This window comes from Massilia sp. CFBP9012, from assembly GCF_034045115.1.
In the GTDB taxonomy this organism is placed as follows: Bacteria; Pseudomonadota; Gammaproteobacteria; order Burkholderiales; family Burkholderiaceae_D; genus Telluria.
The window spans coordinates 1-57,155 of sequence record NZ_JAXCWM010000017.1 but is presented as its reverse complement, the minus strand read 5'-3'; the positions used below and the strand labels follow the sequence as shown (position 1 = coordinate 57,155).

Genomic DNA, 57,155 nt, shown 5'->3' with positions numbered 1-57,155 from the left:
CGATGTCCGTTGATCGAAAGTCCAGTGTTTCCCTATGAAAAATGTGCACTTGCAGCATAGCATTTCATATTATGAAATCGTATACCGTAATTTGAAAATGCCAAAATCCACTGGTAGAATCCATTGGTTTATCAAAAAGTTAGTTTGAAAATTCACTACTCGCCGCCAGCCTGCGCAGGGATCGGGTCGGGGCGCACCACTCTAGGAGACACATGACATGTCAGCTCAACTTGACCAGTTGACCGCGCAAGCCGCCAATGATCCGGACGCGATCGAGACCCGCGAATGGCTCGATGCGCTGGAAGCGGTGATCGAACATGAAGGGACCGAACGTGCCCATTACCTGATGGAGCGCCTGGTGGACCTGGCGCGCCGTCGCGGCGCCCACGTTCCGTTCTCGAGCAATACCGCCTACGTGAACACCATCCCGGCCCACCTGAACCAGAATTCGCCGGGCAACCTCGAATACGAAGAGCGCCTGCGCTCGTGGATGCGCTGGAACGCGATGGCGATGGTCGTCAAGGCCAACCGCGCCGACGGCGACCTGGGCGGCCACATTTCGTCCTTCGCCTCGCTGGCGAACATGCTGGGCACCGGCTTCAACCACTTCTGGCACGCCCCGACCGAAGACCACGGCGGCGACCTGCTGTACATCCAGGGCCACTCCTCGCCCGGCATCTACGCGCGTGCCTTCCTCGAAGGCCGCCTGACCGAAGAACAGCTGCTGAACTTCCGCCGCGAAGTCGACGGCAAAGGCCTGTCGTCGTACCCGCACCCGAAACTGATGCCGGACTTCTGGCAGTTCCCGACCGTGTCGATGGGCCTGGGCCCGCTGATGGCGATCTATCAGGCGCGCTTCCTGAAATACCTGCACGCACGCGGCATCGCCAAGACCGACAACCGCAAGGTCTGGGTCTTCTGCGGCGACGGCGAGATGGACGAACCGGAATCGATGGGCGCGATCGGCATGGCCGCGCGCGAGCGCCTGGACAACCTGGTCATGGTCGTCAACTGCAACCTGCAGCGCCTGGACGGTCCGGTGCGCGGCAACGGCAAGATCATCCAGGAACTCGAAGCCGACTTCCGCGGCGCCGGCTGGAACGTCGTCAAGGTCATCTGGGGCTCGCAGTGGGATCCGCTGCTGGCCCAGGACAAGGACGGCATCCTGCAGCGCGTGATGATGGAATCGGTCGACGGCGAATACCAGAACTACAAGGCCAAGGACGGCGCCTACGTGCGCAAGCACTTCTTCGGCAAGCACCCTGCGCTGCTCGAGATGGTGTCGAAGATGAGCGACGACGACATCTGGCGCCTGACCCGCGGCGGCCATGATCCGCACAAGATCTACGCCGCGTTCAAGAACGCGCAAGAGAACAAGGGCACCCCGACCGTGCTGCTGGTGAAGACCGTCAAGGGCTTCGGCATGGGCAAGTCGGGCGAGGCGCGCAACACCGCCCACCAGACCAAGAAGCTGGACGACCAGGCGATCCGCGACATGCGCGACCGCTTCAATATCGCCATCCCCGACGACCAGCTGGCCGACATCCCGTTCTTCAAGCCGGCCGACGACGCGCCCGAGATGGTGTACCTGCACGAGCGCCGCAAGGCCCTGGGCGGCTATCTGCCGCAGCGCCGCGAGAAGTCGGACGAAAACCTGGTGGTGCCGAAGCTCGAGAGCTTCAAGGGCGTGCTCGAGCCGACCCCGGAAGGCCGCGAGATCTCGTCGACCCAGGCCTATGTGCGTGTGATCACCAGCCTCTTGAAGGACGAAAGCATCGGCCAGCGCATCGTGCCGATCCTGGTCGACGAATCGCGTACCTTCGGCATGGAAGGCCTGTTCCGCCAGATCGGCATCTTCAACCAGCAGGGCCAGTTGTACGAGCCGGTCGACCGCGACCAGGTGATGTACTACCGTGAAGACAAGGCAGGCCAGATCCTGCAAGAGGGCATCAACGAAGCGGGCGGCATGAGCTCGTGGATCGCGGCGGCGACTTCGTACTCGTCGAACAACCGCACGATGATCCCGTTCTACACCTTCTACTCGATGTTCGGCATGCAGCGCGTGGGCGACCTGGTCTGGCTGGCCGGCGACATCCGTGCGCGCGGCTTCCTGATGGGCGGCACCGCCGGCCGCACGACGCTCAACGGCGAAGGCCTGCAGCACGAAGATGGCCACAGCCACGTGATCGCCGCGACCGTGCCGAACTGCCTGCCGTATGACCCGACCTTCGGCCACGAAGTCGCCGTCATCATCCAGGACGGCCTGCGCCGCATGGTGGAAGAACAGGAAGACGTGTTCTACTACATCACCATCATGAACGAGAACTACCCGCATCCAGGCCTGAAGCCGGGCCAGGAAGAGGGCATCCTGAAGGGCATGTACCTGCTCCAGGAAGGCGCTGCGATCGCTGGCGACAAACCAGCGCCGCGCGTGCAGCTGATCGGCTGCGGCACCATCCTGCGCGAGTCGATCGCAGCAAGCCAGCTGCTCAAGAACGACTGGGGCGTCGATGCCGACGTGTGGTCGGCGCCGTCGCTGACCCTGCTGGCGCGCGACGGCCAGGACGCCGAGCGCTGGAACATGGTCAACCCGGAACAGCCGCAGCGCGTGCCGTACGTGACCTCGCTGCTGCAGAACACCAGCGGCCCGATCGTCGCGACCACCGACTACATGCGCATGTTCGCCGAGCAGATCCGCGCCTTCATGCCGAAGGACCGCACCTATAAAGTGCTGGGCACCGACGGCTTCGGCCGCTCGGATTCGCGCGTCAAGCTGCGCGAGTTCTTCGAGGTGAACCGCTACTACGTCACGGTCGCTGCCCTGCGCTCGCTGGCCGACGAAGGCAAGATCGACCGCGCCATCGTGTCGCAGGCGATCGCCAAGTACGGCATCGATCAGAACAAGCCGAATCCGGTGACCCAGTAATGCTCGAAACGTCGTTCCCGCGAAGGCGGGAACCCAAGTTTGTTCGATCTGCCACTGCGTTAAACCGGGTGGCTGAACGAAGAACTTGGGTCCCCGCCTTCGCGGGGACGACGGTCTTGAGGCCAACGAATAAAAATTGGAGCTAACACTATGAGCATTGTGGAAGTCAAAGTCCCCGATATCGGCGACTTCAAGGAAGTCGAAGTCATCGAACTGATGGTCAAGCCAGGCGACACGATCAAGGTCGACCAGTCGCTGCTGACCGTCGAATCGGACAAGGCGAGCATGGAGATTCCATCGAGCCATGCGGGCGTCGTCAAAGAGATAAAGGTCAATGTCGGCGACAAGGTCGCCATGGGTTCGCTGGTGCTGCTGCTCGAGGAAGCCGGCGGCGCCGCCGAAGCGCCTGCTGCTGCCCCGGCAGCCGCTCCTGCCGCCGCTGAAAAGCCAGCCGAAAAACCGGCGGAAGCGCCAGCCGCTGCTGCCCCTGCCGCATCCGGCGGTCTGGTCGACGTCAATGTGCCGGACATCGGCGACTTCAAGGAAGTCGAAGTCATCGAGCTGATGGTCAAGGTCGGCGATACGATCAAGGTCGACCAGTCGCTGATCACGGTCGAATCGGACAAGGCCAGCATGGAAATCCCGTCGAGCCATGCCGGTGTCGTGAAAGAACTGAAAGTGAAGGTCGGCGACAAGGTTGCCAAAGGTTCGCTGGTGCTGGTCGTGGAAGCGACCGGTGGCGCGCCTGCCGCCGCGGCTCCTGCCGCAGCGCCTGCACCTGCTGCGCCTGCCGCAGCGCCCGCAGCCGCGCCAGCGCAAGCATCGGCGCCAGCAGCTGCCGCCGCTCCTGCTCCAGCAGCAGCGCCAGGCGTGACCGGCTCGAAAGCCCACGCTTCGCCGTCGATCCGCAAGTTCGCGCGCGAACTGGGCGTCGACCTGGGCCGTGTGCCTGGTTCGGGTCCGAAAGGCCGCATCACCCAGCAAGACGTGCAGAACTTCGTCAAGGGTGTGATGGCTGCGCCAGCAGCCGCACCGGCAAAATCGGGCGGCAGTGGCGCTGGACTGGACCTGCTTGCCTGGCCGTCGCTCGACTTCTCGAAATTCGGTCCGACCGAAACCGTGCCGCTGTCGCGCATCAAGAAGATCTCGGGCCCGAACCTGCATCGCAACTGGGTCATGATCCCTCACGTGACGCACTTCGACGAAGCCGACGTGACCGACCTGGAGCAGTTCCGCGTCGATTCGAACGCCGCGCTGGCCAAGCAGAAATCAAACGTCAAGCTGACCATGCTGGCCTTCGTGATCAAGGCAAGCGTCGCCGCGCTCAAGAAATTCCCGCAATTTAATGCGTCGCTGTCGGAAGACGGCGCGGCCCTGATCACCAAGCAGTACTACAACATCGGCTTCGCAGCCGACACCCCGAACGGCCTGGTGGTCCCGGTGGTGAAGGATGCGGACAAGAAGACGATCTCGCAGATCGCCACCGAAATGGGCGAACTGTCGGGCCTGGCGCGCGACGGCAAGCTGCCGCCGACCGCGATGCAGGGCGCGACCTTCACCATCTCGTCGCTGGGCGGTATTGGCGGCACCAACTTCACGCCGATCATCAACGCGCCTGAACTGGCGATCCTGGGCCTGTCCAAGTCGGCGATGAAGCCGGTGTGGGACGGTTCGGCCTTCCAGCCGCGCCTGATGCTGCCGATGTCGCTGTCGTACGACCACCGCGTGATCGACGGCGCCGGCGCCGCACGCTTTGCCGCGTACCTGGCCGACGTGCTGGCCGACCTGCGCAAGACCCTTCTGTGATTGGAGCGCACTGATGAGCACTGTTGAAGTGAAAGTCCCGAACATCGGCGACTTCAAGGACGTCGAAGTGATCGAGCTGATGGTCAAGGCCGGCGACACGATCAAGGTCGACCAGTCCCTGATCACCGTCGAATCGGACAAGGCCAGCATGGAAATCCCATCGACCCACGCGGGCGTGGTGAAGGACATCGCGGTCAAGGTCGGCGACAAGATCAACGAAGGCACGCTGCTGCTGACGGTGGAGGAGTCGGGGGCCGGCGCTGCAGCTCCGGCTCCGGCAGCTGAAAAGCCTGCCGACAAGCCAGCCGCCGCGCCAGCCGCACCAACCGAATCGCAAGCCCCAGCCAAGCCGGCGCCTGCGCCGGCCGCTCCGGCTGCCGCCGCGCCGAATGCGTCGAGCTACTCGGGCCAGGTCGACATCGAATGCGAGATGATGGTGCTGGGCGCCGGTCCTGGCGGCTATTCGGCCGCCTTCCGCGCCGCCGACTTAGGGCTGAACACCGTGCTGGTCGAGAAGTACGCGGCCCTGGGTGGCGTGTGCCTGAACGTCGGTTGCATTCCATCGAAGGCGCTGCTGCACGTGGCGCACATCATGGATGAAACCGCGCACATGGCCGACCTGGGCGTGGCCTTCGAGAAGCCGCAAGTCGACATCGACAAGCTGCGCGCGCACAAGGACGGCGTGATCAAGAAGATGACCGGCGGCCTGGCCTTCATGGCCAAGGCGCGCAAGGTCAATGTGGTGCAGGGCGTGGGCCAGTTCCTCTCCCCGAACCACATCGAAGTCACCGGTCCTGACGGCGCCAAGAAGGTCGTCGCCTTCAAGAAGGCGATCATCGCCGCCGGTTCGTCGGTGGTGAAGCTGCCGTTCGTGCCGGAAGATCCGCGCATCGTCGATTCGACCGGCGCGCTGGAGCTGCGCCAGGTGCCGAAGAAGATGCTGGTCATCGGCGGCGGCATCATCGGCCTGGAAATGGCGACCGTCTATTCGTCGCTCGGTTCGCGCATCGACGTGGTCGAGATGATGGACGGCCTGATGCAGGGCGCCGACCGCGAGGCCGTCAAGGTCTGGCAGAAGTTCAACGCCCACCGCTTCGACAACATCATGACCAAGACCAAGACCGTCGGCGTGGAAGCGCTGCCGGAAGGGATCAAGGTCACCTTTGAAGCCGCCGAAGCCGGCGCCACCTCGCCAGAGCCGCAGCTGTACGACCTGGTGCTGGTGGCCGTGGGCCGCAGCCCGAACGGCAAGAAGATCGCTGCCGACAAGGCCGGCGTGACGGTGAGCGATCGCGGCTTCATTTCGGTCGACAGCCAGATGCGCACCAATGTGCCGCACATCTTCGCCATCGGCGACCTGGTGGGCCAGCCGATGCTGGCGCACAAGGCGGTGCACGAGGCGCACGTGGCGGCTGAAGCGGCCCTGGACAAGAAGACCCACTTCGACGCCAAGGTCATTCCGTCGGTCGCGTACACCGATCCCGAAGTGGCGTGGGTCGGCCTCACCGAAGATGAAGCCAAGCAGAAGGGCATCAAGGTCGAGAAGGGCCACTTCCCATGGAACGCCAGCGGCCGCGCGGTGGCCAACGGCCGCGACGAAGGCTTCACCAAGCTGCTGTTCGACGCCGAGACCCACCGCATCGTCGGCGGCACCATCGTCGGCACCAATGCCGGCGACATGATCGGCGAGATCGCGCTGGCGATCGAGATGGGCGCGGACGGCGTGGATATCGGCAAGACCATCCACCCGCACCCGACCCTGGGCGAGTCGATCGGCATGGCGGCGGAAGCCTACGAAGGCGTCTGCACCGACCTGCCGCCGCCGCGCAAGCGTTAAGCGTCAGCCAGTAGCTTTCGCACGTCGTCCCCGCGCAGGCGGGGACCCAAGTTTGTAAGCGTTTCGATAGCGCATGCAGTACTTGGGTCCCCGCCTTCGCGGGGACGACGTTTTTGGGCCAATGAAAGAACGGAAATTGTGGCCGACTACATCTGCCTGAACACATCCATGTAATTGCGGCTCACTACAAGCTGCTCGTCCCGCCCTTTCAGCTTCACATGCAGCCGCCCGCGAAAGTCGGTGCGCGTGCCCGCCACGTGACGCGCCGCCACGATCACGCCGCGGTGGATTTGCCAGAACTGCTGTGGGTCCAGTTGCTCCTTCAACTGCCGCAGCGGCGTGCGGATCAGGCTTTCTCCGTCCGGCAGGAACACGCTGGTGTACTTGTCGTTGCTCTGGAAGTAGATCACTTCTTCGACCGCGATCAGGCGCGTTTCCTGGCCCGAGGCCGCACGGATCCATTGCAGCGGCGCCGCCGCAGGCGTCGGCGTACCCGCGCCGAGCTGGCGCAGCAGCGCTTGCAAGGCATCGGCAGGCAACGCAGGCGCGGGCGCCGGTGCCGAAAGGGTAGCGCGCAGCCGCTCCACGGTACGCGCCAGCCGCTCCTGGCGTATCGGTTTCAGCAAATAATCGAAGGCCTCGTGCTCAAAGGCCTGGGCCGCGTAATGTTCGTGTGCGGTGGTGAACACCATGCGCGGAGGATTGCCGCCGGCGCACAGGCGCGCCGCAAGGTCGATGCCATTCAGGCCCGGCATCTGGATGTCGAGGAAGGCCACTTGCGGCGCCAGCTCGTCGATCAGGCGCAGCGCTTCAATGCCGTTGGGGGCGCGCACGATCTCGAGGCCGGGCCATGCATCGAGCAGCTGGCCGGCCAGGTAGTCGAGCAGATGGGGTTCGTCGTCGGCGATCAGGGCAAGGCAGCGGTCGATGATGTCACCTCGGTCTGTGAAAGGGGAAGCAGCAGGCGCGCGATTACGCCGCCGCCGGGGTTGTCGAGCAGTTCCAGGCGGGCGCCTGGCCCGTGCAACTGGCGCACGCGCGCGCGCAGGTTCGAGAGGCCGACGCCGCCACCGGGCCGTGGCGGCGCGGCCACCAGCCCGCGCCCGCTGTCACGCACCTCGACCCGCAGCACGCCGTCGTCCGAGCCGGCGCGCAGCACGATCTCGCCGCCATCCACCTTGGGTTCCAGCCCGTGCATGACGGCGTTTTCCACCAGCGGCTGGATCAGCATCGGCGCAATCGGCAGTGCGCGGCAGGCATCGTCCGCCTCGATGCGCCAGCGCAGGCGCGCGCCCATGCGCACGCCCAGCACGTCGAGATAGCTTGCGGCGAGATCCAGCTCGGCGCCGAGCGTGGCGCTGCCGGCGCGGCTGGCGGCCAGGCTGGCGCGCAGGTAGTCGATGAAGCGTTCCAGCATGCGTTTCGCATCAAGCGGCTGGTTGTCGATCAGGCTGACCACATTGGCCAGCGTGTTGTACAGGAAGTGCGGCTCGATCTGGGCCTGCAGCGCGCGCAGCTGGGCCTCGGCCAGCAGGCGCGCGGCGGTCGCCATCTGCTCATGTTGGCGCGCCTCCTGGGTCTGGCGCTCGATGCGGCGCTCGCCGGCGATCAGCACCGCCAGCATGGCCGCGCCGATGACCAGGCCGAGGGCAAGCAAGCCCGTAAACGCATCGGAATGCATGGCCGGCAGCGCGCCCCGCAGGATGGCGCCCGACAGGACGAGGCCGAAGGCGGCGCACAGGGCGATTGCGGCCAGTTCGAGCAGGCGCGCGACGAGCCGGCTGGCGGTCGGCGGCACGACTATTTCCAGCAGCCGCAGGGCGCTGTGGATGAGGAAGCCGATACACTGCGAAGCCAGCAGGCTGTAGCCGAACATGGTGTGAAAAGACGAGGGCCAGTTGCCGAAGGTCTGCAATACCACCGTGATCGCCAATGCAATCAGGGTATTCCACAGCGCGGTGTAGAGCAGGTCGCGCATGGTCGAGCGCGGCCAGCGCCGGAACACCGGGAACAGTTCCAGCGGATGGCCGCGCCTGCGCGCCGGGGTCGGGGTAGCTGTATTCATGCTGTTAGGAAATTACCATGAAAGCAGTGCGGTGCGCGATAGGGAAGTCGCGCCAGGGCCACGGGACCATCCTTGACGCCGGCGGCATCGAACACCGTCATCACGGTCTGCCCGGAGCGCAAGTCCTGGGCCACGCCGACCAGGTAGCCATCGGTTTCCGAGCGCGCGTTGCGGCGCGGGACCAGCACGTGCTCCTCGACCTGCCAGCCGGCGCCGAAGGCGTAGCCATCGACCTTGCCGCTATCTGTATCGACCAGGTTGACGCTGTCGAGCCTCAGGTCGGGCGAGGCGCCGCTGGCGCCCAGCAGGGCCAGGCGGCGGTGGCGCGCCATCGCCACTTGCGGCATCACGCGCGGGAATTCGCTGGTGCCGAACAGGCGATCGGTGCGTGCCTGGCCGCTGGCATAGTCCAGCGTGACCTGCACCGTGCGGCTGCGCGGCGGCGTGTGCTCCCCACGCATGACGCTGCCCACTTCGGCCAGTGCGTCGCCCTCGTGCAGCACGACGTCGAAGCGGGTGCAGTCGCCGTCTTCCCACGCATTCCCGAAGTGGAACACCATCTGCGGCGGCAGCTCGAACACCTGGCGCAGCGCCAGCGTGTCCTTCGCCACCACGATCACCCGCGCCGGACGTGCGCCGTTCCCGCTTCCGGCCCATCGATGGCGGTCGGCGAAACTCAGGCCGGGATCGTTCTGCAGATCGTAGGGCGGCACCACGAAAATCAGGTGCTTGGCGCTGACCACGAAATCATGCACCAGCGCCAGCTGCGGCACCGGCAGCACGGCGGTGCGCCGCACCTGGCCCTGCGCGCCGATCTGGTACAGCGCCAGCCGGTTGGCGCCAGGCAGCGTGCCAAAATTCCACATGCCGCCCTGCGGATCGAGCTTGGGATGGGCCGAGAACGGCATTGCACGCAACTCGTCGCTCCAGGTCTTTACGCCGCGTGTGGCCAGCGTGGCCGGATCGAGTTCGGTCGCCGAGCCGCCTTCCCACAGCGCATACAGGCGGCCGTCATAGGGCAGCAGATTGGTATTGGCGGCGTTCATGGTGTCATTGTCGCGCACGCCCCGGCGCGTGACCAGGGTGCCGAAGGCCGGATACAGGAACTGGCCGGCCGCGCTTTCGTCGCGGTAGCGCTGGGTCTCGACGAAGCGGCCCCGGTGGCGCACCTTGCCGTCGGCCACGGTCCAGGCCTGGGCGAAGCCGTCGCCGTCGAACCAGTGGTGATAGCGTTCGCCACCCAGCTCGAAGCGGCCCGGCCCGTTGCGGTAGAAGGCGCCGCGCAGGTCGCGCGGCAGGCGGCCCTTGACGGCGGCGTCGCCTTCCTGGCTGCCGGCCTGGTTGGCGTAGACCGCCAGCGACGGGTCGCGCGCCAGGGCGGCGTGGAAGCGTTGGTAGGTGGCCTCGTCGGCGCGCACCGCCGGTGCGAGGGCGAGGGCGCCGAGTGCGGCGCCGGCATGCAGGAAGGAGCGGCGGTCCATGGCGGCCTCAGCGCAGGGTGACGCGGATGGCCTTGCCTTCGGCCGGCAGGTCGATGCGGGCGGCCTCGAAGGTCGGCGGGCCCATATTGCCCAGCGCATCGTTACTGAAGCCGGTTGACTCGACCGGGATGCCCATCATGTTTTGATCCAGTTTGCCGTTGTCGTTGGCGTCGTGGTACACGGAGACGGCGTACTGGCCGGCCGCCAGGCCCTTGAACTCGAGGGTGGCGCCGACCGCGGCGCTGGCGACCTGGACGGGGCGCTTGAGGAAGCGGTCGGCGCTGTCGTACAGCGCAACGCGGACGGCGCCGCCGTCGCCGCGCGCGCCGTCGACCTGGATCGACAGGTCGGCGGCGTGGCTGGCGGCAGCGCTGGACAGCAGGGCAAGCAGGAGGGCAAAGCGGTTCATGGAAGTCTCCGTTGAGTGGTCGGTAGGGCCATTCTGGAAGCGCGAACCGTCCCTCGCCGCGGTTTGCGACGAAGCGGCGCCTGGCGGCGCGAGTTGCAGGCATGCGGCGCCAGTTGCCTTGCCGGCGTGCGCCGCTTGCCAGCGGTCGCCAAAAGCCTATGATGGAAGAATGCGGCGGCAAGCCGACTTGCCGCGTCCGTGTTCAGCTCAGGAGGGCATGATGGATGAGCACTGCAACGAGTACGTCGGGACCGTCTACGTGTTACCGGAAACCCGCTGTTTCGAACTCCATACCACGGTCCATGGCGCGCCGGCGACTATCACCGGCACCGTATCCCAGCTGCTGGCTTCGCAGTTCAGCCAGTACGTGCCGGGCGCCATCGGCACCGTCGATCCGCAGCAGGTGGCGGTGCGGCCGCGTCGGGTCGAGGTGCTGACCCGCGAACTGCACGAGCGCCACCGCGCGCCGCGCAAGGTACACCTGCTCACGCGCGTGCACGATGTGGAAGAGCAGGCCAGGCCGGTGCCGGTGTCGGCAATCTGAAGGGCAGTGCACATGAAAAATGCCGCCCGGCTTGCACCGGACGGCATTGTAATGAAGGCGACCTTGCTTCAGCCGAAGCTGACAAAGCGCTCCGGAATATCGATCGTGCCGGCCTTGGCGGCGGCGGCATAGGTGCGCATATCAGCGATGACCGCTTCCATCTGGTCGGCGCCAGGATTTTCGATGAAGTTCTTCATGCGTTCTTGCAGCGATGCTTGTTGATCACGCCATTCGTATCTGGACGACTTGCTCATGCTTTCTCCTCGCGGTCTCACCGCTGTTATTGATATTCACGACATCCTCTGTGAAGGCTTACAGAGTGCCACAAAATGCCATGTCGTGTCCGTGCGATGCCGCACTTATTAGCTCATCGGTTCTTCAGGACACTTGCATAAAACAGTTCAAGACGCGCCGCCAGCTCGCGCCGCGTCTCCTCGCGCGTGGGTTGGGTGTCGGGGAACAGGAAGCGTCCGATCGGATCGCCGCTGATGCAGCCGATCAGGTGGATGGGCAGCAAGTCCAGCGGCACGTCGTCGCGCAGCTGGCTGCGGATGTCCGGGCGCGAAAAGAAGCGGTACAGCATCTCGCGCGTCAGGCGCGGCCCGCCTTCATAGAAAGCCTCCGCCAGCTCCGGATTGCTGCCGGCTTCGGCGATCACCACGCGCTGCATGGCCATCGCATCGGGTTCGACGAGCATATCGTAGAAGTCGCGCGCGAAGTCGTCGACGATCTCGCGCAGCGGCCGGGTGTCGGCGTCCATGCTGTGCCCGGCAAACAGGCGTTCGCGCCGTGAGGCGAGCACTGCCTTGAGGAGGCCGGCCTTGCCGCCGAACTTGACATAGATCGTGCGCACCGCCACCCGCGCCTCGCGGGCGATGGCTTCCAGGCTGACCCTGGTATAGCCATGGCGCAGGATGAGGCAACCCGCCGCGTGGATCAATTCCTGGGTGCGGGCCTCGACTTCCGACGCCTTCGGGCGTCCGGCGGATTTGACGGCCGTCACTGTTTCATTCTGTGCTTTGCTCATGGCAAAGACTCTAGTGCAAACTAAAATGAAACGCAACCGTTTCATTTCTTGACTTCCGTGTATTGCTGGCAAATAATGCGATGAATCCATTTCATTTCATTTTCCGGAGCTTTTCCATGGCAGAGATGCACAGCACGGCAGGGCAGGCGCCCGCGGCACAAACCCCAGCGGGCGGGGCGCCCGGCAAGAGCGGGCCCAACAAGCGCGTGCTGGCCGTGGTCGGCCTGATCGCGCTGGTGGCGATCGGCGCCGGCGGACGCATGTGGTATCGCAGCCATCACTTCGTCGAGACCGAAAATGCCTATGTCACCGGGCGCGTGCACCAGGTGTCGTCGCGCGTGGCCGGCGTGGTGACCAAGGTACTGGTGGACGACAACCAGCTGGTCAAGGCGGGCGACACGATCGCCGAGCTGGATCCGGTCGACCATGCCGTGCGCGTCGAGCAGATCGAAGCCCAGATCGCCAGCATGCAGCAGCAGGTCGGCCAGGCCGAGGCCCAGATCCAACAGGTGCGCGCGCAGGCCGCAGCGGCCGGCGCCCAGGTCAAGCAGTCCCAGGCCCAGTTGCTGCGGGCGCGCCAGGATGCCGAGCGCTTCGGCCAGCTGTACAACGACACCATGAAGGCGGTCTCGAAGGCCGAGGTGGATGCGTCGAGCGCCGCGCGCGACGCCGCCGTGGCCGACCTGGCCGCGCGCCGCGACAATGCGTCCGCCGCGCAAGCCCAGATCGGCGCCGCCGAGGCGGGCCGCGACGTGCTCAAGGCGCAGGTGAAGGTATTGCAGGCGCAATGGAAGGAAGCGCAGCAGCAGCTGGCCTACAACCGCATCGTGGCGCCGGTGGACGGCCGCGTGGGCCGCCGCAGCGTCGAAGTCGGCGCCCGCGTGCAGCCGGGCCAGGCGATGCTGGCCGTGGTCGAGGACAATGTGTGGGTGGTCGCCAACTTCAAGGAAACCCAGCTCGCCGGCCTGGCGCCGGGGCAGATGGTCAATCTCGACGTCGACGCGCTGCCGGAACACCACTTGGTGGGCCGCGTGGACAGCTTCGCCCCGGCCTCGGGCAACCAGTTCGCGCTGCTGCCGGCCGATAACGCGACCGGCAACTTCACCAAGATCGTGCAGCGCGTGCCGGTCAAGATCACGCTCGACCCGCAGGATGTGAAAAAATACGCCGGCCGCCTGGTGCCCGGCATGTCGGTGGTGGCCGAGGTCGAACTGGGCCAGGACGTCAAACCGACCCAGACCGCCGCCGTCCACTAAGCGCTTGCCATGACTACCCTGAGCAAACCTGCCGCAGTCGGCCCGACCTTGGGTGCTGTGCCGGGCGCACCGGTGAATGGCGCAGCCGTGGACATGCGCACCTGGATCGCGATCGCCGCCGGCATGCTGGGCGCCTTCATGGCGGTGCTCGACATCCAGATCACCAACTCTTCGCTGCGCGACATCCTCGGCACCCTGTCGGCCACGCAGGAAGAAGGCTCGTGGATCTCGACCGCCTACCTGTGCGCCGAAATCGTCGTGATCCCGCTGACGGCGCTGTTCTCGCGCGCCTTCGGCGTGCGCAACTACATGATCGGCACCACCGCGCTGTTCCTGGTGTTCTCGACCCTGTGCGGCGCGGCCTGGAGCCTGGAGAGCATGATCGTGTTCCGCATGCTGCAGGGCTTTACCGGCGGCGCGCTGATCCCGATGGCGATGACCCTGGTGATGACCTTGCTGCCGCCATCGAAGCGCGCCACCGGCATGGCCATCTTCGGCCTGACCGCGACCCTGGCGCCGGCCATGGGCCCGACCCTGGGCGGCTATCTGTCGGAGCTGTATGGCTGGCCGTCGATCTTCTACATCAACTGGGTGCCGGGCGTGCTGCTGATCGCCGGCATGGCCTGGGGCCTGAACCCCGAGAAGGCCAACCTCAGAACGCTGGTGAAGGCCGACTGGCTGGGCATCGTGCTGATGGCGATGGGCCTGGCCTGCCTGACGATCTTCCTGGAAGAGGGCAATTCGAAGGACTGGTTCGATTCGAGCTTCATCGTGGCCTTCGCCGCGCTCTCGCTCACGGGCCTCTTGGGCTGGGTGGCGCTGAGCTTCTCGAAGCCGGAACCGTTCGTCAACCTGCGCCTCTACGGCCAACGTAATTTTTTGGTGGCGACCACGCTGTCCGCGGTGATCGGCATGGGCCTGTATGGTTCCTCTTACTTGTTGCCTCTCTACTTGGGCCAGATCGCCGGCTATACGCCGATGCAGATCGGCGAAGTGATCGCCTGGGTCGGCCTGCCGCAATTGCTGGTGATGCCGTTCGCGGCCAAGCTGTCATCGAAAGTCGACAACCGCATCCTGTGCAGCTTCGGCCTGTTCATGTTCGGCATCTCGTGCATCATGAATTCCTTCATGGATGCCACCACCGGCTATGACCAGCTGATGTGGACGCAAGTCGTGCGCGCCATCGGCCAGCCGTTCGTGATGCTGACCCTGTCGAACTTCGCGATGTCGGGCCTGCAGCCACGCGACATGGGCTCGGCCTCGAGCCTGTTCAACATGACCCGCAACCTGGGCGGCTCGATCGGCATCGCGCTGCTGGCGACCTCGCTTACCAACCGCGAACACTTCCACTCGGCGCGCCTGGGCGAAGCGGTCTCGGTCTATGCGCCTGCAACCCAGGAACGCCTGGACGCGCTGACCCAGGGCTTCATCGCCAAGGGCATCGATCCGGCCAGCGCCTCAACCCAAGCGCTGGCCGTGGTCGACCGCCTGGTGCGGCGCGAAGCCTATGTGATGGCCTATAACGATGGCTTCTGGATCATCGGCATGATCCTGCTCGGCTGCATCGCGGCGATCTGGATGGCCGACAAGGTCAAGTCGCCGGGTGGCGGCTCAGGCGCCCATTGATACTGAATCGAATGAAGAGATCAACCATGTTCAAACCTCTCGCCTGTGTCCTCGCGATCGCTACCCTGGTCTCCGGCTGCACCACGCTCGGCCCGGATTTCAAGGCGCCGGACGCGCCGGCGCAAACGGCGTTCCGCCATCTCGAAGCGGGCGGCGACAGCGCGCGCCTGCCGGCCGCCTGGTGGACCGTGTTCCATGACGCTACCCTCGACGGCCTCGAGGCGCGCGCGCTGCGCGACAATCCGGGCGTGCAGGCCGCGGCCCAGCGCCTGCTGCAGGCGCAGGCGCAACTCGGCGTCGTGCGCGCCGGCCAGCTGCCGAGCGTCTCGGTCGGCGCCGGTGTGTCGAGTGCCCGTACCTCGGCCGAAACTTCGCAGGGCCTGGCCCTGGGCGGCCGCTCGATCGAGGGCAATAACTACAGCGTCGGCGCCTCGCTGTCGTATGAGCTCGACCTGTGGGGCCGCGTGCGCCGCGTGGTCGAGGCCAGCGATGCGCAGGCGCTGGCGGCGCAGGACGATCGCGATGGCGTGATCCTGCTGCTGTCGAGCCAGGTCGCCTCGTCGTACTGGCAGCTGCGCGGCCTGGACGCCGAGCGCGCGATCCTGGAAGGCGCCCTGGCTACGCGCCGCGAGTCGGAGCAGCTGGTCGAGGCCCGCTTCAATGCCGGCCTGTCGAACGAGCTGGACGTGTCGCGTGCGCGCATCGAGCGCGCCAACGCCGAAGCCGACCTGCACGAGGTGCAGCGCCAGCGCAATCTGGTAGAGCACGCGCTGGCCACGCTGGTGGGCAGCACGCCCAGCGCGCCGCTGATAGCCACAGGGCAGATGAAAACCGCGACCGCGCAACTGCCGCAGCCGCCCGCGATTCCCGTCGGCCTGCCGGCCAGCCTGGTGGGCCAGCGGCCCGACCTGGCGGCCAGCGTGGCGCAGCTGAAGGCGGCCAATGCGCAGATCGGCGTGGCCGAAGGCGCCTTCTATCCGGCGCTGTCGCTTACCGGGAATTTCGGCTATGCCTCGCAAAGCCTGAACGACCTGACCAACGGCGGTGCGCGCCAGTTCTCGGCCGGCCCGCTGGCGCTGTCGCTGCCGATCTTCGATGGCGGACGCAATCGCGCCAACCTGGCGCTGGCCAGGGCGCGCTATGACGAGGCGGTGGCCAATCACCAGACGAAGCTGCTGACGGCACTGCGCGAGGTGGAAGATGCGCTGTCCGACCTGCAGCAGCGCCAGATGCAAGGCGAGGTGCAGGCGCAGTCGCAACAGGCCGCGGCGCGCGCGCTGCTGGTGGCGCAGGCGCGCTACGAGCGCGGCGTATCGACCTATCTCGACGTGACCGATGCCCAGCGCAGCACGCTGGCGGCGGACCGCGCCGCGGCCCAGATCCGCACCCAGCGCCTGCTGGCGACGGTGGCGGTGGCGCGTGCGCTCGGCGGCGGTTGGGAGCAGGGAGAGGCGCTGGCGACGGTGCGATAATCATCTGGTTACCATTCAGGATTTGGGAGAGACCATGAAAAAAATCTTCGCACCGCTCGCCTTGTGCGCCGTTATCGGCGCCATATTCGCACCGGCTGTGTACGCGCAAACGGCGCCAACGGTCGCCAGCGCCGACCAGCTGCACGCCATGTCGAAACGCTTCGCGCCGGTCGAGCTACGCGCCGACGTGTCGCACCTAGGGAAGGGTGACCGCGCCGCCATCGTCAAGCTGATCGAAGCGGCCAAGATCATCGACACGCTGCAGCTGCGCCAGCGCTGGGCCCACAACGAGGCGCTGTGGAACGCGCTCAGGAAAGACACCACGCCGCTCGGCCGCGCGCGCCTGAATGCGTTCTGGCTCAACAAGGGCCCATGGTCGAACCTCGACAACAATGCTTCGTTCATGCCGGCCGAATATGCGGGCATCAGGATTCCGGCGAAGAAGCCCGAGGGCGCCAACTTCTATCCGGAAGGCGCTACCAAGGCGTCGCTGGAAAACTGGATGGACGGCCTGGCGCCCGAGCAGATGAAAGAGGCGCAGTGGTTCTTCACCGTGATCCGCACGGACCCGGACGGCAAGCTGCGCACCGTGAAGTATTCGGACGAGTACCGCCCCGAACTGGAAAAGCTGGCGAAGCTGCTGCGCGACGCGGCGGCAGCCACCGATAACGCCTCGCTCAAGAAATTCCTGGGCCTGCGCGCCGACGCCTTTCTTTCCAACGACTACCTGGCTTCGGACTTCGCCTGGATGGACCTCGACTCGCCGGTCGACGTGACCATCGGGCCATATGAAACCTATAACGACGAGCTGTTCGGCTACAAGGCCGCCTTCGAGGCCTATGTGAGCATCCGCGATCCGAAGGAAACGGCCAAGCTGGACTTCTTCGGCAAGCACCTGCAGGAACTCGAAGACAACCTCCCGCTCGACAAGCAGTACCGCAACCCGAAGGTCGGCGCCATCGCGCCGATGGTGGTGGTCAATGAGGTGTACGGCGCCGGCGACGGCAATATGGGCGTGCAGACCGCGGCCTACAACCTGCCGAACGACGAGCGCGTGATCCGCGAGCGCGGCTCCAAGCGCGTGATGCTCAAGAACGTACAGCAGGCCAAGTTCGCGTCCACGCTCACCCCGATCAGCAAGCAGGTGCTCAAGCCCGCTGACCAGAAGGACCTGGACTTCGATTCCTTCTTCACCCACATCCTGGCGCACGAGATCATGCACGGCCTGGGACCGCATCACACGAAGAAGGACGGCAAGGACTCGACCCCGCGCCAGGATCTGAAGGAAACCTATTCGACCATCGAGGAAGCCAAGGCCGACATCACCGGCCTGTGGGCGCTGCAGTACATGATGGACAAGGGCCTGCTGAAGGACACGCTGGGGCAGGGCGCGGCGGCCGAGCGCAAGCTGTACAACACCTTCCTGGCCTCGAGCTTCCGCACCCTGCACTTCGGCTTGAGTTCGTCGCACGCGCGCGGCATGGCGATCCAGGTCAACTACCTGCTCGACAAGGGCGGCTTTGTCGCCCACGACGACGGCACCTTCTCGGTCGACTTCAAGAAGATCAAAGGGGCCGTGATCGACCTGGACCGCGAATTCCTGACCATCGAGGCCACCGGCGACTATGCGCGCGCCAAGGCGATGATGGACAAGTACGTCGTGATCCGCCCCGAGGTGCGCAAGGCGCTCGACAAGCTGAAGGCGGTGCCGAACGACATCCGTCCGGCCTTCGTGACGGCGGACAGCTTGCTCAAATAGGGTAGAGCACGATAGGCCTGGCGCTGTAAGCACAATCTACAACGCCATGCTATAGTCGAATGGTTTCCAATAGGAAATACCTATGTATTTTCTTGCAACCTTATTGATCGACTTCTCGCCCACATGAAAACCAAGAACCTGACCATCGGCGCCCGGCTGGCATTCGGCTACGGCGCCGTTTTCTTACTGATGATTGCCCTGGTCGCGCTGGCAGTAAACCGCGTGGGCCGGATCGAGAGTGTCCTCAACCATATCAACGAGGTCAACAGCGTCAAGCAGCGCCACGCCATCAACTTCCGTGGCAGCGTGCACGACCGCGCGATCGCCCTGCGCGACGTGGCGCTGGCGTCGGACGCGGCTGGCGCCAGCGCGCCGATCGCCTTGATCCGCACGCTGGACGACAACTATGCGCGCTCCGCCGGCCCTCTGGATGCGCTGTTCAATGAACGAAAGGACATCCTGCCGGAAGAGAAGGAAGCGCTGGCCGCGATCAAGGCCCAGGAAAGCCTAACCAAGCCGCTGATCGCGCGCGTGGTCGCGCTGCACGCAGCCGGGCAGGCCCTCGAAGCGAACACGCTGTTGGCGCAAGAGGCGGCGCCGGCTTTCACCGCCTGGCTGGCCAGCATCAACCGCCTGATCGATCTCGAGGAAAAGCTGAGCAACGAGGCCGCCACCGAGGCGCGCCGCATGGCCAAGGGTTTCTTCGGCTGGATGGCGCTGCTGTGCGCGGGCGCGATCGCGGCCGGTTCGCTGGCGGCCTGGTACATCAGCCGCGGCCTGCTGCGCCAGCTCGGCGGCCAGCCGGACTATGCGGCCTCGATCGCCAGCGCCATCGCCAGCGGCGACCTGGGCGTGGAGATTGTCACCCGCCCGGGCGACCGCGGCAGCCTGCTGTTCGCGATGCAGGGCATGCGCGACAGCCTGGTGCGCATCGTGGCCCAGGTGCGCACCGGCACACTGGCGATCGGCACCGTATCGACCGAGATTGCGGACGGCAACCGCGACCTGGCCGGCCGCACCGAACGCCAGAACGGCACCCTGCAGGCCACTGCCGCCTCGGTCGAGCAATTGACCGGCACCGTGCGCCAGAATGCCGACAATGCGCGCCAGGCGAACATGCTGGCGGAATCGGCCTCCGAAGTGGCGCAGCGCGGCGGCAAGGTCGTGGCCGAGGTGGTGGGCACGATGGCGGCGATCAATGAATCGTCGAAGAAGATCGTGGACATCATCGGTGTGATCGATGGCATCGCCTTCCAGACCAATATCCTGGCACTCAATGCGGCGGTGGAAGCCGCCCGCGCCGGCGAGCAGGGCCGCGGCTTCGCCGTGGTGGCGACCGAGGTGCGTAACCTGGCGCAGCGTTCGGCGGCGGCGGCCAAGGAGATCAAGGTCCTGATCGGCAGCTCGGTCGAGCGGGTCGACGCCGGCGCCCGTCTGGTGGATCAGGCCGGCGCGACGATGGGCGAGATCGTCACCGGGGTCAAGCGCGTAACCGACATCATGGCCGAGATCAGCCATGCGTCCGCGGAACAGAATGCCGGCATCGAGCAGGTCAATGGTGCGATCGGCCAGATCGACGACGCCACGCGCCAGAATGCGGAGCTGGTGCAGCAGGCCAGCCAGGCCGCGGCCTCGCTGGAGGAAGAGGCGGAACGCCTGGCCCAGCTGGTAAGCATTTTCCGTCTCGACGGTGCAGCCGCGCCGGCCTTGCCGGCTCGACGGAAGCGGCTGGCGCTGACCGCCTGATCGCAACAAGGGCCGTTCGTCGCGGCCCTTGCTTTTTTGAACATACAGAAATATTTTCCTGAAAGAAGTGCGCTATTCGGGGCTAGAATTTCCGATAGGAATTTCGCTCATCCCCGGAGTAGCACCATGTACAAGACTCTCCTGTATGCGGCCGCCGTCCTGGCCGCATCCGCTTCGCTTCCCTCGCACGCATCGCAGCTCACGGCTCAAGAAATGCGCTGGCTGCGCGCCGCCGCCCCCGTGCTGGCGTACTCGAAATCGATCGCCCTGCCGGTCGACATCATCGTCCAGCCGAAGGCGCCGGCCGGCGCAGTGCCGCTGGCGATGGGTTTCGACAAGGGCCGCTGCAAGCTGGTGCTGTCGATGCGCGGTAATCCCGAGGCCGAGAAGGTGCTGGCCGATATCCCCGCCGACAAGCAGGCGCTGCTGATCGAGGCCATGGCCGCGCACGAACTGGCCCATTGCTGGCGCTACGCCCAGGGCGAATGGCACCTGCTGCCGGCAGGGTTCGTCGAAACGGGGCATGAAACCTCGCACGATCCGGAACTGCTGGCGGCGGCGAAGGCGATGCGCGACACCCGGCGCGAGGAAGGCTTCGCCGACCTGGTGGCGCTGGCCTGGATCCAGCGCACCCAGCCGGGAGAATATGCGCGGGTGCACGACTGGCTGCGCGGCGTGCGCGCCACCGTCGCGGTGCCGGGCAGCGGCCACGACACGCGCGCCTGGGTCAAGCTGGCCGGCAACGGCCGCCAGTTTGACAGCCGTCTGTCGCCATTCGAGGCCGCCGATGCGCTGTGGCGAGAAGGCTTGCTGCACTGACGAATGAGGTAGATCGACGTTCTTCGCTATCGTCCTTATAAGCTTAATTGGTTTTTTAATAAGCGTTCGGTGCCGCACAGAGTGCTCTGCGGCGTCGGCGTTTAATGGACTCACCAATAACCAATAGAGGGACCCAACATGAAATCGTTCATCGCTACCTTGATCGCCACCGCCGCCGTCGCCGCCATCGGCATCGCTCCTGCCGCCGCCCAGACCAATAAGGACGCCTATAAAACGGCGATGGACAAGGTCAAGGCCGACTACCGTGTCGCCAAGGACAAATGCGACGCCATGAGCGGTCACGCCGAAGACATCTGCGAAGACGAAGCCAAGCTGATGCGTGCGAAAGCCGAACTGGATGCGACCACCAAGTTCGACAATACCGGCAACAATGTGCGCAAGGCACGTGACAATGTGATCGACGCCGAATATGAACTGGCCGATGAAAAATGCGACTCGCTGAAAGGCGACGCCGAGGACAAGTGCGAAGCGCAGGCCAAGTCGACCCGCGATGCCGCACGTGACGCCAACAAGGCCAAGTAATCGTTGATCGGTTTGCCGCCGCACCTCACTGCGGCGGCGACTGAGGCAGCATTAGCACGTCGTTCCCGCGCAGGCGGGAACCTAAGTTGCCAGCGTTTCGATAGCGCTGAAAACCTTAGGTTCCCGCCTGCGCGGGAACGACGTTTTGGGGCTAACGAGGGAAGTGGATTTGCCGCTATATCCCGAAGTCCAGTTTGTCCAATCAAGGTACGTTGTCGCACAGATGTTGTAGGGTACAGGGCGTTTAATGGATGCCATCCTAACAACGCATGCAAGGGAATCCGACCATGAAAACCCTCATCGCTACCCTGATCGCAACCGCCGTATCCGCCGTCGCCATTGCTCCTGCCAGCGCCGCCCCCGTCGACAAGGAGGCCCACCGCGCCGCGATGGACAAGGCCGGCGCCGACTACCGCACTGCCAAGACCAAATGCGAAGCCATGAAGGGCAATGCCGAGGAAGTGTGCGAGGACGAGGCCAAGCTGGCCCAGGCGCGTGCTGAACTCGATGCCTATACCAAGTACGACACCACCGGCGGCAACCTGCGCGATGCGCGCGCCAAGGTGGTCCGCGCCGAGCACGAGCTGGCCGACACCCAGTGCGACGCCACCGCAGCCGGCGACAAGGACCGCTGCAAGGCCACGGCCAACTCGATCCGCGATGCCGCGCTGGCCCGCCTGGACGACCGCGATATCGACCGCGCCGTCGGCCACAGCAGCAGTGGCGAACTGGTGAGCAGCATCGACTCGAAAGATCCAGCGACGGCCGCCGCCGTCCAGAAGTGCGAACAGATGACCGGCGATGCGCGCACCGCCTGCGTGGTCGATAAGCGCGGCAACGTCACTACCGCCACCAACGTGGCCGCCACCACCGGCGCGGCCGTGGCCGCCAACACCCGTGAAGCGGTCGCCACCGTGAAGGAAAAGACTGCGGCCGCATTCGACCGCACCAAGGAAATGGCGTCGAACGCCGCCCACAAGGCGGAAAACGCCACCGAGCGCGTCGGCGAAAAGACTGCCCGCGTGGCCTCGGACGGCAACATCACCGCCAAGGTCAAGGCCGGCCTGGTGTCCGATCCTGCCCTGAAGGGCATGGAAATCAACGTCGATACCGAAGGCGGCGTCGTGATGCTGAGCGGCTTCGTCGAATCGAAGGCCGAAGCCGACAAGGCCATGCAAGTGGCCAAGGGCGTCGACGGCGTGACCAACGTCAAGAGCACAATCAAGGTCAAGTAATCCCAGCCTGATCGCTTTACAACAGCCCGCGTGCCATCCGGCGCGCGGGCTGTTTTGCATCCGCCTCAGGCTTATGCGGTGTGGATGATGCGCCACAGTTTGGCCAGCCGGTGGATATGGGGCGGACATGGCGTCCGGTCCGGGCATCCGGCGGGGGCTATAATTACCGACGTGAATAAACTTGAAGCATTCGGATACATCGCGGCGCAGGCCGTTCGCGGTGAGATCACTTTCCCCACCAGCGTCAATGCCGTGCTGCGCCTGCAGCTCGCCCTCGACGACCCGGATTGTCATATCGACGAGGCGATCCGCCTGGTGCTGGCCGAACCGCAATTGGCCGCGCGCACGGTCGCGATCGCCAATACGCCCGCCTTCGGCGGCAGCAGCGCAATGCCGGTGACCAATGTCCGCGCCGCCGTGGCGCGCATCGGGTACCGGCGCCTGCAGGCCCTGGTGGCCAGCCTGGTGGTGCGGCAATTCGGTAACCGCATCAACGACCCGGGCCTGCGCGCCAAGGCCGAGCAGTTGTGGGCGCATACGACCCACGTCGCCTCGATCGCCCATTCGCTGGCGCGCCGCGTCACCGGCGTCAATCCCGATACCGCCCTGTTTGCCGGCATCGTGCACGAGGTCGGCGCCTTCTACCTGCTGGCGCGGGCCGACGAGTTTCCCGGCCTTCTGGACGACGATCCGGAGAACTGGGGCGCCTTGTGCGAAGACGTGGTCAGCGCCGAGGTGATGAAGAAGCTGTCGATACCGCCGGCGGTGTCGGAGGCGATCGCCGACATGCGCGGCGGCTGGCTGAACATGCCGCCGGGCACCTTGCTCGACACCCTGTTGCTTGCGAACCAGTATGCGCCGGTGGCGTCGCCCCTCGACAGCCGCCGCGCCAACCTGCCCGACCACGGCGAGAGCGCGCTCGATTTCGTCTTCGACGAATTCACGCTGCAAGACATCCTGGATGAAGCGGCCGAAACCGCGAAGGCAATGGGCGACGTCGCCCTGGTGTGATCATTCGTTAGATTTACTGGCAAGCGTATCTTTCCTGCAACCAAATTGTGGTGTCGGAGTGATACTCTTGATCATTATTAATTTCCGTGTGGAATTTTTATGATCAAGTTTGGCGTATTTCTAGGTGTGGCATTGGCCAGCATGGGCGCCCAGGCAGGCGTCATCGATCTGGGCGCCATCATGGGCGGTGCAAACGTCTATACCGCGGGCGACTTCAAGGCGATCTCGAGCGACGTCGAAGGGGCGATCGTTTCTGGTGGTAACGTCACGATCCAGAATTACGCGGTCAATAAAAAAGACAGGGCGGCTTACGCCGGTTACTCGATCGTCGCAGGCGGCGATATCTCGCTGACGAGCGGCAGCATCCACAACGGTCCGGTGTATGCCGGCGGTGCGGTGACCACGCAGAGCGCTGCCACCCCGCCACGTTCGACGGTCAATCCGGTCGATTTTTCCTCAGCAACGGAGCAATTCAAGGACATCGCCGCCGGACTGAGCCTTGTCGGGGCGACAGGCACGGTCGAGCGCCTATACAGTGCCAATAAGCTCATCGGCAGCGGCAAGGGCGGCGTCGACATATTCAATGTCTCGGCCGACTTTTTGAATGGCGGCAATAACTGGGTGCTCAGCGGCCTGACCGCAAACCAGACGTTGATTTTTAATATCAGCGGCAAGCACGGCGGTTTCACTGGCGGCATGCAGCCACTGAGTGGCTACAACGTCCTGTTTAATTTCTTCGAGGCCGAGACGGTCGACGTAAAAGGTATTCTTGGCAGCGTGCTGGCGCCGTATGCGACGGTCGTTCCCGGCTATGGCGTCATTAAGGGCCAGGTCATCGCTGGCACCTGGAATTCAAGCGTTCAGGTGGATGCCGAGAATTACTGGAAGGCGGTCGACGTTCCGGGTTTCGAACTCGTCAAGAACGATCCGCCGGTCGAGTCGCCGGTGGAGGTGCCCGAGCCGGGCACCCTGACGCTGATGATGGCGGGGCTGCTTGGCGGAATTGCACTGCGGCGCCGTCGCGCCTGAAGAAGTTTTCATGAAGGACAAACGGCGGCTGAGAGCCTGATGCCGTTAGGTTAAGCATCAAATACGTCGTCCCCGCGAAGGCGGGGACCCAAGTTCTGCAAACGTCGTCGAAACGCTTGCAACTTAGGTCCCCACCTTCGTGGGGACGACGTTTTTATGCTAACTCAAGAAGACTTTTGCCTTAACTTAACGCCATTGCGGCCGCGAGCCGCCGTTTTTCATTCTCAGATCAGGTGCAGCCGGCCGCCAGCATGCGCGTCTGCATGCGGTGGCGCGCCAGCATGAACGCCGTCAATCCCACGCCGCACAGCGCCAGGGCCGCCGCCACCCACTGCGGCGCCGTGTAGGCATAGCCCAGCGTCAGCGGCACGCCGCCGAGGAAGGCGCCCAGCGCATTACCGATATTGAAACCGGACTGGCCCAGCGAGGAGCCGAGCATCTCGGCTTCGCGCGATTGTTCCATCAGCAGCAACTGGATCGGCGGCCCGATCGCCAGCGCATTGGCGCCGGTCAGGAAGGCCAGCACGACCATCGCCAGCTTCGACTCCGCGAGGAAGCCATTGCACAGCAGCAGAACGGTCATCGACATCATGAGGATCAGCAGGGCGGGCAGCGGGTGCACGCGGTCCGCCAGGCGGCCGCCGAACTGCACGCCGACCGTCATGCCGACGCCGACCGCGGTCATGATCAGGGGAATCGTGGTCGAATCGAAGCGCGTGACGTCGGTGAGCAATGGCGCGATATAGCTGAACCAGGCGAAGAAGCCGCCGGTGCCGATCGAGACGATGCCCAGCGCCAGCCACAGGTCGAGGTGGCGGAAGATGCGCAGGTCTTGCATGATGCCGGTGCGCTTGCCCGGTTCGATATGCGGCACCCACTGGCGCAGGCTCCACATGGTGAGCAGGCCGATCACGGCCACGATCAGGAACACCAGGCGCCAGTCGATGACGTGGCCGATCCAGGTACCGAGCGGCACGCCCAGCACATTGGCCAGGGTCAGGCCGGTAAACATCGTGGCGACGGCGGCGGCGGTGCGGCCCTCGTCGGCCAGGCGGCTGGCCACGACGGCGCCGACGCCGAAGAAGGCGCCATGCGGCAGGCCGGCCAGGAAGCGCGACACCATCATGATCTCGAAGTTCGGCGCGAACGCCGACATCGCATTAAAGATGGCGAACATCAGCATGAACCAGACCAGCACGCTGCGCGGCGGGCGGCCGGCCACCAGGCTGACCAGGGTCGGCGCGCCGACCACGACGCCCAGTGCATAGGCGGTGATCAGGTAGCCGGCTTGCGGGATGGTGATGTGCAGGCCGTTGGCGATGTCGGGAAGGATGCCCATCATGACGAATTCGGTCATGCCGATGCCGAAGCCGCCAAGGGCGAGTGGAAGTAGGCTTTTCTTGATCACGGGGATTGTTGTTCGGGTGGAAAGAGGAAAGCCGGCCGAAGCGTATGCGCGGCCGGGTCAGGCACTATACCGGGAGCAGGCGGACGCGTCCGCTTTCGTGTCGTGATGACGGGTATAGGGCGCCGGAATGGCTTCAGTGAACGCCGTCCTCGTCGTCGGCGTCGGACGGCCAGCCGATGCGGCCATGGCCGGCTTCGTCGAGGCGGGCGCGCAGCGCATCGGCGGCGCTGGCCGGGAGGCTGAAGGTGAAACGCACGTCGTCGCCGTGCTCGACCGCATCGAGGCTGGCGCCTGCTCCATCGAGTTCGCGCCGCAGCATGCCTTCCATGGCATAGGGCGCGGTGCAGCGCAGCTGGCGCAGCTTGATGATCGGGATCTTGGTCGCCGTCAGCAGGGCCTGGGCAACGCTGTCGGTATAGGCGCGCACCAGTCCGCCCGCGCCGAGCTTGACGCCGCCGAAGTAGCGCACCACGGTGGCCAGCACGCCTTCCAGGTCCTGGTGGCGCAAGACGTCGAGCATGGGGCGGCCCGCGGTGCCGCTGGGTTCGCCGTCATCGACCGCCGCCGACTGGCCGCCGGCCAGCAGGGCCCAGCACACATGGGCCGCGCCCGGATGCTGGGCACGCAGCTCGGCCACGATCTTGACGGCCCCGGCGCGGTCCGGCATCGGCTGCACGCAGGCGATGAAGCGGCTTTTCTTGATGACCAGTTCGTGCTGGACGGCGCTGGCGATCGTCTGGGGCATGGCGTTCGGAAAGTGAAAACAACAACGCCAACCCGAAGGCTGGCGTTGTTGTCTGAATCTTTGGTAGGCCGTGCGTGGCTCGAACACGCGACCAACGGATTAAAAGTCCGCTGCTCTACCAACTGAGCTAACGACCCGAAGAAGACGAGATTATAGCGGCACTTGACCGATTTACCAAGTGCTTCGAATCACTTTTTATGCGCGCCGGTTGTGTCGGACCCGTCGTCCTGCGCTTTATCCTGGGTTTCGTCGTGCGTTTCGTCCTGCGCATCCGGCGCATGATCGTGTCCCTGCGGCAACTCGCTCTTCGCGACGGGCGCGTATTTGGTCTTGGGGTCGCCTTCCATATCGCGTTCGATTTCGTCGTCCTCGGCTTTTACTTCGCGCATGGCTTCCGGCTCGAGTTTCTCGGCCTCTGTATTCATGCGGATAAACAGGCCCCAGGTCGCCAGGATGGCTGCAGCGGCCAGGCCGACCGATGCGGCGTGCGGCAGGAATTGCGGTTGGCCGTTCACGAATTTGAAGACGCCGATCAAGGCCTCGACCGACAGGGCGACCACCACGACGATCAGGAAACGCGACAGGAAGCGGCGCACGCGGGTCGGGGCGCTGATATTGGCCGAGCGCTGGACTTCTTCTTCCAGCACGGTCTGTCCAAGTTCCAGGGATGCCACCGCAATGGTCAGCAAGCCAACGCATTCGAGCAACACGTCGAACCGGTCGTCCGTGGGCATCGTGTTCATGGGATTGAGGGCGTGCCAGGTTTCGATCCCGGCCAGGACGATCAATCCCATTCCACAAGTAAAGAAGAGGGCCACGATCATCAGGTAGCCGAACAGGAAAATTTTTTCGATCAGGTACATATCGAGACACTCCGGAAGTTGTAATTACTTTAACACCGAACGTCGACGGGGCTGTGTCCGGATGAAAGCATGCCCCAATGATGATTGCGCGCAAGAGCTACGCTCCAGACACCTTATATCGTGTGCCTGATCAGTTGATGAGGAGCACGTATTGCCATGGCGAATGCGTTGATCGAGGAAGTCACCGCCGCGCTGGCGGAATTTTCCGGAGCGACCAGGCTGATGGACCTCAGCATCGGCGAGCGCGGTGAGTACGGGCTGCTGGTCGAGGCGTTCGCTGCCGAAGAAGCGGTGCAGGAGGTCGGTCTACGGGAGGTGATCGCCTTGTCGACCAGCGCTTTTATCCCGGTGACGGCATTGCTGGGGCAGCCGGCGACGCTCGAGCTCAGTCTGGCCAATGGCACGCGGGAACGGTTTTCGGGGGAGGTCTGCGCAGCCGCCATGCTGGGCAGCGATGGCGGGCTGGCCCGCTACCGGATTCGCATCGCGCCCTGGATCTGGCGCCTGGCCCATGTGCGCAATTGCCGGGTATGGCAAGACAAGCGCGTGATCGACATCGTCGACGCGGTCTTCGCCGATTACCGGCCAGCGGCGCGCTGGCGTTGGAGCGACGAGGTCAATTCCTTCATGGCCGACGCGCAGCCGCGCAGCTATTGCTGCCAGTACCGCGAGTCCGATCTGGATTTCGTGCTGCGCCTGCTGGCCGAGGAAGGCTTGTCCTGGCGGGTCGAGGATACCAGGGACGGACATGGCCTGGTGCTGTTCGCCGACAGCAGCCAGCCGAGCAGCGTGCCGGAGGATGCGAGCAGCGCGTCGCATGGCGGCATTCGCTACCACGGCGTCAGCTCGGTCGAGCAGCGCGACTCGGTGCAATCCCTGCACGCCCACCAGCAGCTGCACGCCTCGCTCATGACGGTGCTCAGCAGCGACTACAAGGCCAGGCGCAGTGTCAGCGGGAATTCCCCGTCACACGTGCGCTACAACAAGCTGCCGGAACTCGAATCGTATGACGTGCCAGGTCAATATGCCTACGCCAATAGCGCCCAGGCGCGGCGTTATGTGGATTTGCAGATGCAGGGAAAGGAGGCGCGCGGCCAGATCTGGTCGGGACGTTCGACCGTGCGCACCTTGCGTGCCGGCACGCGAATGGATGTGACCGGCGCGCCGCTGCAGCAGATCGGCACGGCTGGCGCCTTCACCGTCCTGCGGGTGAGCAGCGTCGGCATCAACAATCTGCCGCCGCCGGCCCGGGATGCGCTGGCGGAGTTGTTCGGTCCTCTTCCCGAACTGCTGGAGCAGGCGCTGCGCGTGGTGCCAGCGGACTTCGGCCTGGCGATCGCGCAGGCGCGCCGCACGGGCTATGCCAATTGCTTCGAGGCGATTCCTTCCGCGGTGCCGTGGCGTCCGGAATTGCCGGGCAGCGACGGGCGCATGCATGCCAAACCCACGGCGCGTGGCGCCCAGAGCGCGATCGTGGTCGGGCTGAGCGGCAACGACAGCGCGCAGGGCGCCGACGAACTGTGCTGCGACCGGCTGGGGCGGGTGCGGATCCGGTTTCACTGGCAGGACAGCGGCAGCGCGACTTGCTGGGTGCGCGTGGCGCAGCGGTCGGTGGGGTTTCAGTTCCTGCCGCGCATCGGGCAGGAAGTGCTGGTCCAGTTCCTGGAGAACGATATCGATCGGCCGGTGATCGTTGGTGCTTTGTATAACGGGCAGGGCGAGGGTGGCGTCTTGCCGACGCCTGGAGGAAAGCGGGTTGCGCAAGGCAAGGTGTCACCCTTCGAGAAGGCGAACGATCATGCGCGGTCGGGGCAGGGCAATCTGGCGGTCGGTAACAGTCCGGTATGGCATGGGGCGTCGCCGGAGAGCGAAGGACATCGTAATAGCGCGGCGCAGTGGGGGATTCGCAGTAAGGAGTTTGGTGGTTCGGGGTATAGCCAATTGCTGTTCGACGATACCGATGGACAGGGAAGGGTGCAGCTACGGTGCAGCCATGCGGCAACCGAGTTGAATCTAGGGCATTTGGTTCATTCGGCGGATAACTATCGTGGGAGTTTTCGCGGGTTGGGGGTGGAGTTGCGGACTGATGCATATGGGGCGATAAGGGCGAGCGGAGGTCTTCTGATTTCGAGTTACGGGATCAATCATGGGGCTGCTATGCGGGATGCCGCTAGCGAGAATGCGGATGGCGTGGGGCTCGCGGAGCAGGCGGTGAAGATGGCTGAAGTTTTTCATCGGGCGGCGACGATTCATAAAACCGTTGGGTTGGCGGCACATGCAGGGGCGGCGAAGGCCGGTTCGAGTGTGCTGGATCAGAATATCGCGCCCATGAACGCAATATTTGCCGCGTTGTCGGGCAACGTCGATATACATCGGTTTGACAAGACCGAGGTTGGTCCGGACACGTTGGAATTGGCCGCCCCGATGGTAGCAATTGCCGCCAAAAACGGAATGGGAGTGAATGCGGGGCAGAGCTTACAAATTACGAATGGCGAGACGGTTTCGATGATAGCTGGGCGAGATGCTCAGTCTATCAGCGGAGGTCAGATTTGCATCCATTCTGGTCAGGTTATCGGAGTGCTCGGCGGAACAGTCATGGCTGATGCAGACGATGCAGGTTTGCAGTTGATCGCAGCACGGGAGGCAATCGATATTCAGGTCCAGGGTGATGATCTGAAGATTCAAGCGCGCGACGAAGTAAGTGTAATGAGTGCGAACGCGCACATCGATTGGGCAGCGGTAAAGACCATCAGTTTGTCGACCGCAGGCGGCGCGAGCATCGTCATCGACGGCGGCAACATCAACGTCTTGTGCCCGGGAAAGATTGCTGTACAGGCAGGGAAGAAGAGCTTAAGTGGGGCAAATCAGCTCGATTATCCATTGCCAACCTTGCCAGCCAGCATCTGCGTTGAGTGCCTGATACGAGCACGCAGTACCGGTTCTCCATTTGTTTTGAGGTCGGCATGAGTAAATGTATTGATTTCAGAGGTATAACCGCGAAATTACTCGAATCCAGACCTGAAGAGAATATTTTTCTTTTGCTTGATCACGGTGGGTTGCCCGGATTATCAAAACAGTTGCAATACGGTTCGACAGAGTGGATGAGCTTGTTTGATCGAACCAAAGAGGAAAGTGCTCTGGCGGTGGCCCCCATTCTCGTTCTAGCTGCCAGCGGAGGGGAAATCAGGTTGTCGCGTATTGTATTTGACTGGCTAAAGCAGCGTGGAACTTACTCTTCGTCAGTAATGATGCTCGTCTCCTCGCTAGATTTGACAGGCTTGGCAAGGGGCCTTGGCACGCGCCTGCATATTACTCTCGCAGGCGGTGTCGAAGCCATGCTGCGCTTTTTCGATCCCCGCGTGTTTGAGAGTCTGCTCAATATCCTGACACGGGAGCAGAAAGAGGTTTTTCTTGGTGTAGCGAGTTCCTGGCACTACGTTGATCGATCCGGGCGGATTGCGCAAACGACAAATAAGTATGGAGCGGTTAATCCTGCCTCAAAACCTGTCTTACTGAGTCAGGAACAGGAAGACCACATGCTGGCGGCTTCCGAGATCGATCAAATATTGAGTTCATTGAGGTCAAGTGTTCCTAATCTGTTTTCGGAGATCCCGCGTGAATCGCAATATGACTTTGTCTCTGAGAGTGTTATTGAGGCAAGGAGCAAAAAGCTCGGATCAGTATTGCAGATGTCGCTGTATGCAATGATCAGGTTGTTTTACGTGAAAGGAATAATGTCTATGGAGGTGTATGAGAAGGCGATTGAGTATCTAAGGTCCAGTGATGTCAATAATTTGAAGATCCTTCTGAATAATGGTGAAGTTAATATCTAGAGAGGTATGAGTAAAATGGCGTCAAAAAAACTCCTGTTCTTTCTTGCTTTGATATCGACGGTTCTAATTGAGTTGTCGATGAGCGGTGTCGTAGCGAAAGAGGCGACAGGAGGAAGGATGATAGAAGAAAGCGATGCTGGTGAATATTTTATATTAGGATTAATTGGGTTTAATTACACTGATCGGCTCATCGATCATTACTCAGTGGATAGTTCAGGGGGCGGACACGTGCACTTGAGCTCACCAACTAGCGGGGGTAGTGGGGTTGTATGCTGCACAAGGATATCGAAAGCTCAGCGTGAGAAAGTAGAGGTAAAGGTCAAGTGGCAAGTTGATGGATGCACTTATCCAGTCAAGAGTTCGACAGGACGCATTGGTGAAAGACGAATTTTTCATTATAAGGAAGCGCTTGCCTATGTAGATCCACCCACCAGTTCAGCCCCGGCTTACTTGGAGACCCATTTCTATCCCGATGGTTCCGTGAAAGTCAAGGTGACGGAATTCATCTCTCCTCCCGCAATGCACCTTGATGAAGATCGTAAGGATCAGAGCATATTTTTGAGGTGCAAGGATGCGAAAAACTCCAGATAATTCAAAAGTTGGCGATACTAAATCACCCGCCTCAAGAAAGTCAGCAGCAGATCTGCGAGACGCTGTCGATTTTTCAGCAAAAGCTCCTGCAACAATGTCTCGATCTACGTCTCAAGCCTCCCCCATATCGAATGCTGTTGCTAATATTTCTGCCGAAATCGAAAGGAATGCTCAACCTTCGAAGTGCCGACAAAGGATTTGGTTCTCGTTCTTTTTTGATGGGACCGGAAATAATCTCGATGCAGATATGACATTGCAAAAGCACAGCAATGTTGCGCGGCTGTATCGCGCGCATTTGGCGACTAACGCAGCGCACGGTATTCACTCGATCTATATACCTGGAATCGGAACATATTTTCGTGAGATCGGAGACCCCGGTGGAACTGTAACAGGCGCAGCGTTTGGGGCCATGGGTGAGGCTCGTCTTGACTTTGCGCTGAAAGAGTTTGATCGATATTTAAAATTACCGATTCTCAGGGCCGCTGTCCCAGCGAATGCTATTGAGGAAATCAGCATTGCGGTATTTGGATTCAGTCGTGGAGCCGCATTGGCTCGGGCTTTTGTCAATGCCATCATGGAAACTCGCTGCAAATTCAACGATCCAAGGTGGGTTCTGAGGCAGGGGAGCTGGCCAGTACGGTTCTGCTTCATGGGATTATTCGATACCGTGGCATCGGTGGGGCAGCCGATGAGCCAGAATAACACTGATTATTATAATCCGATGATATCCGATGTGAGAGGTATGCTTGATGAAAGGGCAGAGGATTACGCCGATACTCGTCCGGTAAGATTGGCGTTTTCTGACGGTGGGGTGCCCGGAGCAGATCCAGCGCCCGGGAAAAATGCAGGACACGATTCGTGGGCGGAAAAGTTGGAAATCCATGAAAGTGTCGAGGAAGTCCGGCATTTCGTTGCTGCTCATGAGATACGCAACTCGTTTCCTCTCGATAGCATCAGTGTCATGAGGGAAGGGCGTATTGTAAAGCCCGCCCACTTTTTTGAAGTGATCTATCCTGGCGCTCACTCGGACGTAGGTGGCGGATATGCGGCAGGCGAAGGCGCTAAATCATTATTGGAGGACGAGAGTTTGAGTCTAATACCTCTGCGCCACATGTATGATTTTGCAGTGTCGAAGGGCGTGCCGATGCAGCCTAAAGGTCGACTGATTCCTGAGGACTTTCGTACAAGCAGTGATCTTCGTGAGGCATTTAACAAATACCTGCAAGCTGTCGGGAATGCCGCTACCCTTGGAGAAGGTTTTAACCGGCATATGAAATTTTATTTTGCCTGGCGCTTTCAGTGCATGAAGCGGAATGCGAAAGAAAAGAATGGCTTCTCTGAATCCTTGAGAAAGGAGGGGGAGAGGTTCAGGAGTGAGAGAGCTGCGTGCGAACCGAAACTCAAGGAACTTGAGCAGCAACTTGGAGCAGCCGAAAAAGCCCTGATCGCGGCCAGAGGAGCGAGTGATGCAATGGCACCATCAAGTCATATGATTGAAAAAGCAAAGGCTGAGGTGGCAGCGAGGAAACACGAATATCTGAAAATGAAGGCTGAGCGCGATGCCATACCAGACATGTCCAGGGTCTATTCGCTGACTCCGCTTTATGACCGCCAACTACTCGATGATGCACAATCCATTCGTTCGTTATTGCAATCAAAGAATGGTAAGTTCACCAAGAGTAATCTACGACCACATTATCAAGGCTTGGTAGATTCCTATGAGGACGAAATATTCCGAGTCGAGAAAAATCCGGATGTGATCATCACTCGGATATTTGAGCAATATGTGCACGATTCTCTCGCTGGTTTTGGCAGGGATGCAACATATCCCTCCGATCCGCGTGTAATTTATGTTGGTGGAGACAAAAAATTACGTTTTGCTGTTCACACTAATGGCGCTAAAGACATAATGGTGGGCTGAAGGTTTTCGGCCGGTCGCTGGGATCCGCTTTGCGGCATCTCAAGAGGAATAGGAAAAGCGCTTCATCATGGGCAGCGTTTTGCTAAGTGGAGTAGTCGGTCGCTAGGATGCAACTGTAGATTCTATTTGTCGCACCGCATATGTGCTTTTCGAATAATAGTTCAGTCGACTTTGAAAAACAAAGAAGGCGTCACGATCACTCGTAACGCCTTCTTTGCTACAACATATTCTGGTAGGCCGTGCGTGGCTCGAACACGCGACCAACGGATTAAAAGTCCGCTGCTCTACCAACTGAGCTAACGACCCGAAGAGGCAGCATTATAGCGGGCGATTGCGGTTTGCGCTAGGGTGGCCCAACATTTTCGACACAAACCCCCGCTTACGCCAGCGCCGACGTCACCTTCAGCACCTCATCCACCGTCGTCACGCCCTCGACCACTTTCATCGCCCCCGCGATGCGCAGCGGCTTCATCCCATCCTTCACGCTCTGCTCGCGCAAGGTCCGCATCTCGCCCGATTCACGAATCAAACGCCCGAACCCTTCGCTCACCGTCAGCAACTCATAAATCCCGGTCCGCCCCCGATACCCGGTCTGCCGGCACTCCGGACACCCCACCGCCCGATACACGGTTGCAGGCTTCTCGATCTTCCACGCCCCGCCAATGCTGTCCCACACTTCATCGCTCATTTCCCCACCCGGCGCCTTGCACACAGGGCAGAGCGTGCGCACCAGCCGCTGCGCCATCACGCCGATCAGGGTCGCCTCCAGCAGATAATCCGGCACACCCAATTCCAGCAGGCGCACCACTGCCGACGGCGCATCGTTGGTATGCAGGGTCGAAAACACCAGGTGTCCTGTCAGCGCCGCCTGGATTGCCATCTCGGCTGTTTCCAGGTCGCGTATCTCGCCTACCATGATGATGTCCGGATCCTGCCGCATCAGCGAACGCACGCCGTCGGCAAACGACAGGTCGATCCCCGGCTGCACCTGCATCTGGTTGAATGCCGGTTCGACCATCTCGATCGGATCCTCGACCGTGCACACATTCACTTCGCTGGTTGCCAGCGCCTTGAGCGTCGTGTAAAGCGTCGTGGTCTTGCCCGATCCCGTCGGTCCGGTCACGAGAATGATCCCGTGCGGGCGCTTCGTCAGTCCATCCCAGCGCTGCGCATCGTCAGGCGGGAAACCCAGTTCCGGCAAGGTCTTGACCACCACTTCCGGATCGAAGATACGCATCACCAGCTTTTCGCCGAACGCGGTCGGCATCGTCGACAGCCGCAGTTCGACTTCCTGGCCGCCCGCGGTGCGCGTCTTGATACGGCCATCCTGCGGCCGGCGTTTTTCGATCACGTCCATCCGTCCCAGCAGCTTGATACGCGCGGTCATCGCGATCATCACCGCCGCCGGAACCTGATAGACCTGGTGCAGCACGCCATCGATACGAAAACGCACGGTCGCCAATTCGCGCTTGGGTTCGAGGTGGATATCCGAGGCGCGCTGCTCGAAGGCATAGCCCCACAGCCAGTCGACGATGTTGACGATGTGCTGGTCATTGGCATCGAACTGCTTGTTCGATTTTCCCAGCTCGACCAGCTGCTCGAAGTTGTTGCGCATCGCGACGTCCTGCCCGCTGCTGCGGCTCGCGTCGCGGATCGACTTGGCCAGCGCGAAGAATTGCGAAATGTATTGGGCGATGTCGAGCGGATTGGCCAATACGAGCTCGATGCGGCGGCGCGAGACCTTGGCGATCTCGGGTTCCCATTCGGTCAGCGCCGGATCGGCTGTCGCCACCACCAGCGTGGTCGCCGTCATTTCCACCGGCAGGATATTGAAGCGTGCCGCATAGCTGGCCGACATCACGTCCGCCACTTTCGTAAAATCGATCTTGAGCGGGTCGATGCGGATGAATGGCAGGCCGACCTTGGCCGCGCACCATTCGGTCAGCACATCCAGCGTCAGCAGGCGGTGCGGCGGCAGGTGTGACACCAGTTTGCACTGCGCCACCGCCGTCAGCGGATGCACGATGCCCGGCGCATTCTTCAATATTCCCTGGGCCTGGGCGAAATCGGCTTTGACTTTATCCTTGGTGACGATCCCGTCGGCCAGCAGCCACGAGAAAATCGATTGCAGGTCGAGCTTGCGCAGGCTGGCGGGTTTTTGCGGGATGGCGTTCACGGTGGCCCTGGCTGAATGGTCAATCGGTGGCGAACAATCCCTTGACCCAGGATTTCGCAGGCAGCTTGGTCTGCGCCACGATCTGCGCGGCGCGCGCCGCGAGCGCATCCTTGTCGAGCGTGGGGCGGGTCTTGAAGCACAGCGCCACAACATTCCCGTCGTGCACTTCGGGCAGGCAGATCACGTGGCCGAAGGCGAACTTCATCGCCTTCAGGTTCTTGGCGAAGCTCGGGTGGTCGCCGAACAGGTTGACGGTCATGATGCCATCCTGCGTCAGGCAGGCGGCGCAGGCCTGGTAGAACTCGGGCGTGTCGAGCACCGGGCCGCGCGCGGTGGCGTCGTACAGGTCGCATTGCAGCACGTCGAAGGCCTCGTGGTTGGCCGGATCTTCGACGAAGTCGAGCGCATCCATCTCCAGCACGCGCAGGCGCTCGTCCTCGGGCGGCAGCTTGAACATCGTGTTGCAGATCGCGATCACGGATTCGTTGAGTTCGACGGCGGTCACGCTCGCCTCTGGGAACTGGCGATAGCAGAACTTGGTCAGGGTGGCCGTTCCCAGGCCAAGCTGGGCAATGGCCTGCGGCGCCTCGTTGAACAGCATCCACGCCATCATCTGTTGCGCGTATTCGAGTTCGGGCCAGTCGGGCTTGCGGATGCGCATGGCGCCTTGCACCCATTCCGTGCCGAAGTGGAGATAACGGACGCCGTCCTGTTCGGACAGCGTGACCGGTGCGAATTTCGGTTTGCGCGCCGGACGACGCGAGGATTCGACTTGTTCGATGGATTTGCGTTTGATGAGCATAAAGAAGCCTGGTGGAATCGCCCTATTATCGGGGGACGGGTTCCCCCGGCGCAAGCTCGGGGATAAGTTCTAAATGCAACAACGCGGCCTCATGGGCCGCGTTGCTCGATTTCCAACGGTAGGACGATCAGTACTGGCTGTATGCCTGGCCCTGGCCGTTGTAGCTGTCCAGCGGCTCGACCGAGACGCGCAGGCGCACGCGGTTGCCCGGGTCGCGGCTCATCAGCGACGTGTAGTTCTGGCCACGGTATTCGTAGGTCACGTTGTAGCCGGCGGTGCGCGATTCGATCGCTTCCACAGTGCGGCATTGCTGCACGGCTTGTTCTTGCACACTGCTGCCTTGCGGGCGGCCATTGTTCTGGACGCGGTCGCCCACCATGGCGCCGGCGATCGCGCCCGCGGCCGAAGCGGCCACTTTACCGTTACCGCCGCCGACCTGGCTGCCCAGCAGGGCGCCGGCGATACCGCCGATGATCGTGCCGCCGGCGCCGCGTTCCTGCTGCACTGGCACTTGCACGTATTCGGTACGGCATTCCTGGCGCGGGGTACGGACCTGCTCGAGACGCGGCTCGACCCGCACCACGCGGCCGAAGTCTTCGAAGTCGGCGGCCTGGGCCAGCGGCAGGGTAGCGATGCCGAGTGCCGAGATGATCAGTTTGGCTTGCAAGTTCATGGTAGTACCTCGTTGAGTGGTGCGACTTGGTTCGTCGATTCGTTACAGACTTGATGGTACGCCTATCGCAAAAAACCATCGAATCCGCGTGGCAACAAAATGTAACAGCCAATAAAGCGCGCAACAACTCGCGCCAGAATGAAACCGGCCCCCAATACGGCGTTTTCGTGTCACATACCTACCTACTGATTCTTACAAATAGGCATCTGAAACTCACATTTGGGTTGCTTCCAATACCACAAAACGTTACCCTTACACAAATCATGGACTTATTGGCGTATAGCAACGACAGCGAGGTAAGAAGTAGCAGCGCTACCCAGCGCCGCGAGGGGTGGCGCCATGGCGCGTTATTGACAGGTCGATTTGAGGAAAAAATGAGTTTGTTGATGAGAGTGGCGCCAAATCTTGTTCAAGCGATTCGCGCGTTTAACGTTGGCGATTTGCAACAGGAGGCCGGGCGCCTCGGTCATCACTTCTTGTATGCCCACTGCGCCAATACGCTCACCAAGCAGCAGGTCTGCGCCCGCATCGGCGAGAATTTTTATTTCCCCAAACCGTGCAGCAAGAATTTCGATGCGCTGCGCACCTGCCTGACCGAGACCATCCACGCAGCCGGCCCGCAGCCGGGCTTCATCGTCGTGCTCGAGCAGTTGCCGAGTGCTCAGAAGTTCGACAAGGAAGCGCGCGAAAACCTGCTCGACGTGTTCCGCGACGCGGCCGAATTCTGGGCCGAGAAAAAGGTCCCGTTCCGCGTGTTCTACTCGTTCGCGACGGTCCCGCCGACCGCCTGATTACCGGGAAACCCGCCCCGTAGGGGACCCGAAGGGCTGCGGTTGCCAGCCGGCGTTACGGTACAATGCCGGCTATGAAAAACATCGTGATCCTCATTTCAGGCCGCGGAAGCAATATGGAAGCGGTCGTGCGCGCGGCCCAGGCTGAAGGCTGGCCTGCCCGTATTGCAGCGGTGATCAGCAACAAACCCGACGCCGGCGGCCTGGCGTTTGCGCAGTCACGCAGCATCCCGACCGCCGTAGTGTCGAACAAGGATTTCGCCACCCGCGCCGAATTCGACGCCAGATTGCAGGAAGTCATCGACACCTTCCAGCCTGACCTCGTCGTGCTGGCCGGCTTCATGCGTATCCTGACCGCGCCATTCGTGGAGCACTATGCGGGCCGGATGTTGAACATCCACCCGTCGCTGCTGCCCCTGTTCCCGGGGCTGCACACGCACCAGCAGGCGCTCGACGCCGGCATGACCGAACACGGCGCGACCGTGCACTTCGTCACTGCCGAACTCGATCATGGCCCGTCGGTGCTGCAGGCCAGGATACCCGTCTTGCCGGGCGACACGCCGGACCTGCTGGCTGCCCGTCTGCTGGCCGAGGAACACAAGATCTACCCACGCGCCGTACGCCTGTTCATCGAAGACCGCCTGGTCATCGAAGACGGCGCGGTGCGCATCGTCGAGTCCATGGATCGCTCCCGGGCCGACGCCATCAGTATTTAATCAAGGATTTACATGAGATTGCCTCCAGCGATCGTCGCCAAGACCGAAGAAGTCTTGCGCGAGATTCTCCGTTTTACTTCGCCAGCCGACGTCACCCTGTCGCGCTTCTTCAAGGACAACCCGCGTTTCGGCGGCCGCGAGCGCGGCGTCATCGCCGAAGCCGTGTATGCCGTGCTGCGCAATAAATCGTTCTTCACCGACTTCGCCGGCCATGGCAACACGCCCTCGATGCGCAAGCTGGCACTGCTGGGCCTGGCCGAGACTGTCGGCATCGACAGCATCGGCGGCCTGCTTGACGACGAGACCGATTTCCTTACCCGCATCAAGGAAGTCGACCGCAACCTGCTGCCGGGCCCGATCCGCGCGAACCTGCCGCAATGGCTGTACGACAAGCTGGTGGCCCAGTTCGGCGAGCAGGAGGCGCTGGAACTGGCGGCCGTGCTGAACACGCCGGCGCCGCTGGACCTGCGCGTCAATTCCATCAAGGCCGAGCGCGACGACGTGATCGCCCAGCTGGCGCAAGCGCCGATCGTGGCCGAGCCGATGCCGTTCGCGCCGCTGGGCCTGCGCGTGCAGAAGAAGCCGGCGCTGCAGAACCTGCCGCTGTTCAAGGAAGGCGCGATCGAAGTGCAGGACGAGGGCAGCCAGGTGCTGGCCCAGATCGTCGGCGCGCGCCGCGGCGAGATGGTGGTCGACTTCTGCGCCGGCGCCGGCGGCAAGACGCTGGCCCTGGGTGCGCTGATGCGCAATACCGGCCGTTTGTACGCGTTCGACGTGTCCGAAAAACGACTCGCCAAGCTCAAGCCACGCATGGCCCGCAGCGGCCTGTCGAACGTGCACCCGGTGCTGATCGCGCACGAGCGCGACGCCAAGGTCAAGCGCCTGGCCGGCAAGATCGACCGCGTGCTGGTCGATGCGCCGTGCTCGGGCCTGGGTACGCTGCGCCGCAATCCGGACGTCAAGTGGCGCCAGCAACTGGGCGCCGTGGCCGAGATGCAAGAGAAACAGGCCGCGATCCTGGACGGCGCCGCGCGCCTGGTCAAGGGCGGCGGTCGCCTGGTGTACGCCACCTGCAGCCTGCTGAACGAAGAGAACGACGTGATCGTCGAAGACTTCCTGGCCAATCACGCCGACTTCGAGCTGGTGCCGATGAGCCAGGTGCTGGCCGAGCAAAAGATCCCGCTCGAGATGGGCGACTACCTGAAACTGCTGCCGCACAAGCATCAAACTGACGGCTTCTTCGCCGCTGTCCTGCAGCGCAAGGCGCTGGCCAAGCCGGCCAAGGCCGTCGTCGCCGATGAGGCGGACGCGGACGCAGCCGCAGCCGCGGACGGAGAGTAAGGAGTCCCGATGCCGCTGTCAGACCTGCTGAGCGTCCTGCTGGACGATGCCCGCCGTCCCGCCATCTTCTGGCAGATCGTTGCCCTGGTCCTGTGCGTGGCGGCGGGCTGGGGTCTGGCGCGGCTGATCCATCGTTCGCTGCTGAAAGACCGGCCGCATGCCGCAGGACTGATTGGCGTCGGCCTCGGCAGCTTCAACCGCGTGCTGGGCCCGCTCCTGATCGTCGGGCTGCTGGCGTTGACCAAGACGGTGCTGGCCCAATACCAGGGCGTTTCGCTACTGGTCGTGGCGTTGCCGCTGTTCATGTCGCTGGCCGTGATCCGTACTTTCTTCTACCTGCTGCGGCGCGCCTTTGCACGCCGCGGCCAGGTGGGGGCGGCCTTGCAGACCTTCGAGAAGGTGTTTGCCTTTGCGGTCTGGATCATCGTCGCCTTGCACCTGACCGGCGTACTGCCGGACGTCATCGATACGCTCGAACATACGGTTCTGCCGATCGGCAAGAACAAGGTGTCGGTTGCCGACTTGCTCCAGGGCGCGATCTCGATCGTGGTCCTCATGATGCTGGCGCTGTGGGCCGGCGCCACGCTCGAAGAACGCCTGATGGGCTTCGAGCGCATGCACAGCTCGCTCAGGGTGGCGATGGCGCGCGTGGGTCGCGCGGCCCTGATCCTGGTCGCGGTGCTGTTCAGCCTGTCGCTGGCCGGGCTCGACCTGACCGTGCTGTCGGTGTTCGGCGGCGCGCTGGGCGTCGGCCTGGGTCTGGGCATGCAGCGCATTGCCAGTAATTACGTGTCCGGTTTCATCATCCTGTTCGAGCGCAGCCTGTCGATCGGCGATCCGATCACGCTGGATAAATACTCCGGCAAGGTGGCGCGCATCAATACGCGCTACACGGTGTTGCGCGGTTCCGACGGTACCCAGACCCTGCTGCCGAACGAGATGCTGATCACGGGCGTGGTGCTGAACCAGTCGGTCACCAACCGCAACGTGCGCGCGATCACCAAGCTGGTCGTGTCCTACGATAGCGACCTGTCCGTGGTCATGCCGCTGCTCGAAGAACAGCCGAAGGGCGTGACGCGCGTGCTCGAGACGCCGGCGCCGAACGTGCTGCTCAATGCCTTCGTGGCCGACGGCTACGAGCTCGAAGTCGGCTTCTGGCTGGGCGACCCCGAGAACGGGCAGGGCGGTCCGATCTCCGAAGTGAACCGCAAGATCTACGCACTTGTGCAATCCGGCGCGATCAAACTCGGACATCCGTCGATGGACACGCGCTTGCTCGACGCACACATCACCAGGGTGGTGGGGCGGACTCCGCAGGAAGAAGGCCAGGGCCACACCGGGGCTGGCGCAAATTTGGGCAAGTAAAACTGCCGTGCGGCAGTAGAACCACGTAAAATGCCCGGGTTATAGGTGTGCGGTCACAGTGGTTGCACATTGAATAAGCCCTTTGGAGACTGAATGAATTTCTTTAACGACGCCCTGCACGCTGTGCTGTCGTTCCTGTCCACCGGCCTGCTCGATTTCTCGGCCTGGGAAATCGTCATCTACACACTGGTGGTCACGCATATCACGATCGCCGCCGTGACGATCTACCTGCATCGTCACCAGGCGCACCGTGCGCTTGACCTGCATCCGATCCCGAGCCACTTCTTCCGCTTCTGGCTGTGGTTGACCACCGGACAGGTCACCAAGGAATGGGCGTCGATCCACCGCAAGCACCACGCCAAGTGCGACACCGAAGAAGATCCGCACAGCCCGCAGACGCGCGGCATCCGCAAGGTGCTGTTCGAAGGCGCCGAGCTGTACCGCGCTGAAAGCAAGGTCAAGGAAACCATGGAGAAGTATGGCCATGGCACGCCGGACGACTGGATCGAGCGCCATGTGTACACCGGCCGCAGCATGCTGGGCGTCGCGTCGCTGCTGGTGATCAATGTTGCCCTGTTCGGCGTACTCGGCCTGACCGTGTGGGCGATCCAGATGATGTGGATCCCGATCACGGCGGCCGGCATCATCAATGGCCTGGGCCACTGGTGGGGTTACCGCAACTACGATTGCAACGATGCCGCGACCAATATCTTCCCGTGGGGCATCCTGATCGGCGGCGAAGAGCTGCACAATAACCACCACACCTATGCCACCTCGGCCAAGCTGTCGAGCAAGTGGTATGAGATCGACCTGGGCTGGTGCTATATCCGCATGCTGGAAATGGTCGGCCTGGCCAAGGTGAAGAAAGTGGCGCCGAAGCCGAAGCTGGCCAAGGACAAGGCGCAAGCCGACTTCGACACCCTGCAGTCGGTGATCGCCAACCGCTACGACGTGATGGCCAAGTATGCGAAGTCGGTACGCCACGCCTTCAGGGAGGAACTCGAGCATTTGAAGCACAAGGCCGAGCTCGAGTCGCGCTTCCTGAAAAGTTCGCGCAAGCTGATGCAGCGCGAGCCGGCCAAGCTGGAATCGTCGCAGCAGCAGCAACTGGTGGAGCTGTTCCAGCACAGCAAGGCACTGGAGACCATGCACACCATGCGTGTGGAGCTGGGCGCCATCTGGGAACGTTCGCATTCGACCCGCGACCAGCTGCTGCACCAGCTGCAGGACTGGTGCAACCGCGCCGAAGCATCGAAGATCAAGGCGCTGCAGGACTTTTCGATCCGCCTGCGCACCTATGCCTGATCCTGGCGATCGGTAGATAGAAAAGACAACGGCTTCTTCGGAAGCCGTTGTTGTTTGTGCCGCTTGTGCCTTAAGCGCCACGCCGCATCGGCGGCCAGCTCAGATACGTCAGTGCCCGCCACGCCCATTCGAGCGGCCCGTACTGGAAGCGCGCCAGCCACCAGTGGCTGAACACGATTTGCAGCGCGCACAGCAGCAGCGCGATGCAGACCTGCTCCGTCCTGGCTATGCCCCACAACCCCAGCCCGTGGGCATGGAACAGCAGGGAAAACACGAGCGACTGCATCAGGTAATTGCTCAGCGCCATACGCCCGAACGGCGCCAGGATGCGCACCCGGGCCAGCATGCCCTTGCTGTACAGCGCCAGCAGCACCGCCGCGACGTAGCCGAGCGAGGCGGGCAGGCTGCCCAGGGTCAGCAAGGCGTTCGCCAGGTCATAGCCCCCGTCGTCGACACCGGCAGGACGGCCGGTACTGATCAGGCTGCTGAGCAGGCCAAGCCCGACCCCGAAGCCGATTCCGCCCACGGCCAGGCGCCGGAACAGGGGCAAGTGGCGGCCGGCGTTGGCGATCACGCCGGAGCGCACGAACCAGACCCCGACCAGGAACACGCTCACGCCGACCACCACGAAGCCGGTTTCGTCGCGCATGCGCGCCTCCAGGTGGCCGAGGCGCATCGCGACCGCGTCCGCATAGCTGCCGTTGGTGAGCACCCCCTTTTCTTCGATGCTGCGCGCCGTGCGCTCGCGGTATTGCAAGAGGGTGGCGGACGCGGCGTCGGTTTCTTCGCCGGTGGCGCTGACGCTGGACGCTGGCGCCAGCTGGGGCGCGAAGTGGCGGATGCCGCCGTCGAGCGCGGTCAGGCCGTAGGTGAGCATGAAGATCGCGATGCCGGCCCGCAGCGGCCGCGCTCGTTCCGGCTGGTCGAAGCCCCAGGCCAGCAGGCCGAGCAGCACCAGGACGGCGCCGATCGCCAGCAGCGCCCCCATATCGCCCTCGCCGCGGACGACGTTGAGCACGGCCGCCACCAGCATCAGGCTGCCCGGGACGATTGCCACCAGCGGGAACAGCGCGCGCTGTTCGCTGCGCAGGTACACGCCCACCAGGCCGGCGAACACGAGCGGCGTGACCAGCCAGCCGGCGAAGCCGAAGCCCGGCAACTGGGCCAGCAGGAAGCACGCGGCCATGGCGCCGATCATCGGGCGCCCGCTGGCGAACAGCATCAGCATCAAGGCCAGCGCGCCGATCGCATAGCTGATCAGGATGTCGCCGCTCCACAGCAGCAGGTAGTGCAGCAGGCCGAACAGGCCAAGGACGGCGATCCGGCGGCCATAGGCGGGCAGGAAGGGGCGCTCGGCCGTGCGCGCGCGTTCCAGCATCAGGGCGAAACCCATGCCGAACAGCAGCGAGAAAATGGTCCAGAACTTGCCGCTGACAAAATACGCGGCGATGAAGGCCACCAGCCAGTCCAGACCGTGCAGCCCGGCCGGGATGCCGTTACCGGTTTCGGCCACGGGGCGGTTGAAGAATTCGACGTTGGCGATGCAGATGCCGATCAGTGCGAAGCCGCGCAATACATCGAGGGCGTCGAGACGGTCTTGGGTGGGGATGGGCGCGTAGGTGGAGGAGGAAGGCGGACTGGTCATCCCCCGATGGTAGCGCGGATTGACGGGACAACAAAAAAGCCGCCGGGCTTGCGCGCCGGCGGCTTCGTCAAGAAGACAAGATCGATTACTTGATCTTGGTTTCCTTGTAGATCACGTGCTTACGTGCTTTCGGGTCGAATTTGGTGATTTCCATCTTCGCCGGCATCGTGCGCTTGTTCTTGGTGGTGGTGTAGAAGTGACCGGTACCTGCGGTCGATTCCAGCTTGATTTTGTCGCGGCCAGTTTTTGCCATGATAGCTCCCTAATTAAACTTTTTCGCCGCGGGCGCGCATGTCGGCCAGCACGACGTCGATGCCGAGCTTGTCGATCACGCGCAGGCCGGCGTTCGACAGACGCAGCGAAACCCAACGGTTTTCGGATTCGACGTAGATGCGACGGTTCTGCAGGTTAGGCAGGAAACGACGCTTCGTTTTGTTGTTAGCGTGGGAGACGTTGTTACCAACCATCACACCCTTGCCGGTTACTTGGCAAACACGTGCCATAGTGCACTCCTTAAATATGTTCCAGACTTGGAAAAATGAGAGTATAGCGTGAAAAGCAAAGCGGAATCAATCACTTACGAAAAACAAAGGTGTCTTTGTTTAATGGAAAAATTTAACAATTCCTGATGAGTGTCGTAACTCGCTGTTTACGCTGTGTAATTTCAAGCAAACATGACAGCCCGTGTAAGGACGTGGGCGACGCTTTGCTGAGGTTTATCCGTCACAACTGCCCACTCTCGGCAAAGGAATGCACCTGGTTGCCCGCCACCACGAAGTGGTCCAGCACCCGGATGTCGACCAGCGACAGCGCCTGCACCAGGGCATTGGTCAGGCGCAGGTCGGCCTCGCTTGGTTCGGCCACGCCGGACGGGTGGTTGTGGGCCAGGATCACGCCGGCCGCATTGCGCCGCAGTGCCGCCTTGACCACCTCGCGCGGATAGACGCTCGTATGCGTGAGCGTGCCCCTGAACATTTCTTCGCAATTGATCAGTCGATTCTTCACGTCCAGGAACAGCACCATGAACGATTCGTGGGTCTGCAGCGCGAACTGGCTGCGCAGGTAGTGGCGCACCGCCTCGGGCGAGCATAGCGCCTCGCGCCGGAACTGCTCGGCCACCGCGCGCCGCGCCAGCTCGAGCGCAGCCTGCAATTGGGCGTACTTGGCCGGTCCCAGGCCGTGCAGCCGGCCGAACTCGCCGGACTCGGCATGCAGCAGCCGGTGCAGCGAGCCGAAGTGCGCCAGCGTGTCGCCGGCCAGGGTCACCGCGCTTTTTCCCGCCACGCCCACGCGCAGGAAGATGGCCAGCAATTCGGTATCCGACAGCGCATGCGCGCCATCGCGCAGCAGGCGCTCGCGCGGACGGTCCTGCTCGGGCCAGTCGCAAATCCCCATATGAATCCTCGCCAAGGTGAGCGGCCGCCAGGGCATTGGCCGCCTGCGTCACGATAGCGGTTTGCCGGGCCGGGCATGCCGGGCACGACAAGGACCTGCTTGATGCCGCTCTGGATGCCGACGCGGCGGCTGCGATAGCGGCGCCCACAGCGCCAGTCAGCCGCCAGCCGGTTCCGGCGTAAAACCTTTTTCCTTGAGGTAGGCCATGGTCGACTCCGCATCGCTGAACCAGGCATAGATTTTCTCCATCTCCCCCGCATTGTCGAACACGTCGCTGGCGATCTCGGGAATGACGCTGGCGGCGTACAGCGCCAGCTGCTGGTGCGGCTGCAGTTGCGTCACGAAATCCCGGGTCAGGTGGAAGGCATGGCGGGCCGTCTTCCAGTAGTCGAGGAATACCGCATCGATCCACTGCGCGTCGAACACGGCGTCGGGCACCGCCAGGATGGCCTGGGCGACGTGGTGGGCGCTGCGCGACGCCGCGTTCAGGCCTTGCGCGGTCATCGGGTCATAGCTCACCAGGGCGTCGCCCAGTGCCATCGCCACCTTGCCGGATGGGAGCCGGCCCACAGCACGTCTCACGGTGGGCGTGATCGCACCCTGCATGGTTTCGTGCTCGACCAGCTCGGCCGCCGCGATCATCGCGTGTACCTGCGGGCAGGCATCTTTGAGGTAGCGCCGTACCTGCTCGAACTGCGCGCCTACGCTTCCGCCGTGGTCCAGCAGGTCCAGCGGGCCGCCCGGCACGCCTTCGAACAGCAGCACCCAGGTCTTGCCCAGGTCGCGATCGAGGAAGTTATAGAACAGGCATTCACCCACCCCGGCGATGCTGTTCAAGCCGTTCACGTGGATGGCCGGGTCGGTGTCGGGATCCATCACGCAGTTTTTCGCGAAGAACAGGGTCAGGTGGCGATAGGGACGGTCGAGCTCGGAGCGTTCGGGATCGCGCGGGAACAGTTCCTGGAAGGTGTTGTTCCCGGTGGTGACGAACACGGCATCGTGGGTGGCGGCCGCCTGTTCCAGCAGGGCCAGGTCGGCCGGCCCGACCACGACCGAGCCTCCACGGCGGGGAAATTCCATCAGCCAGGTCGCATACTTCAGGCGCAGGTCGATCGCCTGCGCCGGAGACGACAGCATGGCGCCGGCCTGCAGGACTTTTTCGCCTTCGGGCGAGAACAGCTTCATTACCGTCGCGTCGATACGGGCGCCGTCGTAGGTGAACCAGAAATCCAGTCCCAGCTCCTGCTCGATGACGGTGCGCGGATGAAACTGGATGGCGATCGGGCCGGTCGGGCCGTTCAGCACCTCTTGCGAGCTGCGGTCGGTATAGAGCGTCACCTCGCAGCCGTGCGACAGCAATTCGAAGCCGAGCTGCAAGCCGGCCTGGCCGGCGCCCACGATGGCAATTTTTTTCATGATGCTCCCTGTATCGGTTGGTCGAAAGTGAGAGCTACGCCTTGTATAGCGGATCAGATGCGGGAGGGGCGTGCGCGCGGCTTGGCTCCGCGTTTGACGTGTCGCCAAAAAAACAGGCAGCGAAGGCGCAAGCGGCGCGCCTGGCTTACAATAGCGCTTTGCCCCATCAGCTATGCTTGCCACACTAAGAACATGTCCAACGCTGCTCCTGTCGTCAACGAATCCTCTTACCTGACCCTGCATTACCGCCTGGCCGTCGCCGGTGGTTCCGATGTGGTCACGACTTTCAATGGCACGCCCGCCACCTTGCTGCTGGGCCAGGGCCAGTTGGCGCCATTCCTCGAGGCGCGCCTGATCGGCCTGCCGGAAGGCACGCACCAGACCTTCGAGCTCAGCGCTGCGGAGGCATTCGGCGAGCGCAATCCCGAGCTGGTCCAGTCGGTGTCGAAAGCCACGCTCGAAGAAAACTCGGTGCCGGGCACGGAGTACAACGTGGGCGAAGTGGTCGAGTTCAACGCGCCGAAAGGCGGCCGCTTCGCCGGCGTGCTGCTGGAATCGCGCGCCGATTCGGCCCTGTTCGATTTCAACCACCCGATGGCCGGCCGCGCCCTGCAATTCGAAGTGAAACTGATTTCGGTTCTGTAAGGACGACAGGAATAATGATGGAAAACGAAATTCTGCTGGCCCAGCCGCGCGGCTTCTGCGCCGGCGTCGACCGCGCGATCGAGATCGTCGAGCGCGCCCTGAAACAATTCGGCGCGCCGATCTACGTGCGCCACGAAATCGTGCACAACGCCTATGTGGTCGAAGACCTGCGCACCAAGGGCGCGATCTTCATCGAGGAACTCGAAGACGTCCCGCCAGGTAACACGCTGGTGTTCTCGGCCCACGGCGTCTCGAAGGCCGTGCGCGCCGACGCCGAGGCGCGCGGGCTCACCATCTTCGACGCCACCTGCCCGCTGGTGACCAAGGTCCACGTCGAGGTCGCGAAGATGAGGAAGCAGGGCGCCGAGATCATCATGATCGGCCACGACGGCCACCCCGAGGTCGAAGGCACCATGGGCCAGGCCGAAGAAGGCATGCACCTGGTCGAGACGGTCGACGACGTGCAGACGCTGCAAGTGCGTAACCCGGAACTGCTGGCCTATGTGTCGCAGACCACCCTGTCGGTCGACGACACCCTGGACATCATCGCGGCGCTCAAGGCGCGCTTCCCGAACATCATCGAGCCGAAGAAGGGCGATATCTGCTACGCCACCACCAACCGCCAGGAAGCCGTGAAGTTCATGGCGCCGCAGGTCGAGGTCGTGGTCGTCGTGGGCAGCCCGAACAGCTCGAACTCGAACCGCCTGCGCGAAGTGGCCGAAAAAATGGGCACGCCGGCCTATATGGTCGACAACGCCGGCAAGATCGACCCCAGCTGGATCGCGGGCAAGAAGCGGATCGGCGTGACCGCCGGCGCCTCGGCGCCCGAGGTGCTGGTGCAGGCCGTGATCGACCGCCTGAAAGAACTGGGCGCGGCCAGCGTGCGCGCGCTCGAGGGCGTCGAAGAACATGTGACCTTCCCGCTGCCGAAAGGCCTGGACGGCGCAAGGACGGAGCCGGCAGCGCCTTCCGCCTGAACTTTATTTTTCGTTTTCTCAGAAAACAAAATTTGCTACAGTAACGATTAACCGTGATTAGTTTTCCAAAAGCCAAGTTATGATGATGGGCTCGGAAAATTAGTCATGGTGGAGCAGGCCATGAACGGCACTTCGGGAGTCATCCCGCAGTGCCGTTTTTGCTGGACGCTCACATCAACACAGGCGGCTCGATAGGCGGAACGATAGGCGGAACGATGGAAACCTTTATTCAACAGCTACTGAACGGCCTGGTGCTGGGCAGTATGTATGCGCTGGTCGCGCTCGGCTACACGATGGTGTACGGCGTGCTCAACCTGATCAACTTCGCCCACGGCGACGTGCTGATGATCGGCGCCATGCTCGGCCTGACGATCCTGCAACTGCTCGAGGCGTATATTCCCGGCCTGCCGGGCTATGTCCAGCTGGCGGTCGCCATCCTCGGCGCGATTCCCCTCACCATGCTGGTCAGCATCCTGATCGAGCGCGTCGCCTACCGCCGCCTGCGCAACGCGCCGCGGCTGGCGCCCCTGATCACGGCGATCGGCGTCTCGATCCTGCTGCAGACCTTTGCCATGATGATCTGGGGCCGCAGCCCGATCCCGTTCCCGCAACTGCTGTCGTCCGAACCGATCATGATCGGAGGCGCCATGATCTCGCAGACGCAAGTGCTGTTGCTGGTGCTGGCGGCCGTCGCCATGGGCGCCCTGGTGCTGCTGGTCGAGCGCACCAAGATGGGCCGCGCGATGCGCGCCGTGGCCGAAAACCCGCGCGTGGCCGGCCTGATGGGCGTGGACGCGAACCGCGTGATCGTCGCTACCTTCGCCATCGGCGCCGCGCTGGCGGCCGTCGCCGGTGTGATGTGGGGCGCCAATTATGCGTCGATCACCTTCACCATGGGCGTGCTGCCGGGCCTGAAGGCCTTCTGCGCCGCGGTGCTGGGCGGGATCGGCAACATCTATGGCGCCATGCTCGGCGGCCTGCTGCTGGGGATCATCGAAGCGCTCGGCGCCGGCTATATCGGCGACCTGACGGGCGGCTTCCTCGGCAGCCACTACCAGGACATCTTCGCCTTCGTGGTGCTGATCCTGGTCCTGACCCTGCGACCGTCCGGCATCATGGGCGAACGCGTGGCCGACCGCGCCTGACCACAAGGAGCACACCATGGCACTCCTTACTTTTGATACCCAGCACAAGCCGCGCCAGGCCTATATCAGCATGGCGGCGGTGCTGATCCTGATGCTGATCTTCCCCTTCGTCGCTTCGCAGTTCGGCAACTCGTGGGTGCGCATCATCGACATCGCGCTGCTGTATATCATGCTGGCGCTGGGCCTGAACATCGTGGTCGGCTTCGCGGGCCTGCTCGATCTGGGCTATATCGCCTTCTTCGCGGTCGGCGCCTACCTGGTTGGCCTGTTCTCGTCGCCGCAGTTCGCGGCGCTGCTCGAATCGCTCATCTATTATTCGCCGGCGATCGGCGAAGCGCTGGTGGCCTTCTTCGGTCCCGAGATCGCCACCAACGGCATCCACCTGTCGCTGTGGGCCATCGTGCCGCTGGCGGCGCTGTTCGCCGCGCTGTGCGGCGCGCTGCTGGGCGCCCCGACCCTCAAGCTGCGCGGCGACTACCTCGCCATCGTGACGCTCGGCTTCGGCGAGATCATCCGCATCTTCATGAACAACCTGAACGACCCGATCAACTTCACCAACGGGCCGCAGGGGATCAATATGATCGACCCGATCCGCGTGTTCGGGGTGTCGCTGGCGGGCGAGCCGGGCTCCGGCGCCAACGTCATGATCGGCGACTACGCGATGCCCTCGGTGAACGCCTATTACTTCCTGTTCCTGGCCATGGTGATCGCGACGATCTTCATCACCGGCCGCCTGCAGCATTCGCGCCTGGGCCGGGCCTGGGTGGCGATCCGCGAAGACGAGATCGCAGCCAAGGCGATGGGCATCAATACCCGCAACGTCAAGCTGCTGGCGTTCGCCATGGGCGCGTCCTTCGGCGGCGTGGCCGGCGCGATGTTCGGCGCCTTCCAGGGTTTTGTGTCGCCCGAGTCGTTCTCGTTGACCGAGTCGATCGCGGTGCTGGCGATGGTGGTCCTGGGCGGCATCGGCCATATCCCGGGCGTGGTGCTGGGCGGCGTGCTGCTGGCGGCCTTGCCCGAGGTGCTGCGCCACGTGGTCGATCCGCTGCAGCAGGCCGTGTTCGGCAAGGTAATCATCGAGGCCGAGGTGCTGCGCCAGTTGCTGTACGGCCTGGCCCTGGTGCTGATCATGCTGATCCGCCCGGCCGGCCTGTGGCCGTCGCCGAACAAGGAAGAGCGTCCCAACGCCGCCCTGGCGCGCGAGGAAGAAGAATCGTCGACCGCGTGATGAGTGAACAGACCATGAGCGAACAAATCCTCCTCGATATCCAGGGCGTGAATAAACGTTTCGGCGGCCTGCAGGCGCTGACCGACGTCGGCATCCGGATCATGCAGGGCCAGATCTATGGCCTGATCGGCCCCAATGGCGCCGGCAAGACCACCTTCTTCAACGTGATCACGGGCCTGTACCAACCGGACAGCGGCAGCTTCGCGCTGGCCGGCAAGCCGTATTCGCCGTCGGCGCCGCATGACGTGGCCAAGGCCGGCATCGCCCGCACCTTCCAGAACATCCGCCTGTTCGGCGAGATGAGCGCGCTCGAGAACGTAATGGTCGGGCGCCACGTGCGCACCAAGCAGGGCGTGCTGGGCGCGATCCTGCGCCACAAGGCGGCGCGCGAAGAGGAAGCCGCGATCCGCCTGCGCGCCCAGGAACTGCTCGATTTCGTGGGCATCGGCCAGTTCGCCAACCGCACCGCCAAATTCCTGTCGTACGGTGACCAGCGCCGCCTGGAAATCGCGCGCGCGCTGGCCACCGATCCGCAACTGCTGGCGCTGGACGAACCGGCGGCCGGCATGAACGCCACCGAAAAGCTGGCGCTGCGCGAGCTGCTGGTGAAAATCAAGGCCGAGGGCCGGACCGTGCTGCTGATCGAGCACGACGTCAAGCTCATGATGGGCCTGTGCGACCGCATCACGGTGCTCGAATACGGCAAGCAGATCGCCGAAGGGCTGCCGGCCGAGATCCAGAAAAACCAGGCCGTGATCGACGCCTATCTTGGAGGTGCCCACTGATGGCTGACATCGTTCTGAAAATCGCCGGCCTGAAGGTCGCCTACGGCGGCATCAAGGCGGTCAAGGGCGTCGACCTCGAGGTGGCGAAAGGCGAGCTGGTGACGCTGATCGGCGCCAACGGCGCCGGCAAGACCACGACCCTGAAGGCCATCACCGGCACCCTCCCGCCGTGCAAGGTCGAGGGAGCGATCGAGTACCTCGGCCAGCCGCTGCGCGGCACGCAGTCGTTCCGGATGGTGCGCCAGAAGCTGGCCATGGTGCCGGAAGGGCGGGGCGTGTTCACCCGCATGTCGATCCACGAAAACCTGTTGATGGGCGCTTACACGCGTGACGACAAGGCCGCGATCGATGCCGACATCGAGAAATGGTACACCGTCTTCCCGCGCCTGAAAGAGCGCTCCAGCCAGCTGGCCGGCACCCTGTCGGGCGGCGAGCAGCAGATGCTGGCGATGGCGCGCGCATTGATGAGCCATCCGACGCTGCTGCTGCTGGACGAGCCGTCGATGGGCCTGGCCCCGATCATGGTCGAGAAGATCTTCGAGGTGATCCGCGACGTGTCGCAGCAAGGCATCACGATCCTGCTGGTGGAGCAGAACGCCAAGCTGGCGCTGCAAGCCGCGCACCGCGGCTATGTGATGGATTCGGGCGCGATCACCATGACCGGCAATGCGCGCGATATGTTGAACGATCCGCGGGTGCAGGCGGCGTATCTGGGCGAGTAGGTTCGCCGAGCAGAAATGAAAAGGCCGCCAGACGCGACTGCGTCTGGCGGCCTTTCTTACTTGACCAGCCGCAGCTTAGGCCGCAGCGGCAGCCGTGGCAGCGCTGGCAGCATTGCCAGCTTTAGCAGCAGTCGCAGAAAATTGCGACACGGCGGCGTTCACATTGTTTTCCAGCGCTTCGACCGCCTGCTTGGAGGTCTTGCTGAATTGCTCGTAGCCGGCGTTGGCGTTGCTGATCGCGGTCTTGACGGCGGCGACGAAGCTTTCCGAACCGGCCGGGGCGTTCTTGCTCACTTCGTCCACCAGCGAGATGACCTTGCGGTTGGCTTCGACGATCTGGCTTTCGGCGGCTTTCGAGAACTCGGCGCCGGTGCCGGTGGCGATCGAAGCCAGCTGGCGGCTGTAGGCCAGGGCTTTCTCGGCGTTCGGCTGGGCTTGCGAGGCGGTCAGCGAGAAGAATTCTTGCGGATCCTTGGCGCTGAGCAGCTGGCGAGCGGCGGCCGACGAATCTTCGAGGGTCGAGCGTGCGGTGCTGATGTTCAGTTCAACCAGCTTCTCCACGCCTTCGAAGGTCTTCGAAGTCAGTGCCGAAAACAGGGCGAATTGGGATTCCAGGCTGGCCTTGGTGGCGTTCGAAAATTGTTCAGGGATTGCAAACATGTGGCTCTCCAAATATGTCGTTTCAAGAATGGACTATTGCTCTGTGAGACAGGTTCTTCATAAAAAGCGACGAAACTCTTTTTGTGCACCGCAACAGGGCAGATTTTCTGTCAGATCGTTTCAAGCGTCAAGCGTTTTTGATGCGTTGCACCATCCAAGACACATAATTTTCTTGAATGCATTTATTGCAAGAAAAGTCAATTGATCTGGCGCAAATCAAATGCATCTTTCAGCCCGTCAAAACCCCATGATAGAGAGCATGCTAGACTCGACGCTTGCGATTTACGCTTGTATATTCAATAAGTGCCGTGCACTGTCACGGCGCATTGCCTGGACCATGTCGACCCACGCACCTTCCATCTCCGGCAGCTCCTGGCTGTCGCCCGTGCCGCTGTTCTTCGTCTTCCTCTGGAGCACGGGTTTCATCGTCGCCAAGCTCGGCCTGCCGTATGCGCCGCCGCTGACCTTCCTCATCGTGCGCTGCCTGGGCGTGCTGGCGGTGCTGCTGCCCTTGATCCTGCTCTGGCGCGCGCCATGGCCGCGCGGCCTGGCCCTGCACATCGCGGTCTCCGGCCTGTTGCTGCAGGCGGGCTACCTGGGTGGCGTGTGGGCCGCCATCAAGCTCGGCATGCCGGCGGGGCTGACTGCCCTGATCGTCGGCATGCAGCCGATCCTCACCGCGGCGGCCGCGCCGCTGATCGGCGAGCGGGTGCGGCCGATCCAGTGGCTGGGCCTGCTGCTCGGCCTGTCCGGCGTGGCCCTGGTGGTCTACGCCAAGCTGGGCCTGACAGGCCTGTCGCCCGCCGCCCTCGGCCTGTGCGTGTTCGCGCTGCTCTCCATCACGGCCGGCACCATGTACCAGCGCCGCTTCTGCCCGCGCTTCGACCTGCGCAGCGGCACCGCGATCCAGTTCGGGGCCACGGTGCTGGTGCTGGCGCCGATCGCGGTGTGGCTGGAAGACCTCGATCCGGCGTTCTCTAGCATTACCTGGAGCGCCGACTTCATCATCGCCTGGCTGTGGTCGGTGTTCGCGCTGTCGATCGGCGCCATCTTCCTGCTGTTCAAACTGATCGGACGCAGCCAGGCCACCGAGGTGACCAGCCTGATGTACCTGACGCCGCCGACCACGGCCATCATGGCCTGGCTGCTGTTCGGAGAAGCCTTCAACGCGCTCGGCCTGGCGGGAATGGCGGTGGCCGTCACCGGCGTCGCTTTCGTCGTGCGCAAACCACAGGAGACCACATGACCATCGAGAATCCCGGCCAGGCGGCGGTCGACGCCGCGATCACCTCGCGCCGTTCGATCCGCGCCTTCCTCGACAAACCGGTCGCGCGCGAAGACATCGCCCGCATCCTGGACGTGGCGGCGCGCGCGCCGTCCGGCACCAACACCCAGCCGTGGAAAGTCCACGTGCTGACCGGAGACGCGCGCGCGCGCCTGTCGGGTGCGATCCTGGCGGCGTATGCCGACCCCGGGCAGGCCGCCCTGCACCACGAGGAATATCCCTACTATCCGCGCGAATGGGTGTCGCCGTATATCGACCGGCGCCGCAAGGTCGGCTGGGATCTATATAGCCTGCTGGGGCTGACGCGCGATAACAAGGCCGGCATGGCGGCCCAGCATGGGCGCAACTTCGCCTTCTTCGACGCGCCGGTCGGGATGATCTTCACCATCGACCGCATCATGGAGCAGGGCTCCTGGCTCGATTATGGGATGTTCTTGCAGAACATCATGGTAGCAGCGCGGGCCAGGGGGCTGGATACCTGCCCGCAAGCCGCTTTTACGCAGTATCATCGGATCATCGCGGCCGAACTCGGGCTGCCGGCGAGCGAGATGGTGGTGTGCGGCATGGCGCTGGGCTGGGCCGATCCGGCGCGGATCGAGAACACCCTGGAAACCGAGCGCGAACCCAGCCACGTGTTTGCCCGGTTCATGGACTAGCTTCGTGGACTAAAGTAACAAGTAATGATATCTCGTTGATATTAAACGAAAGTTTCGCGAGCGAGAGTCTGTTGGTTTTTGCGGATTATTGCCGCACAGAATATTCTTTTCTCTTGCGATCGAGCGTCGTTCCGCTACACTTCCATCTGTATCTCATCAGTTTGGTCCAGGGGCGTCTCGATGTTTAAACTAGCTTTGGCTGCAGTTGTCGCCACGTTGTTCGCTATTGCACCCATGCAGGCATCCGGTGCGGGGGCGGGCGCAGGTGCGGGCGCGACCGAACAGGCGCAGAAGTCCAAGCCTGCCAAGGCTGCCAAGAAAAAGCCCAAACGCAAAGCCAAGGCCAAGACCACCAAGAAGCGCAAGGAAGTCGCCACCGCCGGCGACAATGGCCAGCGCATGGTGCGCCGGGTCCGGACCGTCAACGGCAAGCGCGTCGTCACCTATCACCCGGCGCGCACCGCGGCCGCAGGCGCGGTCGCAGTGGCGGCGGCGGCGACGGCGGGCGACAAGGCTGGCTTGCACAAGACCGACGATCCCTTGTCCCTGCGTTCCAGCGTCGCCTATGTGGTCGACCAGAACAGCGCCGAAGTGCTGTTCGAAAAGAACGCCAACGTCGCGCTGCCGATCGCCTCGATCACCAAGCTCATGACCGGCATGGTCGTGATGGAGGCCAAGCAAGACCTCGACGAAGTGCTGCGCGTCACCGACGCCGACGTCGACCGCCTGAAATACAGCAGCTCACGGCTGTCGGTCGGCTCGCGCATGACGCGGCGCGAACTGCTGCACATCACCCTCATGAGTTCCGAGAACCGCGCCGCCTCGGCGCTGGGCCGCAACTACCCGGGCGGCATCGAGGCCTTTGTCGGCGCGATGAACGTCAAGGCGCGCGCACTCGGCATGATGGATACCCATTACGTCGATTCCAGCGGCCTGTCGAGCCGCAACGTCTCGAGCGCACGCGACCTCGTCAAGCTGGTGATGGCCGCCCACGAAGACCCGCTGCTGCGCGAATTCTCCACCACGCCGAAATCGACCGTGCAGGCCAGCGGCCGCACCATGCATTACGCGAACACCAACTACCTGGTGTCGCTGCCTGACTGGAATATCGGCCTGCAAAAGACCGGTTTCATCAACGAAGCGGGGCGCTGCCTGGTGATGCAGGCCATGATCCATGGCCGCAATGTGGTGATGGTGTTCCTGGATTCGAAAGGCAAGATGTCGCGCACGGCCGACGCCGGCCGCATCCGCCGCTGGATCGAGTCGCTGCCAGACCGCATGGACGTCGATGCGGTGCGCGCGCCGACGATCACGGCCAGCGCGCCGGCGCTGCCGCATTAATCGCTGCCGCAGCCGCCAATCCGTCGTTCCCGCAAAGGCGCACTGGTGTCCGGAATAATTTCGGGCGCTTGAATAAGCCCGCTTCATAGGAAAAACCACGTCGTTCCCGCGGAGGCGGGAACCCAAGTGTGCCC

General features: G+C 63.1%; 50 protein-coding genes and 2 tRNA genes. 32 read left to right on the top strand and 20 right to left on the bottom strand.

The genetic code is table 11. From position 1 onward, the window contains the following. Window positions 1-217 precede the first annotated feature (217 nt). The 3 genes from aceE (at window position 218) to lpdA (ending at window position 6,569) form a co-directional block, all read left to right on the top strand. Complete coding sequence (gene aceE / locus SOM61_RS23560; RefSeq protein ID WP_320476329.1) at window positions 218-2,926, top strand: pyruvate dehydrogenase (acetyl-transferring), homodimeric type; 2,709 nt, start codon at window positions 218-220, stop codon at window positions 2,924-2,926. A 150-nt stretch (window positions 2,927-3,076) separates the two neighbouring features. Next, the gene (aceF, locus tag SOM61_RS23555) at window positions 3,077-4,732 is read left to right on the top strand and encodes a dihydrolipoyllysine-residue acetyltransferase (RefSeq protein ID WP_320476328.1); all 1,656 of its coding nucleotides are present in this window, start codon (window positions 3,077-3,079) and stop codon (window positions 4,730-4,732) included. A 13-nt stretch (window positions 4,733-4,745) separates the two neighbouring features. Then, window positions 4,746-6,569, top strand: coding sequence for a dihydrolipoyl dehydrogenase (lpdA, locus tag SOM61_RS23550; protein ID WP_320476327.1), 1,824 nt, complete (start codon window positions 4,746-4,748; stop codon window positions 6,567-6,569). A 146-nt stretch (window positions 6,570-6,715) separates the two neighbouring features. Here lpdA and SOM61_RS23545 read toward each other — a convergent pair whose 3' ends face one another. From SOM61_RS23545 to SOM61_RS23530, 4 genes are read right to left on the bottom strand one after another with little or no spacing between them, the layout of a single operon-like run. Beyond that, window positions 6,716-7,456 (bottom strand): LytR/AlgR family response regulator transcription factor, encoded by a 741-nt coding sequence (locus tag SOM61_RS23545; protein ID WP_320476375.1) that lies wholly within the window; start codon window positions 7,454-7,456, stop codon window positions 6,716-6,718. 20 nt (window positions 7,457-7,476) lie between these two features. Further along, entirely contained in the window at window positions 7,477-8,634 is a 1,158-nt protein-coding gene (locus tag SOM61_RS23540) for a sensor histidine kinase (protein WP_320476326.1), read from the bottom strand. Beyond that, window positions 8,631-10,115, bottom strand: a complete 1,485-nt coding sequence (locus tag SOM61_RS23535; RefSeq protein WP_320476325.1) for a carotenoid oxygenase family protein — start codon at window positions 10,113-10,115, stop codon at window positions 8,631-8,633. The genes SOM61_RS23540 and SOM61_RS23535 overlap by 4 nt, the downstream gene beginning before the upstream one ends. A gap of 7 nt (window positions 10,116-10,122) precedes the next feature. Continuing rightward, window positions 10,123-10,524, bottom strand: coding sequence for a DUF2141 domain-containing protein (locus SOM61_RS23530; RefSeq protein WP_320476324.1), 402 nt, complete (start codon window positions 10,522-10,524; stop codon window positions 10,123-10,125). 217 nt (window positions 10,525-10,741) lie between these two features. Here SOM61_RS23530 and SOM61_RS23525 point away from each other — a divergent pair, with 217 nt between their 5' ends. Further along, window positions 10,742-11,068 (top strand): hypothetical protein, encoded by a 327-nt coding sequence (locus SOM61_RS23525; RefSeq protein ID WP_320476323.1) that lies wholly within the window; start codon window positions 10,742-10,744, stop codon window positions 11,066-11,068. 68 nt (window positions 11,069-11,136) lie between these two features. Here the strand turns inward: SOM61_RS23525 and SOM61_RS23520 are convergent, their stop codons facing one another. Then, on the bottom strand, window positions 11,137-11,322 hold the full coding sequence (locus SOM61_RS23520; protein ID WP_320476322.1) for a hypothetical protein: 186 nt from the start codon (window positions 11,320-11,322) through the stop codon (window positions 11,137-11,139). Between the two features lie 113 nt (window positions 11,323-11,435). Beyond that, the gene (locus SOM61_RS23515) at window positions 11,436-12,095 is read right to left on the bottom strand and encodes a TetR/AcrR family transcriptional regulator (RefSeq protein ID WP_320476321.1); all 660 of its coding nucleotides are present in this window, start codon (window positions 12,093-12,095) and stop codon (window positions 11,436-11,438) included. A 116-nt stretch (window positions 12,096-12,211) separates the two neighbouring features. Between SOM61_RS23515 and SOM61_RS23510 the strand changes: the two genes are divergently transcribed. From SOM61_RS23510 to SOM61_RS23465, 10 genes are all read left to right on the top strand, one after another. Further along, window positions 12,212-13,351: an HlyD family secretion protein gene (locus tag SOM61_RS23510; RefSeq protein ID WP_320476320.1), complete on the top strand. Its 1,140-nt coding sequence runs from the start codon at window positions 12,212-12,214 to the stop codon at window positions 13,349-13,351. Window positions 13,352-13,360: 9 nt separating this feature from the next. Further along, window positions 13,361-14,977 carry a DHA2 family efflux MFS transporter permease subunit gene (locus tag SOM61_RS23505; protein WP_320476319.1) on the top strand — a complete coding sequence of 539 codons (1,617 nt, stop codon included), beginning with the start codon at window positions 13,361-13,363 and terminating at the stop codon, window positions 14,975-14,977. 26 nt (window positions 14,978-15,003) lie between these two features. Further along, entirely contained in the window at window positions 15,004-16,449 is a 1,446-nt protein-coding gene (locus tag SOM61_RS23500) for an efflux transporter outer membrane subunit (RefSeq protein ID WP_320476318.1), read from the top strand. Between the two features lie 34 nt (window positions 16,450-16,483). After that, window positions 16,484-18,208: a dipeptidyl-peptidase 3 family protein gene (locus SOM61_RS23495; RefSeq protein ID WP_320476317.1), complete on the top strand. Its 1,725-nt coding sequence runs from the start codon at window positions 16,484-16,486 to the stop codon at window positions 18,206-18,208. Window positions 18,209-18,331: 123 nt separating this feature from the next. Next, window positions 18,332-19,954 carry a methyl-accepting chemotaxis protein gene (locus SOM61_RS23490; protein ID WP_320476316.1) on the top strand — a complete coding sequence of 541 codons (1,623 nt, stop codon included), beginning with the start codon at window positions 18,332-18,334 and terminating at the stop codon, window positions 19,952-19,954. Window positions 19,955-20,080: 126 nt separating this feature from the next. Next, a complete protein-coding gene (locus tag SOM61_RS23485; protein WP_320476315.1) occupies window positions 20,081-20,773 on the top strand; it encodes a hypothetical protein in 693 nt (230 codons plus the stop codon). 138 nt (window positions 20,774-20,911) lie between these two features. After that, window positions 20,912-21,316, top strand: a complete 405-nt coding sequence (locus SOM61_RS23480; RefSeq protein ID WP_320476314.1) for a cell envelope biogenesis protein TolA — start codon at window positions 20,912-20,914, stop codon at window positions 21,314-21,316. Between the two features lie 287 nt (window positions 21,317-21,603). After that, window positions 21,604-22,551: a BON domain-containing protein gene (locus tag SOM61_RS23475; RefSeq protein WP_320476313.1), complete on the top strand. Its 948-nt coding sequence runs from the start codon at window positions 21,604-21,606 to the stop codon at window positions 22,549-22,551. A gap of 171 nt (window positions 22,552-22,722) precedes the next feature. Beyond that, on the top strand, window positions 22,723-23,562 hold the full coding sequence (locus tag SOM61_RS23470) for an HDOD domain-containing protein (protein ID WP_320476312.1): 840 nt from the start codon (window positions 22,723-22,725) through the stop codon (window positions 23,560-23,562). 99 nt (window positions 23,563-23,661) lie between these two features. Next, the gene (locus SOM61_RS23465) at window positions 23,662-24,591 is read left to right on the top strand and encodes a choice-of-anchor A family protein (protein WP_320476311.1); all 930 of its coding nucleotides are present in this window, start codon (window positions 23,662-23,664) and stop codon (window positions 24,589-24,591) included. Between the two features lie 229 nt (window positions 24,592-24,820). On the opposite strand, the gene SOM61_RS23460 is transcribed toward SOM61_RS23465, so the two are convergent. The 4 genes from SOM61_RS23460 to SOM61_RS23445 form a co-directional block, all read right to left on the bottom strand. Next, window positions 24,821-25,999 (bottom strand): MFS transporter, encoded by a 1,179-nt coding sequence (locus SOM61_RS23460; protein WP_320476310.1) that lies wholly within the window; start codon window positions 25,997-25,999, stop codon window positions 24,821-24,823. A 133-nt stretch (window positions 26,000-26,132) separates the two neighbouring features. Next, window positions 26,133-26,744: an IMPACT family protein gene (locus tag SOM61_RS23455; RefSeq protein ID WP_320476309.1), complete on the bottom strand. Its 612-nt coding sequence runs from the start codon at window positions 26,742-26,744 to the stop codon at window positions 26,133-26,135. 61 nt (window positions 26,745-26,805) lie between these two features. Continuing rightward, window positions 26,806-26,881 (bottom strand) — tRNA-Lys (locus SOM61_RS23450). A 51-nt stretch (window positions 26,882-26,932) separates the two neighbouring features. Then, entirely contained in the window at window positions 26,933-27,607 is a 675-nt protein-coding gene (locus tag SOM61_RS23445) for a hypothetical protein (RefSeq protein WP_320476308.1), read from the bottom strand. Window positions 27,608-27,763: 156 nt separating this feature from the next. Between SOM61_RS23445 and SOM61_RS23440 the strand changes: the two genes are divergently transcribed. From SOM61_RS23440 to SOM61_RS23425, 4 genes are read left to right on the top strand one after another with little or no spacing between them, the layout of a single operon-like run. After that, window positions 27,764-30,574 (top strand): type VI secretion system Vgr family protein, encoded by a 2,811-nt coding sequence (locus SOM61_RS23440; RefSeq protein WP_320476307.1) that lies wholly within the window; start codon window positions 27,764-27,766, stop codon window positions 30,572-30,574. Further along, a complete protein-coding gene (locus SOM61_RS23435) occupies window positions 30,571-31,440 on the top strand; it encodes a DUF4123 domain-containing protein (protein ID WP_320476306.1) in 870 nt (289 codons plus the stop codon). Before SOM61_RS23440 ends, SOM61_RS23435 begins: the two co-directional genes overlap by 4 nt. A gap of 6 nt (window positions 31,441-31,446) precedes the next feature. Next, window positions 31,447-32,031, top strand: a complete 585-nt coding sequence (locus SOM61_RS23430) for a DUF3304 domain-containing protein (protein ID WP_320476305.1) — start codon at window positions 31,447-31,449, stop codon at window positions 32,029-32,031. Beyond that, window positions 32,012-33,952 (top strand): T6SS phospholipase effector Tle1-like catalytic domain-containing protein, encoded by a 1,941-nt coding sequence (locus SOM61_RS23425; protein ID WP_320476304.1) that lies wholly within the window; start codon window positions 32,012-32,014, stop codon window positions 33,950-33,952. Before SOM61_RS23430 ends, SOM61_RS23425 begins: the two co-directional genes overlap by 20 nt. A gap of 230 nt (window positions 33,953-34,182) precedes the next feature. Here SOM61_RS23425 and SOM61_RS23420 read toward each other — a convergent pair. The 4 genes from SOM61_RS23420 to SOM61_RS23405 all read right to left on the bottom strand — a co-directional run bounded on the left by SOM61_RS23420 (window position 34,183) and on the right by SOM61_RS23405 (window position 37,603). Beyond that, window positions 34,183-34,258, bottom strand: a tRNA-Lys gene (locus SOM61_RS23420). Between the two features lie 73 nt (window positions 34,259-34,331). Continuing rightward, window positions 34,332-36,128, bottom strand: a complete 1,797-nt coding sequence (gene tfpB, locus SOM61_RS23415; protein WP_320476303.1) for a type IV pilus assembly ATPase TfpB — start codon at window positions 36,126-36,128, stop codon at window positions 34,332-34,334. Between the two features lie 19 nt (window positions 36,129-36,147). Next, window positions 36,148-36,930 (bottom strand): spermine/spermidine synthase domain-containing protein, encoded by a 783-nt coding sequence (locus tag SOM61_RS23410; protein ID WP_320476302.1) that lies wholly within the window; start codon window positions 36,928-36,930, stop codon window positions 36,148-36,150. Window positions 36,931-37,057: 127 nt separating this feature from the next. Beyond that, window positions 37,058-37,603, bottom strand: a complete 546-nt coding sequence (locus SOM61_RS23405) for a glycine zipper 2TM domain-containing protein (protein ID WP_123069141.1) — start codon at window positions 37,601-37,603, stop codon at window positions 37,058-37,060. A gap of 263 nt (window positions 37,604-37,866) precedes the next feature. Here SOM61_RS23405 and SOM61_RS23400 point away from each other — a divergent pair, with 263 nt between their 5' ends. The 5 genes from SOM61_RS23400 to SOM61_RS23380 all read left to right on the top strand — a co-directional run bounded on the left by SOM61_RS23400 (window position 37,867) and on the right by SOM61_RS23380 (window position 43,121). Continuing rightward, window positions 37,867-38,394: a barstar family protein gene (locus SOM61_RS23400; protein ID WP_370660651.1), complete on the top strand. Its 528-nt coding sequence runs from the start codon at window positions 37,867-37,869 to the stop codon at window positions 38,392-38,394. A 74-nt stretch (window positions 38,395-38,468) separates the two neighbouring features. Next, window positions 38,469-39,110, top strand: coding sequence for a phosphoribosylglycinamide formyltransferase (purN, locus tag SOM61_RS23395; protein WP_320476300.1), 642 nt, complete (start codon window positions 38,469-38,471; stop codon window positions 39,108-39,110). A 12-nt stretch (window positions 39,111-39,122) separates the two neighbouring features. Next, window positions 39,123-40,451, top strand: coding sequence for an RsmB/NOP family class I SAM-dependent RNA methyltransferase (locus tag SOM61_RS23390; protein WP_320476299.1), 1,329 nt, complete (start codon window positions 39,123-39,125; stop codon window positions 40,449-40,451). 9 nt (window positions 40,452-40,460) lie between these two features. Beyond that, complete coding sequence (locus SOM61_RS23385; protein ID WP_320476298.1) at window positions 40,461-41,816, top strand: mechanosensitive ion channel family protein; 1,356 nt, start codon at window positions 40,461-40,463, stop codon at window positions 41,814-41,816. Between the two features lie 93 nt (window positions 41,817-41,909). After that, window positions 41,910-43,121: a DesA family fatty acid desaturase gene (locus tag SOM61_RS23380; protein WP_320476297.1), complete on the top strand. Its 1,212-nt coding sequence runs from the start codon at window positions 41,910-41,912 to the stop codon at window positions 43,119-43,121. 70 nt (window positions 43,122-43,191) lie between these two features. Here the strand turns inward: SOM61_RS23380 and SOM61_RS23375 are convergent, their stop codons facing one another. The 5 genes from SOM61_RS23375 to SOM61_RS23355 all read right to left on the bottom strand — a co-directional run bounded on the left by SOM61_RS23375 (window position 43,192) and on the right by SOM61_RS23355 (window position 47,577). Further along, complete coding sequence (locus SOM61_RS23375; protein ID WP_320476296.1) at window positions 43,192-44,766, bottom strand: DUF418 domain-containing protein; 1,575 nt, start codon at window positions 44,764-44,766, stop codon at window positions 43,192-43,194. An 85-nt stretch (window positions 44,767-44,851) separates the two neighbouring features. Then, complete coding sequence (rpmG, locus tag SOM61_RS23370; RefSeq protein ID WP_005665735.1) at window positions 44,852-45,019, bottom strand: 50S ribosomal protein L33; 168 nt, start codon at window positions 45,017-45,019, stop codon at window positions 44,852-44,854. Between the two features lie 13 nt (window positions 45,020-45,032). Then, window positions 45,033-45,269: a 50S ribosomal protein L28 gene (gene rpmB / locus SOM61_RS23365; RefSeq protein ID WP_123069134.1), complete on the bottom strand. Its 237-nt coding sequence runs from the start codon at window positions 45,267-45,269 to the stop codon at window positions 45,033-45,035. A 220-nt stretch (window positions 45,270-45,489) separates the two neighbouring features. Beyond that, window positions 45,490-46,161 carry a RadC family protein gene (gene radC / locus SOM61_RS23360; protein ID WP_320476295.1) on the bottom strand — a complete coding sequence of 224 codons (672 nt, stop codon included), beginning with the start codon at window positions 46,159-46,161 and terminating at the stop codon, window positions 45,490-45,492. A 156-nt stretch (window positions 46,162-46,317) separates the two neighbouring features. Further along, window positions 46,318-47,577, bottom strand: coding sequence for a styrene monooxygenase/indole monooxygenase family protein (locus tag SOM61_RS23355; protein WP_320476294.1), 1,260 nt, complete (start codon window positions 47,575-47,577; stop codon window positions 46,318-46,320). A 192-nt stretch (window positions 47,578-47,769) separates the two neighbouring features. Here SOM61_RS23355 and SOM61_RS23350 point away from each other — a divergent pair, with 192 nt between their 5' ends. The 6 genes from SOM61_RS23350 to SOM61_RS23325 all read left to right on the top strand — a co-directional run bounded on the left by SOM61_RS23350 (window position 47,770) and on the right by SOM61_RS23325 (window position 53,079). Beyond that, window positions 47,770-48,222, top strand: a complete 453-nt coding sequence (locus tag SOM61_RS23350; protein WP_320476293.1) for an FKBP-type peptidyl-prolyl cis-trans isomerase — start codon at window positions 47,770-47,772, stop codon at window positions 48,220-48,222. A 17-nt stretch (window positions 48,223-48,239) separates the two neighbouring features. Beyond that, window positions 48,240-49,199, top strand: a complete 960-nt coding sequence (ispH, locus tag SOM61_RS23345) for a 4-hydroxy-3-methylbut-2-enyl diphosphate reductase (protein ID WP_320476292.1) — start codon at window positions 48,240-48,242, stop codon at window positions 49,197-49,199. Between the two features lie 215 nt (window positions 49,200-49,414). Next, entirely contained in the window at window positions 49,415-50,344 is a 930-nt protein-coding gene (locus SOM61_RS23340) for a branched-chain amino acid ABC transporter permease (protein ID WP_147936362.1), read from the top strand. A 16-nt stretch (window positions 50,345-50,360) separates the two neighbouring features. Beyond that, window positions 50,361-51,572, top strand: coding sequence for an ABC transporter permease subunit (locus SOM61_RS23335; protein ID WP_320476291.1), 1,212 nt, complete (start codon window positions 50,361-50,363; stop codon window positions 51,570-51,572). Between the two features lie 14 nt (window positions 51,573-51,586). After that, a complete protein-coding gene (locus tag SOM61_RS23330) occupies window positions 51,587-52,357 on the top strand; it encodes an ABC transporter ATP-binding protein (protein ID WP_320476290.1) in 771 nt (256 codons plus the stop codon). Further along, window positions 52,357-53,079 (top strand): ABC transporter ATP-binding protein, encoded by a 723-nt coding sequence (locus SOM61_RS23325; protein ID WP_123069126.1) that lies wholly within the window; start codon window positions 52,357-52,359, stop codon window positions 53,077-53,079. Before SOM61_RS23330 ends, SOM61_RS23325 begins: the two co-directional genes overlap by 1 nt. A 75-nt stretch (window positions 53,080-53,154) precedes the next feature. On the opposite strand, the gene SOM61_RS23320 is transcribed toward SOM61_RS23325, so the two are convergent. Continuing rightward, the gene (locus tag SOM61_RS23320) at window positions 53,155-53,739 is read right to left on the bottom strand and encodes a phasin family protein (RefSeq protein WP_320476289.1); all 585 of its coding nucleotides are present in this window, start codon (window positions 53,737-53,739) and stop codon (window positions 53,155-53,157) included. Window positions 53,740-54,076: 337 nt separating this feature from the next. On the opposite strand from SOM61_RS23320, the gene SOM61_RS23315 reads away from it, so the two are divergent. The 3 genes from SOM61_RS23315 to pbpG all read left to right on the top strand — a co-directional run bounded on the left by SOM61_RS23315 (window position 54,077) and on the right by pbpG (window position 57,021). Beyond that, the gene (locus tag SOM61_RS23315) at window positions 54,077-54,985 is read left to right on the top strand and encodes a DMT family transporter (protein WP_320476288.1); all 909 of its coding nucleotides are present in this window, start codon (window positions 54,077-54,079) and stop codon (window positions 54,983-54,985) included. After that, complete coding sequence (locus SOM61_RS23310) at window positions 54,982-55,680, top strand: nitroreductase (protein ID WP_320476287.1); 699 nt, start codon at window positions 54,982-54,984, stop codon at window positions 55,678-55,680. Before SOM61_RS23315 ends, SOM61_RS23310 begins: the two co-directional genes overlap by 4 nt. Before the next feature lie 234 nt (window positions 55,681-55,914). Further along, a complete protein-coding gene (pbpG, locus tag SOM61_RS23305) occupies window positions 55,915-57,021 on the top strand; it encodes a D-alanyl-D-alanine endopeptidase (RefSeq protein ID WP_320476286.1) in 1,107 nt (368 codons plus the stop codon). Window positions 57,022-57,155 lie beyond the last annotated feature (134 nt).

Coding starts and splice junctions, on each gene's coding strand:
- SOM61_RS23315 (WP_320476288.1), top strand. CDS start 54,077: ATGTCGACCCACGCACCTTCCATCTCCGGCAGCTCCTGGCTGTCGCCC.
- SOM61_RS23385 (WP_320476298.1), top strand. CDS start 40,461: ATGCCGCTGTCAGACCTGCTGAGCGTCCTGCTGGACGATGCCCGCCGT.
- SOM61_RS23355 (WP_320476294.1), bottom strand. CDS start 47,577: ATGAAAAAAATTGCCATCGTGGGCGCCGGCCAGGCCGGCTTGCAGCTC.
- SOM61_RS23535 (WP_320476325.1), bottom strand. CDS start 10,115: ATGGACCGCCGCTCCTTCCTGCATGCCGGCGCCGCACTCGGCGCCCTC.
- SOM61_RS23425 (WP_320476304.1), top strand. CDS start 32,012: ATGCGAAAAACTCCAGATAATTCAAAAGTTGGCGATACTAAATCACCC.
- SOM61_RS23380 (WP_320476297.1), top strand. CDS start 41,910: ATGAATTTCTTTAACGACGCCCTGCACGCTGTGCTGTCGTTCCTGTCC.
- SOM61_RS23490 (WP_320476316.1), top strand. CDS start 18,332: ATGAAAACCAAGAACCTGACCATCGGCGCCCGGCTGGCATTCGGCTAC.
- SOM61_RS23525 (WP_320476323.1), top strand. CDS start 10,742: ATGATGGATGAGCACTGCAACGAGTACGTCGGGACCGTCTACGTGTTA.
- aceF (WP_320476328.1), top strand. CDS start 3,077: ATGAGCATTGTGGAAGTCAAAGTCCCCGATATCGGCGACTTCAAGGAA.
- SOM61_RS23335 (WP_320476291.1), top strand. CDS start 50,361: ATGGCACTCCTTACTTTTGATACCCAGCACAAGCCGCGCCAGGCCTAT.
- SOM61_RS23405 (WP_123069141.1), bottom strand. CDS start 37,603: ATGAACTTGCAAGCCAAACTGATCATCTCGGCACTCGGCATCGCTACC.
- SOM61_RS23350 (WP_320476293.1), top strand. CDS start 47,770: ATGTCCAACGCTGCTCCTGTCGTCAACGAATCCTCTTACCTGACCCTG.
- SOM61_RS23530 (WP_320476324.1), bottom strand. CDS start 10,524: ATGAACCGCTTTGCCCTCCTGCTTGCCCTGCTGTCCAGCGCTGCCGCC.
- ispH (WP_320476292.1), top strand. CDS start 48,240: ATGGAAAACGAAATTCTGCTGGCCCAGCCGCGCGGCTTCTGCGCCGGC.
- SOM61_RS23520 (WP_320476322.1), bottom strand. CDS start 11,322: ATGAGCAAGTCGTCCAGATACGAATGGCGTGATCAACAAGCATCGCTG.
- SOM61_RS23390 (WP_320476299.1), top strand. CDS start 39,123: ATGAGATTGCCTCCAGCGATCGTCGCCAAGACCGAAGAAGTCTTGCGC.
- SOM61_RS23435 (WP_320476306.1), top strand. CDS start 30,571: ATGAGTAAATGTATTGATTTCAGAGGTATAACCGCGAAATTACTCGAA.
- SOM61_RS23325 (WP_123069126.1), top strand. CDS start 52,357: ATGGCTGACATCGTTCTGAAAATCGCCGGCCTGAAGGTCGCCTACGGC.
- rpmG (WP_005665735.1), bottom strand. CDS start 45,019: ATGGCAAAAACTGGCCGCGACAAAATCAAGCTGGAATCGACCGCAGGT.
- SOM61_RS23440 (WP_320476307.1), top strand. CDS start 27,764: ATGGCGAATGCGTTGATCGAGGAAGTCACCGCCGCGCTGGCGGAATTT.
- SOM61_RS23465 (WP_320476311.1), top strand. CDS start 23,662: ATGATCAAGTTTGGCGTATTTCTAGGTGTGGCATTGGCCAGCATGGGC.
- pbpG (WP_320476286.1), top strand. CDS start 55,915: ATGCAGGCATCCGGTGCGGGGGCGGGCGCAGGTGCGGGCGCGACCGAA.
- SOM61_RS23330 (WP_320476290.1), top strand. CDS start 51,587: ATGAGCGAACAAATCCTCCTCGATATCCAGGGCGTGAATAAACGTTTC.
- SOM61_RS23430 (WP_320476305.1), top strand. CDS start 31,447: ATGAGTAAAATGGCGTCAAAAAAACTCCTGTTCTTTCTTGCTTTGATA.
- SOM61_RS23445 (WP_320476308.1), bottom strand. CDS start 27,607: ATGTACCTGATCGAAAAAATTTTCCTGTTCGGCTACCTGATGATCGTG.
- SOM61_RS23475 (WP_320476313.1), top strand. CDS start 21,604: ATGAAAACCCTCATCGCTACCCTGATCGCAACCGCCGTATCCGCCGTC.
- SOM61_RS23455 (WP_320476309.1), bottom strand. CDS start 26,744: ATGCCCCAGACGATCGCCAGCGCCGTCCAGCACGAACTGGTCATCAAG.
- SOM61_RS23505 (WP_320476319.1), top strand. CDS start 13,361: ATGACTACCCTGAGCAAACCTGCCGCAGTCGGCCCGACCTTGGGTGCT.
- SOM61_RS23375 (WP_320476296.1), bottom strand. CDS start 44,766: ATGACCAGTCCGCCTTCCTCCTCCACCTACGCGCCCATCCCCACCCAA.
- SOM61_RS23500 (WP_320476318.1), top strand. CDS start 15,004: ATGTTCAAACCTCTCGCCTGTGTCCTCGCGATCGCTACCCTGGTCTCC.
- radC (WP_320476295.1), bottom strand. CDS start 46,161: ATGGGGATTTGCGACTGGCCCGAGCAGGACCGTCCGCGCGAGCGCCTG.
- SOM61_RS23510 (WP_320476320.1), top strand. CDS start 12,212: ATGGCAGAGATGCACAGCACGGCAGGGCAGGCGCCCGCGGCACAAACC.
- SOM61_RS23480 (WP_320476314.1), top strand. CDS start 20,912: ATGAAATCGTTCATCGCTACCTTGATCGCCACCGCCGCCGTCGCCGCC.
- SOM61_RS23310 (WP_320476287.1), top strand. CDS start 54,982: ATGACCATCGAGAATCCCGGCCAGGCGGCGGTCGACGCCGCGATCACC.
- SOM61_RS23495 (WP_320476317.1), top strand. CDS start 16,484: ATGAAAAAAATCTTCGCACCGCTCGCCTTGTGCGCCGTTATCGGCGCC.
- purN (WP_320476300.1), top strand. CDS start 38,469: ATGAAAAACATCGTGATCCTCATTTCAGGCCGCGGAAGCAATATGGAA.
- SOM61_RS23485 (WP_320476315.1), top strand. CDS start 20,081: ATGTACAAGACTCTCCTGTATGCGGCCGCCGTCCTGGCCGCATCCGCT.
- SOM61_RS23515 (WP_320476321.1), bottom strand. CDS start 12,095: ATGAGCAAAGCACAGAATGAAACAGTGACGGCCGTCAAATCCGCCGGA.
- SOM61_RS23340 (WP_147936362.1), top strand. CDS start 49,415: ATGGAAACCTTTATTCAACAGCTACTGAACGGCCTGGTGCTGGGCAGT.
- SOM61_RS23540 (WP_320476326.1), bottom strand. CDS start 8,634: ATGAATACAGCTACCCCGACCCCGGCGCGCAGGCGCGGCCATCCGCTG.
- SOM61_RS23320 (WP_320476289.1), bottom strand. CDS start 53,739: ATGTTTGCAATCCCTGAACAATTTTCGAACGCCACCAAGGCCAGCCTG.
- lpdA (WP_320476327.1), top strand. CDS start 4,746: ATGAGCACTGTTGAAGTGAAAGTCCCGAACATCGGCGACTTCAAGGAC.
- aceE (WP_320476329.1), top strand. CDS start 218: ATGTCAGCTCAACTTGACCAGTTGACCGCGCAAGCCGCCAATGATCCG.
- SOM61_RS23400 (WP_370660651.1), top strand. CDS start 37,867: ATGGACTTATTGGCGTATAGCAACGACAGCGAGGTAAGAAGTAGCAGC.
- SOM61_RS23410 (WP_320476302.1), bottom strand. CDS start 36,930: ATGCTCATCAAACGCAAATCCATCGAACAAGTCGAATCCTCGCGTCGT.
- rpmB (WP_123069134.1), bottom strand. CDS start 45,269: ATGGCACGTGTTTGCCAAGTAACCGGCAAGGGTGTGATGGTTGGTAAC.